Origin of the sequence: Paraburkholderia sp. USG1, assembly GCF_031570135.1 — a bacterium.
Classification (GTDB): domain Bacteria; phylum Pseudomonadota; class Gammaproteobacteria; order Burkholderiales; family Burkholderiaceae; genus Paraburkholderia; species Paraburkholderia dioscoreae.
The window spans coordinates 1-57,671 of the sequence record NZ_JAMWXW010000006.1; the positions used below are offsets into that span (position 1 = coordinate 1).

Consider the following 57,671-nt stretch of genomic DNA (forward strand, 5'->3'; position numbering starts at 1 on the left):
TTTGACCACTACAACGAGTCGCATCCGCACAGCGCCCTGAAATACTGCTCACCACGCGAGTTTCGCCAGCGAGCAGATTCACCAACCTAAGCGTGACCGCATGTCCGGTCATGCAGGGGCAAGTCCACATTCCAACGGGTACGTTCGCCAGCTCGTTGTGGAGTTGGAACTCTCCCATCTGATGCATCCACCTAAACGGCGAACCGAAACACGTCTTACAGTCAACGATGAGCTACTTGCGTGGGTAGCCAGTCACCCCGGCAGCACGGCATGGACGGCGACCACTGGAATAACGCACGCCTGCGCGCAGTAATCCACAAGCGCGTGGGGGTGGAGTATTCCAGAGGCTATATCCGGGAGATCGCCATACATACCGGCGTGGGCGACCTGATTACCAGGCGGCGAAACTGAATCACTTGCACCATTCAAGGCGGCATGCGGAAACGATACCCGACACGTTGTGCAGACAGCAAGGGAACCGCTTGCAGTATTCGCCTGATCTGTCTGGCGACCCGCCTTTAAGCCCCCGACGGCACCCTAAGGGGATGGAGCAGACCGTTCCGTTTGGCGTACCAAGCGCCGCTGGATGGCCGGCCAGAGCCAGTGGACTACCGGACGTCCGAAAGTAGGCACCGCACTGCGACAGACACAAGGCTAATATTCATCACCCTACTTGTTCGGCTGCGGTGTCAGGCGCAGATACGGACGCAGCGCCTTATAGCCCTTCGGGAATTTCTGCTTGATGATTTCCTCGTCCTTCAGCGACGGAACGATCACCACGTCATCACCCTGCTTCCAGTTGCCCGGTGTTGCAACCGAGTGACTGTCGGTCAGTTGCAGCGAATCGATCACACGCAGCACTTCGTCGAAGTTACGGCCCGTGCTAGCCGGATAGGTGATGATGAGACGCACCTTCTTCTTCGGGTCGATCACGAACAGCGAGCGCACGGTCAGCGTTTCGTTCGCGTTCGGGTGGATCATGTCGTACAGCTCGGAAACCTTGCGGTCGCCGTCCGCGAGAATCGGGAAGCCGACATTGGCCGCTTGAGTCTCGTTAATGTCTTTAATCCACTCCTTGTGCGACTCGGCGCTGTCGACCGACAGCGCGATGGTCTTCACGTTGCGCTTCTCGAATTCGTCGGCGAGCTTCGCGGTCAGCCCGAGTTCGGTCGTGCAAACCGGCGTGAAGTCAGCGGGATGCGAAAACAGCACACCCCAGCTATCGCCCAGCCACTCATGGAATTTGATCGGGCCGACACTCGACTGTTGCTCGAAATCCGGTGCGATATCGCCAAGACGTAGACTCATGATGCTCTCCTTTAGAACTTGATAGATGACTGACACGCAGACCCTGCCACTCCGTGCAAAGCCGCCGTCGAATAAACCGGCCCTAAAGCCGACTCAGAAAAACTGATGCACGCCCACGCGTAACGCCGTCTGGTTGGGACTGTTCGACGGCGAAAGCAGCGGAATCGCCGCATTGCCGGAACCTTGCGCGTGCTGATAAACGGCCTGCGCGTAGACAATCGTGCGCTTCGACAGCGAGTAGACGTCGCCCACGCCGACTTCCGTGTAGCGCGTGCCCGTCAGCCACGACGCGTATCCGCCGAACGTCACCATATTGGCCACGCTCGTATGCACATCCGCGCCAAGCTCGACGGTTCTCATGCGGCCCGAACCATAGTCGCTGCTCAGATTGACTTGCGTAAGCACGCCGTGCAGTGCCAGATTCCGGTTGACCGACCATGTCGCCGAAAGACCGCCAATGTCCTGCTTCTTCGCGAGAAAGACGCTGCCCTTCGCGAGCGACTGACCGAGAAAGCTCGTATATCCCAGTTGCGAACCCACGTCGATCGAGTGGTTGCGCCAGCTGCTATAAACCGCAGATGCACGCAACGGCCCGTTCGTGTAGATCACGTCGGCACTGACGACACGCCCCGGCTGCGTCGACGTATCGTCGAAGCCGTAGAGCACGGCTGCCTTGAGACCATGAAAATCCGCCGTCGCGTACTTGACCGAGTTGTTGATCGAGTCGCCGCGAATGCCGAGGTTGTCCAGGTTGGCGGGGTGGAACAGATAGAACGTGTACTGCACGCTGCCGTCCGAATCCAGACGCAGCGTTTCCGTTGTGAGATCCAGTTGACGACCGAGCGTCAGCGCGCCGTAACGATTGCTCGACAGGCCGACCCACGCGAAATGGCTGAACGCCTCACCCGCAATCGTGCCGGCACCCGTGCTCGACAGAAAACCGTTCTGCAGGGCGAAAATCGCCTTGAACTGGCCGCCCAGGTCTTCCGATCCGCGAATGCCGTAGAAGTCAGGCACCGCCACGGGGCCAACGGAGGCGGTGCCGTGCCCCTTGATGTTGCTCGTATAGGTGACGCCTTCGTCGATACTGCCATATAGCGTCACGCTGCTTTGCGCGTGTGCCGCCACCGTGAACACAGCAATCACGGCCCCAAACAGACTATTTAATTTTTTCATAGTTAGTATACCTGATTATATGACCAAAATTTCAACCGTTCCAGACACTGCAGTGTGTGAAGAAAACATGGAACTGACCACCTCGCGTCCACGAGGCGGCGGTGAGCACTTCTACGCTGTCAACCGCCCTTTCCGGTAAGCCGTCAGCAGACGCGCGCGGCCGGAAGGTTGAGCGGGGTTATCGGAAGTCACCACCGTGCCGTGATGCAGCACCACGGCGCGGTGCGCTTCGGTCAATACGAGGTCGAGATCGTGCTCGATCCATACGACAGACCGTTTTGCGTCCTGGCACGCAATGCGCACCAGTTCGCCGATCAACGGCCTCTCATCGTGGCTGAGCCCGGAGGCGGGCTCGTCCAGCAACAGGACGTCCGGATCGCGCAACAACGCGCGCGCCAGATCGACGCGACGCAGCACGCCAAGTGGAAGCTCGCCGCAGTACACATCGCGCAGTTCGGCGAGACCGCATAGCTCGGCCATCGCATACGCTCGCTCGCGGGCCTCGCGCTCCTCGCGACGCGCGCGCCACGGCCGCGCGAGGCTGCCCAGTGCGCCGAGCGAAAACCGCGTCGTCCAGCCGAGCAGAATGTTGTCGAGCACTGTGCGCTCACGCAGGAGCTTGAGTCCCTGAAACGTACGCCCAATACCGAGTCTCGCGACACGATGCGGCGCGAGGCCGTCGATACGCGTGTCGTGCAGCCGTATCTCGCTGCCTGCCGCCGGACGGTAGACACCCGTGATGCAGTTGAGCAGCGCGGACTTGCCCGCGCCGTTCGGGCCGATCAGCGCAAGCACTTCCCCGGCCTGCAGGCACAATTCGACGTCGCGCAGCACCTGAAGCCCGCCGAACGAGAGATTCACGCGCTGGAGGCTCAATACAATCGACGGATCAGACCGTTGCATGGTGATCCTCCGGGCGATCGGCTTCATCGCCGTTCGCGCCAAGTCCCAGCATAAGATCGTGGATCGTGCTGAGATCGTCCTGTGACAACGTGCCGAACGTACGCAGCAGACGTCCGCGATCCAGCACGGCGGCAGTGTTGGCGAGCGCGGCAAGCCATTGCGAATCGGACTCCGCGACGAGCATCGTAAGACCGGCTTCGCGGCGCAAACGCGCGAGCCGTTCGCACAGATCCTCGATTACCGGCACGGCGAGCCCGAGCGTCGGTTCATCGAGCAATAGCAGTTGCGGCGAGGCGAGCAAAGCCATGCCGATGCCGAGCATCTGCTGCTCGCCGCCCGAGAGGTTGCCCGCGAGCGAGCCTCTGCGTTCGGCAAGTCGCGGAAACCATCCCAGTACGTCGTCGAGACGAATCGTGTTGTTGCGCGTGCGCGCGGCGCCGATCCGCAGATTGTCGGCGACGCTCAGCAAACCGAATACCTTCTCACGGTCCGGCACGAGGCGCACACCCTGCCTGATACGCTGCGCGATATCGCCCGTACGCAAGACCACGCCGCCGAACACCGCTTCACCGCTGACACGTTGGCCGCGCAGGCGTAAACCCGCCAGCGCGCCGAGCACGGAAGTCTTGCCCGCACCATTGTTGCCCGCGAGCACCAGACTCGTACCGCGAGCAATGGAGAACGAGACGTGGTCCACCGCGCGATCCACGCCGTACGTAATCGACAGCGCGCGCACTTCCATAAGCTGCGCTTCAGTCACGGTTCCCTCCGCGCGGCGGATGCAGCGCCAGGGCGCAGAATGACGCGCCTCGCGCGCGCCGGAAGATCGAGCAACGCACAGACGAGCAGCGCGCCGAGCAACATGTTGTCGATGCCCGCAAGGCGCGTGGTGGCATCGATACCCAGCGTGGCGAGGACCGCCGCAATGGCGTCGGGCAGCACGACGATCGCATACGAGGCGACCACCGCGCCCACGAGTCCGCCCGCGCCGCCGAGCGCGACGACCGTGAGATACATGATGGCCAGATGCAGCGAATAGCCCGTCGCCTGAACATTGCCCAGCCGGTATCCGTCGATGGCGCCCGATGCGGCGATCACCGCAGACGTCAACGCGAAGACCGTGAGCCGTGCACGCACAGGCGAAACGCCCAGTGTCGCGGCCGCCGTCGGCTCCATGCGAAGGAGAGCCCACTCGCGTCCCACATGGCCGCGCTGGAGGCTGCGAAACAGCACATAGACGCCGAGCAGAAGCACGATCGTCATCCCCCACCATTTCGCCGGCGTATCGATCGCGAGGCCCGCAATATGCGGTGACTCGAGCATGAAGCCGCTTGCGTAGGTAAACTTAAGATCGAGGTCGGTCGCGACGATCTGCACGACATGCTGCAATGCCAGCGTGCCGACCGCCAGATAAAGCCCTGAAACACGTAACGTGAGCAACGCGACACCCGCGCCGGCGGCGAAACCGAGAACGAGCGCGAGCAGAAGGGCCGGCAGCATACCCAAGCCCCATTGCGTCGCAAGAATGCCCGCCGAAAACGCGCCGATTGCCATGAAAGCGGCGGTGCCGAGCGAGGGTAGGCCCGCGGATCCCGAAAGGACCGTGAGCGCCATCGCGCCGAGCGCCATCACACCACCGCTGGATGCAATGTAAAGCCCATAGCCGCCCAGCGCGAACGGCGCCCCGAGTGCCGCGATCGCCACCGCGAGCAGCGCGGGCTGCACGGCGCCGCGAGGAAAGATCGTGCGCGTATGCGGTTCCAGCGCACCTGATTGAAGACTCGACATGCTCAGCTCAACTTCTCGAAATGTGTTCGACGCGTCCGCTCAACCCCGCCGGCCGCAGGGCCAGCAGAAGTACCAGCAGGACGACCGGCACGGCGACGCTGTAACGCGCGTCGAACCAGAGGCTCGTGAGGTTCTCGCCGAGGGCGAGCGCGAACGCGCCCGCGAGTGCGCCCGCGGGACTCGTCAATCCGCCCATGATCGCCGCGACGATCCCCGAGAAACCCACAGCGGCCCCGCTGATCGACACGGCCGATATTGCCCCTGAAAAGATTCCGCCCACGGCGCTCAGCATCGACGCGACGATCCAGACGGCCGCGAACCAGCGCGCTGCGGGAATGCCGCTCAGTACCGCGAGCGTCCAGTTGCCCGCTACAGCCTGCAGTTCGATCCCGGCGCGCGACTGGTAGAACGCGAACAGGAGCACGCCGATCAGCGCCGCGCCGATCACCACGATGCACGCACTGACCGCGGAGAACGTCACGCCGCCCCATGCAAGCATGGGATGCGGCAGCGGCAGTTGCACGGTTTCCCCGCTCCATACCGAAGACATCAGGCCCGTAAGAAAGATGCTCACGGCGATGGTGACGACCGTCCCGACAAAGTAATCGCCCGCCGCGGACAGCTGCCGGAGCAGCGCGAATAGCAGCCAGCCGATCAGCGCGGCCACGACGAGCGCACCGGCCACGCCCAGCGCGAAACCCCACACGCCGCCGCCCGCTGCGCGAGCGATGCCGTTCATCACATAGGCGCTCGTCATGCCGATCTCGCCCACGCAAAACATCAGCACGCGGCTCGTGCGCCACGCAAGCACCACGGCGAGCGCAAGCAACGCGTAAGTTACGGCGCTGCTCAGCAGATCGAGCGAGAAAGACCAGACGTTCATCACAATCCTCAGGGCGTGAGCTTGCCGTCGCTCGCAATGCGCTGCCAGCCGCCCACCGCAGAAAGAGACTTGCCCGCTGCGTCGTAGCGATACAGACGCCACGCGGACGGTCCATAGTGGTCGTTCGGCGTGAAGGTGAGACGCGCGCCCGTGAGACCGCCGCTGTCGATGTCCACGTTCTCCAGCGCGGCCCGCAGCGCATCGGGGCCGCACGCGCCCTGGCAACGGCGCAGCGCGTCGGTCACGACGAGCCCCAGTGCCCAGCCGCCCGCGTAACTCGCGTCGTCGTCTGGCATGTGGGCGGCGGCGAGCGCGGTGCGCAGCGCGCTCGCTTGCGAACCGGCGCCGTCGCCATGCGTCACGAAACGCGTGAAGCTGTAGACCTGAAGTTTCGAGTTCGCCGGAACGGCATCGATCAGCGTCTTGTCGCCGATGCCGGTGTCCATCGAGAGAAAGATCCCGCTATATGCGGAAGCGGCCAGCACCGGCAGCAGAGCGGCAAGATGTTCGCGGCCGATGCAGTCGGCCACGACGTCAGGATTCAGCGACACGATCCTGTCGACGACCGCGCGAAAATCGCGCTGGCTGATGGGCACCGTATAGAGCTCGCCGCGCTGATAGCCTTCGGCCTTTGCCTGTTCGAGGATCTTGTTGCAGCTCAGAATCGAGCCCGGCACTTCGAATGCCACGCACGCGATGGTCTTGCCCTGCGGCCGCAACCGGTGCGCAAAGTGCCCGCCGATTATGCCCGCGAGGCTCAACTCCTGGCCTAGCCCGAACGCATATGGCTTGACCGGCGGAAGCACGATCGGAATGTTGATCGGATTCGACGCGAGCACGGGCAGGCCGAGCTTCTGCGCCGCCGCGTATACAGGCGCGTGCGTGTTGGTCGCGCCAAGGCCGAGCACCGCCGAAACGCTCTCGCTCCTGAGCTGCTCGACCGCGTTGAGCGAGCGTTGCGTGTCGCTCTGGATATCGCGTGTGACGATCTGCACCTGCCGCCCGTTGACGCCGCCTGCGCGATTCAGTTGCGCGATATAGAGCTGGAACGCGTCGAACGTGGGTTTGAGCGTGGTGGACTGCTGCCCCGATGCGTCGACGAGATAGCCGAGCTTGTAGGGTGCTTCGGCTGCTTGCGCCGCCTGCGCCATCGATACCGTTGCGGCCGCAACGGCCGCGATCCGCGCGAGCCCAAGCAGGGTCGCGGCAATCTGTTCTTTTAGCATGATGCGAGTTGGTTTGTGCGTCGTTGGGTTCACGGCTTGCCTTGTTCGATCCACGTCGCGAGGCGCTGCACGGCGGCGCCGAGCGTCGCGTCGTCGGGATAGCGGGCAACGCCCTCGTGATAGTCGCGCAGCAGGCGCAATGCCGAAGGCAGATAGCCTTGCAGACTTTCGATGAGCGCCTGTCCCGCACGCTCGAGTTCGGCGCGCGGCACCACGCGGCTCAGCAGGCCGATGGCGCGCGCTTCCTCCGCCGGCACTGCGCGCCCCGTAATCACGAGCTCCTGCGCGATGCGCGGCGCGATGAAATACGGCGCATACGCGGCCACCACGAGCGGCGCCAGTCCGTGATGGATCTCGTCGAAGCCAAGCACGGCGTCGGCGGCGCCGATCGAAATCGTGCTGTGCAACGCGATGCCCGAGCCGAAACCCAGCGCGCGACCCTGGATCAGCGCAATGCTCACGCCGTCGAAGGCACGCAGCGCGGCATTGGCCTTGAGAATCAGCGTGAGGTTCTGTTCGCGCGTCACATCGGGCACGCGCTCCTTCTGGTCGCGGCCCACGGTGAAGTCGGCGCCTTTGGCGTCGATCAGCAGGAAGCGCGCGCGGCTCTCGCGCGCCGCAGCGAGCGCCGCGATGTAATCGTTCATCATGCGGTACGTGATCGCATTCGATGTCGTGGGACTGTCGAACGTGATACGCGCCACGTCGTCTGTTTTCGTGTACTGCAACATCGCTGACCTCATAGACCTAGATTGGATCGCAGCGTCGTGCCAACCGGCTCGCTGCGAAAAAGACCGCGCTTTTGCAGGTGCGGAATCACGTGTTGGGTGAAATCGGCGAGCCCTTCCGGCAGCACGTCGATCATCAGATTGAAGCCGTCGCAGGCCCGCTCGCTGTGCCACGTCTCGATCGTCGTCGCGACCTGTTCCGGTGTGCCGACCACCTGCAGATGCCCGCCGCCGTTGCGATAAAGAATCTCGCGCACGGTCAGGTTCTCCTGCAGCCCCAGTTCCAGCGCGGCGCGGCGAAATCCCTCCGATCCCTTGAAGGCCGTGTTCTCGCGGATGGCATCGAACGGCAACGGTTTGTCGAGTTCGAGCGCGTCGACGGGAACGCCCACGCGCAGCGCGAGCTTCCTGAGTTCGGCGTTGCCGGCAAGTGCGTCGAGTTCACGTTTGCGTTCGCGCGCCTGCGCTTCAGTGCCGCCCAGCACCGCCAACAGACCGGGCAGCACTGCTACGCGGTTGGGATCCCGGCCGAATGCGCGCGCCCGCGCGCGGATATCCGCGCGGAACGCCTGTGCTCCGGCGAGCGTGTTCTGCGCCGTGAACACGGCGTCGGCCGTGCGTGCGGCCAGCGCGCGGCCCGCTTCGGACGATCCCGCCTGAAACAGCACCGGCGAACCCTGCGGCGAAGGCGGCAGCGTCGCCGGTCCCCGCACGCTGAAGTGCTCGCCGCGATGATCAATGGCGTGTACCTGCGCGGCGTCGACGAACACGCCCGCAGCCTTGTCGCCGACGAGCGCCCGCGGCGACCAGCTCTGCCAGAGCGCCCGCACCACGTCGACGAACTCCTCCGCTCGCGCATAGCGCGACGCGGGCGCCGGCAGCGGCGCGTCGCCGAAATTCGCGGCCACGTCGGGCACGAAGGTCGTCACTACATTCCAGCCGGCACGGCCGCCGCTCAGATGATCGAGCGTCGAGACACGCCGGGCGAGACTGAACGGCTCGTTATAGGTCGTCGACGCCGTGCCCACGAGACCGAGATGGGTGGTCGCGTCCGCTATCGCGGCAAGCGCGAGCAGCGGATCTACCGCGCCGAGATTGGGCCGCTCGAAGTTCTCCTCGCCCACCGCCAGCGTATCGGCAAGAAAAAGCGCGTGCAGACAGCCCGCCTCCGCCGTGCGGCCAAGCTCGCGATAGAACGGCAGCCCGAGCGACGAAAACGCCTCGTCGCGCCGGTAGCGCCATGCGCCCGGATGCATGCCGACACCCAGCACCACCGCGTTCAGGATCAGACCGGTGCTCATACGGCCTTCGACCGCAGGCCGCGCGCTTCGAGCAACGGCACCACGTTCTGCGCGAAGAATTCGAGTTCCGGCGCATAGTCGTAGAAGCCCAGCTGAACGCCGTCGAAGCCTGCTTCGTGCAGCTTCTGCAAGGCGTCGGCCACATCCGTTGGACTCCCAACTATCTGGATATGCCCGCCGAGAACCCGGTCGGCGGGAACGTGCCCCTTCCATCCCTGGGCATCGCCTCCGCTGTGCCGTGCCGTATACGCGCGGATCGACTCGTAATCGGCCTGTGCCACGATCGCGTCGCGATACGCGAAAGCCTCTTCGCGCGTCGGCTTGCAGATGATCATGGGGAAGATGATGACCTTCGGATCGCGGCCCGTTCCCGCATAAGGCTCACGAATCTGCGCGACGTGCTCGGGCAACGCCTCGATAGCGCGCTCGAAGACGGCGCCCGCCGGGCTCGACGTGAACACCACGTCCGAGTGCCGCGACGCGTACTCGAAACCCGCGCGAGAAGCGCTCGCGGAAACCATGATCGGCCGGCCATATTTGGGCCGCGGCGAAACATACGCGCCCTCCAGCCGGTAGAAGCGCCCCTCGTGCGTGAGATTCTCTTCGCCGGCCCAGAGTGTTTCGAGCACGGACGCGAATTCGCTGGCCCGATCGTAGCGTTCGTCGTGCACGATACGTTCCATGCCGAACATGCGCGGCTCCGCGGCATCGTATCCCGTCACGATGTTCAAGCCGAACCTGCCGCCCGCGATGTGATCCACCGTCGCCGCGAAACGCGCGAGATGCAGCGGATGCAGATCGCCATACAGGATATGCACGGTCGAAATGGTGATGAGCCGCCTGGTCAACGCGCTCAGCGCAACCGTGGCCATGAACGGATCGAGGAAATTCTCACGATAGTGCGAAGCGCCGCCAAAGCCTCCCTTCGGCACCCACTGCTGGAGACCGAACGCGAATTCGAAGCCATGCGCTTCCGCGCGCAGCGCGAGCGCGCGGTTGTATTCGAACGACCAGTCGGTCCCGCGCGGATACGTCGACTGCGAGAAGCCGCCGGTCTGGATCGGCAGGAACAGGCCAAGCATCAGCGGTTGCTTTGCTGCCTGGGAAAGCGGGCTGTCGGGGAAATCGAGCGGGCCACGCAGTGCGGTACTGGAATTGACGGTAATGGTAGACATGGTTCTCGCGCCTGGAAAATGAGGTCCCTCGTGCGCCGCGCGCTTACTCCGCGAAGCCGGTCCGTTCGCGGAACCAGGCCACGGCCGCTTCGGCCACGATCAGGTCTTCGTCCGCGGTTCCTGAACTCACACCCACGCCGCCGACGATCGCGCCGTTCACCGTCACCGGCAGACCGCCGCCGATGATGCTGAAGTGCCCGCCGTTCGTGACGTGAATACCGAACGTGCCCTTGCCCGGCACGCAGAGCTGGTTGTAGACGTGCGTGCCCTTGCGCGCGACAGCGCCCGTGAACGCTTTGTCGATCGCGATGCTGATACTGCTGATCTTGCCGCCGTCCATCCGCTCGAACGTGATGAGGTGGCCCGATTCGTCGGTCACGGCGGTGCACATCGGAATGGCAAGTTCAGTGGCTTTCAGGCGTGCGCCTTCAAGCAGGATGGCCGCTTCGGCGACCGAAAGTCGTTGGATTTCAAGCATGATTTTCAGTGACGTGGCTAAGGTCTGTGGATTGGAGATAGGTTGCGATCTGCGCGGCTTCGTCGTCGGTCAGGGTGCCGAACGGCGGGTACGGCTCGCCGATGCAGCGGCCCAACGCGTGCAGCGCCGCCTTCATGGTCGGCAGCAGACCGCGATGCATCCAGCGCGCGGGAAACAGCGAAAACTGCTGTTGCAGTCGCGCGGCTTCGGCTGCGTTGCCGCCGGCGAATGCGGCGATGATCTTCGCGCCCAGTTCGGCAAGCGGCGGCGGCATGGTCGCGCCGCTGCCGCCCAGTTGCAGCGTGATCAGCAGCATTTGCGACGTCGTGAGGTACTGTGCGTGACCCGCGCGATCGATCTGTTCGATGAGCCGTCCCACGCGTGCGAGGTCGCGCGAGCTTTCCTTCACGTACTTCACGCGCTCGAGCTTCGCCAGTTCGACCGTTGCTTCCGGGCCGAGGTCGGCGCCCGGACCGGGATTCAGATAGAGCATGATCGGCAGTTCGGTTTCGCGCGCGATCAACTCGAAATAGCGGACGACCTCCGCCGTGCTGGGCGCGCCGCCGAACGGACGCAACGGCGCGAGCAGCTGGATGGCGTGCGCGCCGAGCGAGGAAGCAAGCTGTCCCAGTTCGACAGCGCTGCGGATCGAAGGATGTGAGATGCCGACCACCACGGGAACCCGGGCGTCGACAGCCTCGACCGTGGCGCGCACGAGCGCCTTGCGCTCCTCGAACGGCAGATAGTGATATTCCTGCGTCTCGACGCCGGCTGCGACCACCATCGTGGCGCGGCAGTCTTCGACCACGTAGTCGATATGAGTAGCGAGCGCAGCGCGATCGACTTTCAGCGACGAATCGAATGGAGTCAGCGGCGGCACGACGAGTGCCGGTGTAGTTTTGACGTTTGTGGATTTGATAGTATTCACTTGTAGATTGCGATAAGTATTAGTAGATTTTCTGGCTCGAAACCGCTAAATTACATTCGTTTCGCATTGAAATCGCAGTATTGATTTCGCACTTTCGCAAGTCAACAAACAAAAAACGCTTTCGTTATTCGCTAACCCAGCAATTCCGCAACAACGGATAAATTGAATGGACAACATCGGAGAAGACTTTCGCGCTCAGCGGCCGCCCTTCCTGTACGAACCCGCGCCCGACTTCGAGGCGCGCTCCACAATGGGAATGGTTTCCTCGGCGGATTACCGCGGAAAATGGCTGCTGTTCTTTTCCCACCCTGCGGATTTCACGCCGGTCTGCACGAGCGAATTGATCGCTTTTGCACGCATCGCTCCGCGTTTCAAGGAGCTTGGCTGCGAGCTTCTCGCGCTTTCCATAGACGGGCTCTACTCACATCTCGCATGGCTGCGCAGTATTCAGGAGCGCTTCAACATAGACATTCCATTTCCTGTCGTTGAAGACCCGTCAATGGCCGTGGCGAAGGCCTATGGCATGCTGCCGCCGAAAGCGGTTTCGTCGAGCACGGTGCGCGGCATGTTCCTGATCGACCCCGAGGGCATCATCAAGGCGATCAGCTGGTATCCCATCTCCACCGGCCGGTCGGTCGAGGAAGCATTCCGCCTCTTCCAGGCAGTCCGAATGACCTGGCAGGAAAATCTCTACGCACCGGCTGACTGGCAACCGGGTTCACCATGCGTGGTGCCGCCACCCAAGACGATCGAGGACGCGTCGAAACGCCTTTCGGAAGACGATGTACTCGACTGGTACTATCAGACTCGCCAGATCGCCCAGGACGCGCCGCCGGAACGCGCACCGGGCAAGCGAGGACGGCGCGCATGAGCGAACACGGAATGGACACACAGGACATCACCGCCATTGCCAATTATTTGCGTATCGTGAGCCATCCCAGCCGGCTCGCGATTGCCATGCTGCTGCTCGACGGTCCGCGCGCGGTCTCCGAAATCGAACTGGCGCTGGGACTGCGTCAGCCCAACCTTTCGCAGCATCTCGGTGTGATGCGCGACGCCCAGGTGCTGACCGCGAGCCGCCGCGCCAAATCGGTCGTCTACGATGTTGCGGACGGACCGCCCAGAATCCTGATGCAGGCGCTACGCCAGTGCGCTCCCGTCAGGACCACGGCCGGGCCTTTGGCGACACCGCTCGTGGCGCAACCGGCAGGCGCCGCATTGGACCGGAAAAACTCGCTCAACGAATCCGACGACGGCCTCATGTTCGCGCAGGTTGTGCAGCGTCAGAGCACGCCTTCGGGGCCGGACAGCTGACATGCGCCCATCCGTCGATTAGATGCGCGCGCAACAATGTCAGTCTGGCAGCCCCTTGCCGCGTGTCTCGGGCAGGAACAGCACCGCAACCGCACCAAGCAGATAGATTGGAGCGAACCACAACGCCACCTTCCCCATTCCGCCGAGTGCCGCCGCGAGCGTGCCCGCGGCGATCGCACCCGCCATCGCCAGATAGCGCGCACCTGAAAAGATGACGCTGATGGCGGTCGCGCGGATGCGCGTGGGGAAGAGTTCCGGCGTATGGATCGCGTACCAGCTGTACAGGCCGCCGGTGAAGAACCCCGACACCAGTTGCGCAACCGTTACCGCCTTCGCGGAGCCAAGGCCGGCGAACACGAATGGCACGATCAGAAGCGAGCCGAGCAGATAGACGATCGTCGTCGGACGGCGGCCCCATGCTTCGGCGAGAAACCCCATCGCAATGCAGCCGACGATCTCGCCGAGGTTGTAAAGCGCACCGGCCCAGCCGGCGAGCGACGCTGCCTCGCGCGGATCATGCGCGAGACTTGCGACGAAGGTCGGCAGAAAAGACGTGACCGCCCACCACCCGCCGGTAATGGCCACCGACACGGCGAGCGCAGCCAGCAGACGACGACGCACGTACGGCTGTGCGAACAATGCAAGCGGACTGACCTCGTTGCGGGTCTGCGTCCAGCGTGCCGACTCGGGAATGTGGCGGTAGACCGCGAAGATGATGAGCAGCGGCACGATGCCGAACAGGTACATCCAGCGCCACGACAATCCGAACGACGATCCGACGAGAATCCACAGCCCGGAGACCAGCAGGCCGCCCACTGAAAAGCCCGCCTGCAGAAGTCCGGCACCGCGCGTGCGCCACTTTTCGGGCCACGTCTCCTGGAGCAGCGACGTGCCCACGCCCCACTCCGCGCCAATGCCGATACCCGTGAGAAAGCGCGCGAGCGCGAGCCACTGCCATGTCGACGTAAGCGCCGACGCCGTCGTGGCGAGGCTATAGAGCACGACGCCCAGCAGCATCACCTTGCGCCGCCCGAGCCGGTCGCCCAGCACGCCACCCAGCACGCCGCCGGTTGCCCATCCGGCAAGCGTGATCATCACCAGATAGCCGAGATAGCGGGCGAAAAACGGCGATGCCTCGTGCGGCAGCAGGTCCGCCAGCGCGGGGCGCGCCGTGACGAGCAGCACGAACGTGTCGTATCCGTCCGCTATCCAGAAGGTCGTGACAATGGCGATCACGACCCATGCATGCCGCGTGAGTGAGGTGCTGCCCGGCGCCGAAGGCTCACGGATCGATTGGTTCGCGTACATAGGTAATTAGTATGTCTTAACGTATCGCAGGTTGATGGGGCAAGCAGCAGACCGGACGCGCGCTAGAACGCCATCAGGTTGTCACGGAATTGCTCATGTTCGTATTGCGTGCGCACGACGCCGAGCCGCTGGAGCTCGGGAACGAGGCCATCGGTGATCTCGGCGATGTAGCGGCGCGTGAGATCCGGGTCCATCAGCAGAAAACCATCGCCGCCCACCTCGTCGACGATTTCGCTGAGCCGCGCGGCCACATCCTGCGCGGTGCCGACCAGATTCACGTCCGAGAGCATCTTGCCGGTGCCGCTGATTTCGCGAAGCGTGCGGCCGCTGTACTGGGCGACGAGCGTCTGATGGCCGTTCGATTTCAACTCGGGAAGCGGCTCATCCAGATCGAACTTCGAAAAATCAATGCCGCTCGTGCGCGAGAGCGACGCCAGATGCGCGTCCAGATGCCGGCTCGCGTCTTCGAGTTGCGCGCGACGGCGCATTTCGGCGTTTTCGCGCGACTCGTCGACAATGGGCGTGATCAGGAACAGCACCTTGATGCTGTCCGGGTCGCGTCCCGCCTCGCGGGCTTTGGCTCGAATGTCGTCGCGAAACGCTTTCATCGAAGCGACACTGCGCGCGGTGCCGATCACGGTTTCGGCCCAGCGCGCGGCGAATTGACGGCCGCGCGGCGATCCGCCCGCCTGGCAGATAACAGGCCTTCCCTGCGGCGAGCGAGGGGCGCCAAGCGGGCCGCGCGACCGGAAGTACTGGCCCTCGAAATGCACCGGATGCACCTTCGAAGGATCCGCGAAAATCTCGTTCTGCTGGTCCATTACCACGGCGTCGGCATCCCACGACTCCCACAGTCTGGTGACCAGATCCACGTATTCGTCGGCCATGTCGTAGCGCTGGTCGTGCGGATACTGCCTGTCGAGCCCGAAGTTCTGTGCGCCGCCGTCGTTGCTGCCCGTCACGAGATTCCAGCCTGCGCGGCCGTGACTCACATGATCGAGTGTGTTGGTCAGGCGCGCGAGTTGAAACGGGTGATATTCGGTCGTCGAAAGCGTCGTAACGACGCCGAGCCGCCGTGTCGCCTGAATCAGGAACGATGCAAGCACGGCCGGATCCAGCTTGGGCGAATCGACCGCGTAGCGCAGATAGATATCGTGCGAATTCTGATAGGTGTACGGAATGTTCGACGAGTCTTCGATCATCACGTAGTCGAACGCGGCGCGTTCGAGTGCGCGCGAGAGATCCACGAAAAGATCGGGCGACGTCCAGCCCTTGGGGTTCGGGCCGCCCCAAGGCAGCCGCCATGCCTTGGGACCGAAGCCGCGGGAGATGAACCAGGCGAGATGAAACGGTTTGCGTGCCATGTCTGCTTCGTTACGGTCGGATGCGACGGGTTAGGGATGAGCCGTGACTGCGACGGAAATCGGGCCGGCGCGGCGCACCGTGTTGTAGATCACGCAGCCGCTCGTGAAATGGTCGATCAACCGCTGCGCTTGGGGCTGCGTCACGCCGTGCACCGTCACCTCGATATGCACGCGGGCAAAGCGAGTACGGTCGTCAGGGTCGCGCAGTGAATCGACGGTGGCATCGGCATGGCGCACGTTCAACTCGAATTCCCGCGCGGCCTTTTCGACGCTGCCGAGTGCGCACACGCCGAGCGCCGAGAGCAGAAGCTCCGAAGGCTCCACTGCCGCCGTCTCGCCGTCGCGCGCGGAGGGCGAATCGGAGGCGAAGAAATTTCCGCGGCTTTCGACCAGATAGCGGCCAGTCACGCCGATGGTTTTTGCGGTTGCGCTGCGCTGTTCGCTCATGAGAGTGCTCTTTCCAGATGGTTCGATAAGATTGCCGTGACGTGATTAGATACCCGCTCTGACGTTCGTTCCAGTAACATATTCAGATATGTTTATATTATAAAAATATGTTCAACGTCGCGATCGGCGATCGACAATGCTGTCGAAGAGAGAAAGCCCGAGGATGCGAAACGGCTCGAAACGGCGGCACAGATCGCTGCGCGGAACCCTTTTCCCTTATCTGGCGCGGCACAGCGGCGAATTAACCGACAGCGAACATGCAACGGATGATTGAATGACCAAACACCAAACGGCGCCCGACGGCGTGGAGAGCGAAACCGGCCAACTGGCGGAGGCGGACTGGATTGCACGATATGTTCAAACGGACGGCGGGGGCGACCTGGTCCACAGCATCCGCGACCTGATCCGCACCGGGCGGCTGCAGGCGGGGGCGCGCCTGCCGACCGTGCGCGTACTGGCGCCGCTGCTCGGCGTGAGCCCGGCAACCGTCGCCGGCGCGTGGTCGCGGCTGCGCGACCTTGGCCTGATCGACACGCGCCGGCGCGGCGGCACGGTGGTGACGGATACCGGAACACGAGAAACCGCCCGTGCCGATTCCCCCGACGATCATTCGTGGGACCTCGCACAAGGGCTGATCGACTACGCACTCCTGCCCGATCTCGGTCAGGCGCTGCTTGCCGGATCGCGAGAACCCTCAGCCCATCGCGCGTCGAAGGAGCACGCCATACCGAGCCTCATTGCCGCCGTAGCGCCCACGTGGCCATTCCGGCCCGAGGCGTGGAGCACCGCCGGCAGCGGCACGGAAGGCACGCTGCTCGCCATCGAGGCCGCCGTGGGCGAACAGCGTCTCCTCGCCATCGAATCGCCCACGAGTCCGCGGCTGCTCGACATCTGTTCGACGCTCGGCCTCGAGCTCATTGCAGTGGAGTGCGACGGGCGCGGCCCCACGCCTTCGTCGCTGCGCACCGCGCTCGAGCGGCGGCCAGCAGCGTTCGTCTATCAGCCCCGCGCCCAGGTGCCGCTGGGACACGCCGTCGACGCTGCACGTCTCGACGAGCTGGCGCGGTTGCTTCACGAAAGCCCGCAGACGCAGATCGTGGAGGATGATTTCATCGGGCCGCTGTCGTTGCGCAGCGCACCCAGCATGGGCGCATTGCTGCCCGAACGCACGCTCCTCGTACGCGGCTATTGCAACACTTACGGCATCGACTTGCGGACCTGCGTGCTCGCCGGCTCGTCACGACTCATCGACCGGACGCGCAAGCTTCGCAGTTTTGGCGCCGCGATGAACAGCCGCATTCTTCAAGGTGCGCTGGCGTGGCTTTTGACGGACACGCGGACCAACGCGGCGGTCGACCACGCCCGCCAACGATATGCCGCACGACGCTCAGCGTTGCGCGATCTGTTGCTCGCGCGCGGCATGAGCGCCCAGGGTGACGACGGGTTGAACCTGTGGGTGGCGGTGCCTCACGAAGAGACGGCGATCGTCGCGCTCGCCGCGCATGGCATATCGGTTGCGAGTGGCAGCCGTTGCCACGTCGGCCCGCGCACTGGCGAGTTTCTTCGCGTCTCGACGGCGCGGCTTCCCGACTCTGCGGAAGCGCTTCGACGGATTGCCGACAAGTTCGGCGCGCTGGTCAACCTGGAAGCGGGGCAAAGCTCGCGTCAATTGGCCTAGCGATAACCCGGCCCGCAGAGAAATTCTGGCCAGGCGGGGTTTCGATGGGAGGCTCAAGCTCGCTCATGCAGCGCAGCGCGAATTCGAATTTCGGCCCCTCGACCAGCATGCCCGATACGTCCTTCCCGTCCTCCCAACGACTCAATACATCCGTGATGGGTGTGCTGGCGATCATCGGCAATTGGACACTTCCGCATTACGACACGCTGCGTGCGCTGAGCGTGGAGCGGGTCACGCAGGACGCAATCACTTCTCTGGATTTCTCCCGGCTCGGCGGACACGACACCGCCGGTGCTGCGTTGCTTGCACAAGTGCTCGGCCCGGAACGTCTGCAAAGCCTGTTGCACGACGCCACCGGTCTTGACCATGATCGCCTCGCCCTCCTCGACGCAGTTGTGCTCGCCGTCGGAAAGGTCGCCGGGCAGCCCGTTACACGACGGCGTAACGGTGTGATCGAACTACTCGAGCGCATCGGTGCGGCTGTTCTGCGACTCGCCCATCGCACGGTCGCGCTACTCGGGTTCATCGGCCTCGTGCTCGAGTCGCTGATGCTTGCCGCGTGCCGACCGAAAGCACGTCCCCGGCGCACCGAACACCTATTACAACGCGAAAGCTGCTTCAGTGGGTGCACAACTCGGCTTCGAATCGAAGAGCGTGGCCCTCGTGTTTCTCACCCAGAACGCGCTCGACCGGTTCCGTAACAGCAAGAGCTGGACGCTCGGCGTTGATGGATCCGTGGCCTTCTTCAAGAGCGGCGAAAACGGCAAATTCGACACCAACACAGCTCGCCATTCCATTGTGGGCGTTGTCGAGACCAAGGAAGGCCTGATGTTCGACCTGTCGCTGAAGGGCACGCATTTCTCGAAGGCACCGGTCTGATTGCGGCATCGACCGCTTACCCGATCGCAATCGAACGCAGCGCATAACCAGGTGTGGTGCAGACGTTGCGAGCGGCACCAGGTACACAGCCGTTCAATATTCGCCGGACTTCGGCGCGCCATGTCGTCGCAAACCGCGTAATTGGAAAGAGAAGATCGACATTGGCGCTGGAGGACGTCCGGCCTATTGAACCCGCAGACCCAAGGTGTTCTTGTAGATCCGGCCGTCCTTCATGATGATCCTCATGCTCCTTTGTGGCTCCGAGATCAGCGAAATGTCCTCGAGCGGATTTCCTTCGATGACCAGGAGGTCCGCAAAAGCGCCGGGCTGAATCATACCCAGCGCGCCGGGATAGGGACTGCGCAAGCCTGACAAACTGAGGAGCTCTGCATTGCGGCTGGTGCCGAGCCGCAGGACATCGACGTTCTCGAACCAGCGACTGAGTTTCGAAAGCTGCCTGCCTTGCGTCAAGGCACCCGGAGGATTGAACAGGACGTCCGTTCCCCAAGCCATATTCACGTTGTGCTTCTGCCCGAGCTCGAAGGCTCGCACCGTCCCTTCCGCGATAGCCTTCTGCTGCAGACGCTGCGCTTCAGTCGCCTTTGGGTTGGCGTCCTCGTCGGCCAGGAATGGCTGCAGACTCCACCAGGCGCCGGCATCGGCAATCCTTCGCACGGTCTCTTCGTCCGCAAGCTGGCCGTGCTCGATGGACTTCACCCCGCATGACAAGGCTCGGCGAATGCCGGCCGAGGTGTACACGTGGGCGCAAACGTAGGTTCCCCAGTCCGATGCCGCGTTGACCGCGGCGCGCATTTCTTCTTCCGTGTATTGAATGGAATCGAGCGGGTCGAACATGGAAGACACACCCCCGCCCGCCATGATCTTGATCTGGCTCGCGCCGAGCATCAGTTGTTCGCGCACCCGTCTGAGCATCTCGGGCACACCGTCGGCGATCGATGATATGCCCGCCACTTCCGCAGCGCTCAGTGAGCACAATGCGGTGCGCGGCAACTCGCTGCGGCTGCGGAAGTCGCCATGTCCGGACGTTTGCGAAATCATCGCGCCTGAAGGAAAGATTCGCGGACCGGCGACGCGGTTCTCGTCGATCGCCCGCTTCAACGAGAAAGAGGGGCCGCCCACGTCGCGAACCGTGGTGAAGCCGCGCAAGATGGTGCGCTCGGCTTCCTGCGCCGCCAGAAGATAGATATACGTGATGTCGGCCGTCATTGCCACGCTCAGTGGAACGGCGGCAAGAATCGAATGCCAGTGCGCGTCGATCAGCCCGGGCATGATGACGTGCCCCACGCAATCGATCACCTGCGCGCCGCCGACATCTTGTCCTGTGGGAACCAGGTCCTCGACCCGGTTGCCGTTTACGACGAGGTCGTGCCCCTCGTGCAGAATGCTGGAAGTTCCGTCGAAGATCCGCGCGCCTCTCAGGACGACGGGGCCGGCCGCCGCCGCCGGAGAGAAGACCGGGTCGGCCATGCTGTGGCCGCCCGCTGCGAAACCGGATTCGAAGTCATGACCTGCCGAGTGGCGCGAAACCGTCTCACTGATACGGCGGCAAATGTTGTGCGTCAGCGCGTTCTGACAACCGCATCCGAAGCGATGCCAGGAACTCCGACTTTCGTCGTCATACGTGTTTACCATCTCGGTCTCCGCGGTTTACCGAATGCACTGGACTCTTTTCACACCTGACGTCACAACAGACGATGCCGGCGCAACGCGCGTTCAATATACATGGTCGCGTGTCCGGGGGCATTGATACACCGAAATATACGTATTGGCATTTTATTCACATGGCATGCCTCATTCGATGCATGCGATTGTGTCTGCTTGCATTGATATGGCGAAACGTATATCCTCAATTCAACCGGGATGTCCATTAACGGAAATTCCCGGCTTTTCAATTAACCCTTTATCTTTTTGGCATGACTTTATTTTTCCATGTATAGCGGCTAATTGCGATCGCGAGGCAAGCAGTTTCGATTGCCGCGATCCACCTCACTTTGCGGAGGTTTCTCATGGCACGACGTTCGATCGTCTCACACTGTCTACTAGCCACCTCTTTGCTCTTCGTGTGCTCCGTTGGGAGCGCTCAGGCGAGCGGTGTCATCCGCTTCAGCGGAATGATCGTCGAGCCACCCTGTTCGCTGAGCATGAGCGACAATGCGTCGAGTCAGGCGCGTTTCAATATGACATGTCCCCGTCCCGCTGCTGGCAGCGTCGCTTTCATGAATACGTCCAGTCAAACCCCGTTGCGCACGTTCAGGTTAACCCAACAGTCACAATCGGTTCGTTTGCCAGCCATTGATACGACGAAGAGTCCGCGGATAATCGCAGTCGTTACCTACCTGTAATTGATAAGCTCTAACGCGTTAATCCGGATAGGTCGCAATCCTGTTGGCTAATAGCCCGATATTGATTCGACTGTGCCGCTTTCCGGATTGACGCGATAATGCTGCGCGCTATCGTTGAAGGGCCATTGGTTCTCATTCAGCTGCGCGCACCGCTCTGCCCGGATTCCCCGGCCCGCGCCATTCTATCGAGTGCCGAGGCAATGCGTTCCTGCACCTCGCCGAGCGTATGCTGCAAGTCGCCGGCCGCGGCGTCTGCTTCGCCGTCGAGCATTTTCTCCAGCCGTGTGCATGCTTCCACCACGTCTTCGGCGTGCAGCATCGCAAAACCACCCTTGATCGAATGAACCCGCGACGATACCGCGCCCCAGTCGCCTTGCGCCATCGCGCTCTTCAATACCGCCAGCGAATCAGCGGTCTGCCGCTCCAGAGTGGCGCGCAAGTTGTCCGGCAACGCAGGGGCCGAGCGCCCCGCCGCCGCGTCGATGGCAGCCGCGGCCCGGGGATGAGCCCCGAGCCAGAGATAGCGCCGCGCCGCGGCATCGATCGACGCGAGCGACATCGGCTTGAGCAGCACGCCCGATATTCCCGCCTCGCGAAAGCGCCGCGAATCGGCAGCCGTGACGTCGGCTGTGATCGCGATGATCGGCGTGCGCGCTCCCTGATTGCGCAGGCATTGCGCGAACGTGTAGCCGTCCATCACCGGCATTCCAAGATCGGTGAATACGAGATCGTAGTGCCGCTCGTTGAACTTGCGCAGCGCGACCAGACCGTTCTCCACGATATCGCTCGTGTAGCTCAGTGTGTCGAGCTGATCGCGGATCAACTCACGGTTCACCTCGTCGTCTTCCGCCACGAGGACATGGATGCCGCGCGTGTCGGTTGCCTCGTCCGCCGTTTGCGAGTCGCCTTCGTGGGCGGGTGCTGTATCGTCGCCGTGCCGAAGCGGCAGCGTCACCGTGAAGATGCTGCCTTGGCCCTCTTCGCTGCTCATCTCGATCGTGCCGCCCATACCCTCGGCGATTCGCTTGCAGAGCGCCAGCCCCAGTCCCGTGCCTCCAAAACGGCGAGTAATCGACGCATCGATCTGATCGAACGCATCGAACACGCGTGCCTGACGTTTCGCAGGAATGCCGATCCCGGTATCCGTCACGCGAATCACGAGCGGTATCGCCGGGTTGCCTTTGCCGGCGCTCACCTCGATCGACACGCTTCCCCGGTCGGTGAACTTGATGGCGTTGCTAAGCAGATTGACGACCATCTGGCGGATTCGCCCCGGATCACCCAGGTAATAGCGCGGCAGAGCCGCATCGATGGTATGCGTGAGTGCCAGCCCTTTGCGTTGCGCAAGCGGCATGAACATCGAGGTTGCCTGCCGGACCAGATCCGCCGCGTCGAAGCGGATCGATTCGAAACTCATCTCGCCCGCTTCGACCTTCGAGAAATCGAGAATATCGTTGAGAATCTGCAGCAATGCCCGCGACGACGACGCAACGGTCCGCACGCGCGCAACGACAGGCGCCGCCTGCGGCAGCCGTTCGAGCAGTTCGAGATGTCCAAGAATCGCGTTCAGCGGTGTGCGGATTTCATGACTCATCGACGCGAGAAATGCACTCTTTGCGGCATTCGCGCTGTCCGCCGCGTGCCGCGCGGCAGTCAACTCGCGCGCCAGCTGACGCTCGGCCGTGACATCCGATAAGGCTGCCACGATAACCGGTTGCCCCTCGTAAAACGACGGAGTCAATTTCGCTGCGATGTCGATCGTGGAGCCTTCGCCGCTTGGCAGATGCAGTTCGACATCGGAGGTTGTCGCCGCGTCGCCGCGCGAGGCCCGGAAGGCCGCTGGCGCGTGCTGCTTGAGCATGCCGCCGATCAACACATCGCCTGCCGCCGCGACGCGCTTTTCGAGCGCCTGCATGTGCGCGCTCTCCAGCAGCACGGTATGGTTGTCGGCGTTGACGAGCGCCAGCCCGACCGGCACGGTTTCGATCAGGGTCCGACTCAGATGTTCGCTGTCGAAGACACGCTCCGAGCGTTCGAACAGAGGCACGAGGATCTTGCGGTTGAACAGCAGGACGAAGGTCCACAACAGGATAATCGCAAGGCCCGTGGCGATGGCCGATCCTGCGATATCCCGCGCCACGCGGCCGGCAATGACCTGCCCCGGCAACGAATAGGCCAGTTTCCATCCCGTGTTGCCGAGTGGCGCGCAGATCGACAGTTTGCCGTCGTGGAACGTGTCCGTGATGTCTTGCGTGGCAGAAGCGGGCTTCTGGCAGTGTGCCATCACGTAGTCCCGTTCCGACGAACTCAACTGACCGGATGCACTGCTCGTCACCGGCTCGGAGCGTTCGTCGAGGATCCAGTAGGCGCCGGAAAAACTGCCGGGCTCCAGTCGGTCGATCAATCGCTGCGGGCTGAATACGCCGGCCACCACACCGAACGGGCGACCGTTCGCACTGACTGGCGCGAGGATGCGGAGCAGCGTTTTTCCGCTGAGCGGATCGACCTGCGGACGCAGCCAGCGTAATTGCCTGGTGCGGCTCTGCTGCGCAGCGGCCCATGAAGCGAGGTTCGCCAGTCCTGCCGCGTAATAGGCCAACAGGCGTGCCGTGTCCGCAATGGCGGACTGTATTTGCGGGTTCGACAGATCGGGCAATGGGCTGATAGCGACCGCCGAGGCCGTGGGTGTCGCGATGTAGCCGCTGAGTCCCCACGGCAGTCCCACCGCATCGTTCATTGTCTTCACCAGGTTGCTACCCGAACCGGCGGTGGCTTTAGCGATGGCAAGGAAGCGGCCGATCCTTTCACCGTCCATGCTTTCCTCGCGAGAAAGCCGGACGATCAAGGCGCCGCGGGAATCCGGGCCCGAGGCAAATACCAGGCGGCCGCCCTGCCCTTCGAATGCGCTCACGTCGGCCGCGTCCGCAGCGCCACTGCTCTTCGACACGGTTTCGACGCCCGCCGCCACGATACGAACACGGGTCTCGCTCGCCCAGACAATGTCCATGACGCGTCCCAGATCGCGCTGGAACGTCTGCCGTTCGTCATTCAGATCCTCGCGAACGTAGCCGGCGAGACTCAGCGCGAAAGCCAGCAGAATGAAGAGCGTCAGTGCCGCCGCCCCCATGAACAGAATGATCCGCTGATGAACCCGGAACCGCGCAAGCAAATCAGGAGACGACGATGGGCGCATGGCTAAAAAATATCAGGCTGGTTTTGTCGCCGGCGCGCAGACGACGCTGCGGCTCGCACGGCGAACGCAAACAGATCGGGCCCCGAACCAGGGCATGGCGGATATCCGGCTGGCATTCAATCGCCCTACGGGCGAACTCTCCTGGTATGATCCAAAGATGACGTCGTGGCGAGGCGAAAGGCCGCGTTTGCAGGCCCTGAATCGTAATCGGCATAAATGCGGGGCGGGGAAAAGATGAGCGCCGGAAACCAGTTTTCGATAAAAGTCGTGATCGCCGACGACCATCCTACTGTACTGGGTGGCCTCGTTCATGCGCTGGAGCCGGTCAGCACGATACAGATCGTCGCGACCTGCCAGAATTCGACCGAACTGATCGCGGCGCTCCAGAAGCAAACTTGCGACGTGGTCATTTCCGACTACGCGATGCCGAGCGGCGAGTACGGCGACGGACTCGTGCTCTTCGAATACCTGCGGCGCCATTTCCCGAAAGTCGGCATCATCGCGCTCACAGTAATGGACAGTCCGGCGGTCATACGTGCACTCATCTCGGCCGGCGTGACCTCCATTTTGAGCAAGTCCGACGCGACCGGTCACATCATCACGGCGATTCATAGCAGCTATGCCGGCGGTTCGTATCTCTCACCTACCATCGAGCAAGTCGTGAACAACAGCGAGACGACCGGTGATCAACAGCCGCTTTCGCCGCGCGAACTCGAGGTCGCGCGATTATTCGCCTCCGGGCTCTCCATGACGGACATTGCCAGGCGGCTCAATCGCAGCAAACAGACCGTCAGCACCCAAAAGACCACCGCGATGCGAAAGCTCGGCGTGGCGAACGACGTCGAACTCATCCGCTATGCAATCGAAAGCGGGCTGATCGCTTCTCCCTCCACTAAAGACAAATAAGCGCGCCTTCCGCGCTCGTCACACCCCACGTACTCGAACGCGCGGAGCGTGAATCATCTCGACTTCCGCCCGATTTTCATACGCTTCCTTTTCACTTTCGTACTAGTACGACTGAAAAGCGACGAAATAGCTTACTTGTATGATATCTGTAATCTTCCGGTATTTATAAACTGATTTTGGTTGCCTTCCCAACGGTATTGGTCTTCGGGCTGAAACGTCTCCCGGCGCAAACCAGAGGCACCCGAACAGTGACGGCGAGCGCGTAGTACCCAGGCGAACCGACGTTTGCACGGCGACCCAATTGCCCAACCGCCCAGTCCGCCGTCTGGAGCCTCAGGCACCCGGCTTCATGCCGCGCGCCGCCTCAATCAACGGATACCATTGCATGAACCATTTCTCCATCCGCGTTGCGATTGCCGACGATCACCCCGCGGTTCTGATCGGACTGCAACAAGTCCTTGAGCATGCCGGCCAGATAGAACTCGTAGGAACCTGCCGGAACTCGACGCAGATCGTCGAACTGCTGCAACATGTGGCATGCGACGTCGTGATCTGCGAATACACGTTACCCGAAGGTAAATATCGTGATGGCCTGGAATTCTTTGGCTATCTGCAAAGGAATTTTCCAGATATCGGCATAGTCGTGCTGACGACGATGAACAATCGCGCGGTGGTACGAACCCTCGCCTCTCAAGGCAATCTGTCCGTCATCAGCAAGGCCGATGCGACGGGACACATTATCACCGCAATCCATGCCACCGTTGCGGGAGGCAACTACCATTCGCCGACCATCCGATCGATTGCGTCGAATGTCCACAGCGGCGCAATTCATACGGCAACCGAACTCTCTCCGAAAGAAGCCGAAGTCATGAGGCTCCTCGCGTCCGGAAACACGGTCACGGACATTGCGGCTTATCTGAAGCGCAGCAAGCAGACAATCAGTTCGCACAAGCGAAGTGCAATGCGCAAGTTCGGCGCTTCAAACGATATCGAACTGATTTCGTTCATGCTGAGCAGGGAGCGTGAGATCGCGCCGTTAGTCATTCAGCCGGAAAACCCGGCCTCTACGCGCGCGATGCATCAGGACCTCGACGCGAGATGAGTTGAAACGACAGTGCGGCCTCACCTTACCGGCCCGTCCACACGGACGCGCCAGGCCAGTACACGATTGTTGAACCCGCCGTACTTGACCTTCACGCAATGTTACCGGCTACTGCCACGTCCTTCGCGTTCATCAGCACTGACAGCCTTTCTGGCATTCCCCGGATCCGCGGGATCCGCAAAGCAGGTTACGAATTGCATGGGCCCACGAAACGCTCTTTCCCAGAGCTTTAGTACGAGTACTACAAGCCAGCGGCAGCATTTCGTTTCAGTCCGATATCGCGATAAAGCCAAAGCCGTCAAAATTGTTTTCGACGGGCGCAGTAGCACAACAGCGATCCGCCGCTCACTCCTTGCGAGTGAATCCCATTATACGAATACATATCGTAAAAGGTAAAGAGAATATGACATTCAAAGCGAATCACCTCATCAAGACATTTGCAGTCCTTTCTATTGCGGCAGCGGCTCACACTGCAATGGCAGCAGACGGTCAGATCACCTTCAACGGCCAGGTACTGGCAACCACTTGCACGATTTCGGCGGGCGGCGGTGCGACCGGTACGAACAACATGACGGTGACGCTGCCGAGCGTCTCGGTCGCCGCGCTCAGCAGTTCGGGCAACGCCGCGGGTCGCACACCGTTTTCGATCAACCTGAGCGGCTGCACCGGCGACTCCACGAAGGTCGCAGCCTTCTTCGAGGCCGGCGACACGGTCGACCAATCGACGGGCCAGATCAATCTCGTCGCCACCGAAGGCGCGACCAGCGCAACGAACGTTCGAATTCGCCTTCTCAACAACGCGCAAAGCCCGATCGTCGCTGGCGCACCGGCCGGCCAGCAGAACTCGCAGACGGTGGATCTGAATGGCGGCAGTGCATCGCTGCAGTACTTCGCGGAATACGTGGCCACGGGCAAGGCAACGGCCGGAGCGGCGAACTCGCGCATTCAGTACTCGCTGAGCTATCAGTAACTCCGAGCGTGCCGGCCGGCGACATCGGTTCGGCACATACGCCGGGCGGTTCCGCGCTCGCGGAATCCGCCCGGCCAGTCAGTCAGTCAGAAAGGAATAAGCAAATGAGTCAATGGATATCAAAAGTATTCGCCATGCTGGCTCTGGGCGCAATCGTTCTGGGCAGCACGGCGGAAGCAAGTGTCGTCATCACCGGTACACGGGTCGTTTTTCCCGGCGACAGCCGTGAAGTAACAGTGAAGCTCTTCAACGACGGGAAGGCTCCGGCACTGGTTCAGACGTGGATGGACACCGGCGACGAGAAAGCCGCGCCGGAATCAATCCAGGTGCCGTTCGTCCTGACGCCGTCGATGTTCCGTCTCGATCCGGACAAGGGTCAGACGTTGCGCATGGTCTATGCCGGCGAGCCTCTGCCCAGGGACAAGGAATCGCTGTTCTGGCTGAACGTGCTGGAAGTACCGCCCAAAGCGAGCGGCGAGGATGCAGCGAACAGGATCCAGTTGGCATTTCGTTCGCGGATCAAGGTGATGTATCGGCCTGGTGGACTGCCAGGGACCGCAGAGGAAGCCCCGAGGCAACTGACGTGGGAGATTGCTCGTCGCGACGGAGCGGAAGGTTATGAGTTGACCGCATCCAATCCCAGTTCGTATGTCGTGAATCTGGGCAGCGTCGAGCTTGAGGTGGCGGGACGCAAATACGAAATCGAGCCCAAATACGTTCTGGCGAAAGGCGTGGCTCGCTTTCCGGTTCCCGGACTCTCTTCGGTTGCGTCGAACGGCACGACTGTGACCTACAGCAGCATCGACGACTGGGGTGTCATCCGCCCCGCAACACCGGCCCAGGTCGCCAACGGCAGCACGCAGCGCTAACACGTACTGCGCCAGAGCGTTTGCCCTAGTCCATTTCTGTTTCGCTAATTCGTTCCTGCTGGCGCTGAACGCGCCCGGCAGGCGGGTGTTCGCCCTTGCTCGACTACGCGGCACGCATTGCCTTCCACCCGACGTTGCCAGTCTCAAGAAACAATACAGGATCAACATGACGTTATCTTCCCGCCATGGTGGCCTCGACGGTGGTCGGGTGCCGCGACTCGACCCGCTCTATCTTGCCGTACTGTCCGCGCTTCTGTTCTGGCACGTATCGGCCGATGCAGCACCCACGCCTTCCGCATCCGACGACGTTCAGTTCGATAGCGGCTTTCTTGCCCATACTGGCGGTGGCAGCATCGACCTTACCCGTTTCGAGAAGGGCAATATCGTATTGCCAGGCGAATACAGCGTCGATGTCTATGTCAACGGCAACAACGTTACGCGCACCCAGATCACGTTTCGCCAGGTAGGGGGTAAGAAGGATGCGCAGCCGTGCTTCGGTGCAGTGCTCCTCGAGAGCCTCGGCGTCGATCTGCAGAAGCTGCCGGTCGACGTGCGAGACCGGAAGCCGAGCGAGGCGTGCATCGAGCTTCCGCAGATCATCGCAGACGCAAGCACCGCCTTCGCATTCGACGATCAGCGTCTCTCGCTCAGCATCCCGCAAAGCGCGCTGCGCAGGACGCCGCGGGGCTATGTCAGCCCGGATCGGTGGGATTCCGGCGTGACCACCGGCCTGCTGAACTACAGCGCGGACGTGTATGCCACCCGCAACAACGGTGGACCTTCGACATCGCAGGGCTTTGCGGGGCTGACGGCCGGGTTCAATCTGGGCGACTGGCATTTCCGTCATCAAGGATCGTATAGCTGGGCGAACGGCGCCGGCGCGCGCTATCAGGACATCGCGACGTATGTTCAGCGCGACATGCCGTCCCTCACCTCGCAACTGACGGTCGGCGAAGCCTATACGTCTGGCGATCTTTTCGATTCCACCCAGTTTCGCGGCATCAAGTTCGAGACGGATGACCGGATGTTGCCCGACTCCATGCGCGGCTACGCGCCGATCATCCGGGGTATCGCGAGGAGCAATGCGCGCGTCACGATCACGCAGAACGGCGTCAAGATCTATGAAGCGACGGTCGCGCCGGGCGCATTCGAGATCGACGATCTGTATGCCACGGGCTACGGCGGCGACCTGAACGTTTCGGTCAAGGAAGCCGATGGTTCCTCCCACGATTTCTCGGTGCCATATGCGGCGGTTCCGCTCGCATTGCGTCCCGGTACGCACCGCTATAGCTTCGTGGCCGGCACCGTCCGGCCATCGCAAGGCGACAGCAATCCGGTGTTCATGCAGAGCACATGGCGGCAAGGCATCACAAACCTGATAACCGGTTACGGTGGCATGACCGCCGCGCAGGGTTACATGTCGTTCGTGCTGGGCACCGCCCTGAATACTTCATTCGGCGCGTGGGGACTGGACGTCACGCAGGCAATGACGTCCGTGCCGGGAGAGAAGCGCTATAACGGGACCAGTGCGCGGATCAGCTACTCGAAGTCGATTACGCAGACGTCCACGGATATCGCTATTGCGGCATACAGATACTCTACCGGCGGCTTCTTCGGTCTCAACGATGCCATGCTGGCGCGCGAGCGCGTCCGCGACGGCGGATTGGCGAGCGATATTGCTCGCCAGCGCAGCCGCGCTTCGCTGTCGGTCAATCAGGATCTGGGCGGACGCGCGGGTCGCTTCGGCATGACGTTGTCGGCGAGCAATTACTGGAACCGTCACGGGTCGGACCTGACCTATTCCGCCGCGTACTCGAACGTGTTCCGCAACCTCAGCTATCAGCTGTCGGTGACGCGCGAAAACACCAGCCTCGACAGCAGGAACACGACGTTCTACGCGAGCGTCAGCATCCCGCTCGGCAAGACAAAGCCGGTCATCGCATCCTCCAGCGTGACGTTCGACGACCACGGCAACGCCCGCGGCCAGGCAACGCTGTCGGGCAGCACTGGCCGCGACGACACGCTGTTCTACAGCATGACGGGCAACTATGCGTCGCAAACCGGCGGCTCGTCGGCCGACGGAAGCGGCACGCTCGTCTACCGCGCGCCGTATGCGGAGTTGACCGGAAGTGCAGGCGCAGGCCAGCACTATCAGCAGGGCTCGATCGGCGTGCGTGGCGCAGTGGTCGCACATCCGGGCGGTATCACGTTGTCGCAACCGTTGTCCGATACCTTCGCCATCGTCGAGGCTCCCGGCGCGGCGGGCGCGCGGGTTCTCAACTCGCAAGGGGTACGCGTGGACAGTCGTGGCTATGCCATCGCGCCGACGCTCACGCCGTATTCGCTGAACGAAATCGAACTCGACCCGTCCGGACTGCCGCTCGATGTCGAACTGCGTGTCACGTCGCAGCAGGTGGCGCCGCGTGCCGGTGCCGTCCCGCTGATCAAGTTCCAGACCGCTGTTGGGCGCACGGCGCTGATCACTGTGCGTCAAGCCAATGGCGAAGCACTGCCGTTCGGCGCACCGGTTCTGGACGAGTCCGGCAAGGAAGTGGGCGTGGTCGGTCAGGGCGGCCGGATCCTCGCGCGCGGGCTCGAAACTCAGGGCACGTTGACGGTGCGCTGGACCAATGACAGCGGTATGTCATGCGCCGTGCCGTACACGCTGGCCCCGACCAAAGACGGCAACTCCGTGCACGGCTATCAGACGATTGAAACAACCTGCAGGCCATTGCCGATCAGCGCGGCCAGCAAGCCTTCCGCGGAATGAAACGCTCGTTGTCTATCGACAGCGATCCTCAGGATTGTTGCAAGTTCAACAGACAGGAAACCCTCAGCATGAACAGATTCCTTTCCATTGTGGTGTCGGCAGTCTCATTGGCCGCGCGGACCGCACGTGTTCGCTGGGCAAGAAACAGCCTGGCAGCCATAGGACTCATGGCCGCACTTTCGTCGCCGGCATTCGCCCAGTATGCATTCGGACAGTCGACGATTACTGTGCCCGCACGCGTCGCCGCCGGTACGGTAGTCGCGCGCGACTACCTCACGCCGCAACAGCTGTGCTATTCAACGAGCTGCACGCTGACCTACGCGGAGTTGTATCAGTACGGCGGAGGTCAAAGAGTCCCCGGCCCAAACGTTCTGACTACGGTCACGGGCCTTTCGACCCGATTGATCGTCAACGGGAAGCAGATAACCGATGGCGCGGTAACACCGAACCTGGTCATCACGAGTCCCATAGAGATCCAGTTGGTCGCCAACGGACAGCAGATCATCGGCGGCCCATTGAAAGCAAATGGCTCTACCCCCTCCCCTGCGTACTTCATCATCCGTTTTGGAAGCTCTATGTACCAGATCTTTCTTGCAGCAACGGTTCAGACGATCGATGGAACCTGTTCGGTTCCAGATCAGCTCGTCACGTTGCCGACAGCAGGGCTCAAGAAATTCGGCAGCGCAGGCACCGTTCAGGGCGCGCAGAGTTTCAGTATTCGCCTCAACAATTGCCCAGCAGGCTTCAATCGGGTGGGCTACAGCCTCATACCGGTCGGCACTGAAGTGACCGGCTACCCAGGCGCATTGCCACTCAGCGCCGACTCGAGCGCAACGGGCGTTCGCGTAAGAATTGCAGATGCAAACGGTACACCCGTGACATTCAACACGTCGATCAAACTCAATGCCTATAACAAAACCACCGGCGGGTCGTATACCGTGCCTTACCAGGCGTCGTACATCAAGACGGCAGCCAATGTCACGGCCGGCACGGTGAATGGCGCCATGCTGGTGCTGGTCGACTATCAATAGATGAAGTTAGCCAACGCAAGTCGGCGCGGTAGCGGTAGCGGTAGCGCATAGCGTCGTGTCGCTCGCGCCGCTCCCCTCGACGAAAGCCGCAACTCCGCTCACGACTCTTCAATGCTCGAAGCACTCTATACGCAGAACGTACGTCTGAGCGATTAGAAGGAAGTGCCCGGACAATGCACGGCGCACGCGGCTAGCCCGCAATTTCTGGCTTCATACAGACAAGGATTTGATGATGAACCCCATTGCCCTGCCGCGCATCGCGCGCTCCCTACGCATTCCGGTTGCCGTTTCCATTTTTCTGCTCGTCGCGACCATTGGAATTGCAATTCAGCTACTCGTTATCGGCTCGCGTCTGGACAGACAGGCGGCTGACGGCAGTCGCGGCATTCTCGACGAGATCGAGAAGATGGTCGACCAGGCCTCCGACGCAGCCACACAAACGCTCACACTCGCGGGGCAGCCGTGCTCCCGCGCGGTGCTCCGTCTGCGCGAGGAGGTTCAATCGCGGCCTTACGTGCGCTCGGCGAATCTCGTGGACCCCGAGGGCGTCCTGTACTGCTCGTCTCTGGTCGGAGACGTCCACGAAGCAACCGATCCGAACACGTTTGCGAACGGCACGCTGGAACTACTGCCTTTCAATCGTGTCACGCCCGATTCGTCGCTGCTCGTGCTGCGCAGGGCCACGCACAACGGTGCGGCCCTGGTTGCCATCGATGGCCGCCATTTGATCAAGGTGCTAAAGACGTTCGACCCCGCCGGAACCGCGATGCTTCGCGTAGGCGACGTCTGGTTGAGCCCGGAGGGTGTACTGGCGAACGGTAGCGCCGCCGACGGAATGAAGTCGGCCGTAGCGAATTCGATGCTTTATCCGCTGGAAATCCACGCGGGATACAGCCGGAAGAATTCTGTCTTCGATCCCCTACATCGCTTCGCGCTCTGGCAGGCTGCGATCGTCGCCGTATCGGCCCTCGCGACCTCGCTATTCTGGTGGTTTGCCAGCAAGCCCCGAAACGCAAACAGGGTATTTGGCGACGCGCTGTTGGCGGGTGAGTTCTCGCCCTACCTGCAGCCGCTGGTCGACGCGCAGAGCGGCGAATGGATTGGCGCCGAGATTCTCGCGCGCTGGAAACGCGGCAACCAGGGTTTCGTGTCGCCCGACCAGTTCATCCCGATCGCGGAGGAATCCGGATTCATCGTGCCGCTTACGCGGGAACTGACGACTTCGGTTGCCAGGGCGCTCAATGCCGTCGATCTTCCTCTGGGATTCCATGTCAGCTTCAACGTGTCTCCTACGCAACTCATCGGGGGAGGTCTGATCGAGGATTGTCGCCGCTTTCTGCATATCCTTCGGCACTCGGATGTTCGGCTCGTGCTGGAACTGACGGAGCGCGAGCTTTTCGTGCTGGACGACGCCATGCGCGATTCGCTTGCGAGCTTGCGCAGTCTCGGCGTCAGTATTGCGATAGACGACTTCGGCACGGGCCACGCAAACCTTTCGCTGCTGAACGATCTGAGTGTCGATCTCTTGAAAGTCGACAAAAGCCTGATCTCAAGTGTCGCCGACAATACAGTGGCGCAACCGGTTCTGGACTGCGTGATCGATCTCGCGAAGCGGCTGAACGTGAAGGTGATCGCGGAAGGCATCGAAACTGTGGCGCAATGGCGTTACCTCGAACGCAAGGGAGTGCGCGTGCTTCAGGGGTATCACTTCGCGCGGCCTATGTCGCTTGACGCCTTTGCGACGCAAGTGGGCACGTTGGCGTAAGCCGCGTCACGGGCTTGCTGGAGAACTGCTGAAATCTATGGTGGGCCGGGTCGGAGTCACATTGCGCCGGCTTGGAGGCGCCGCATAAGGATCTCCCGATGTGGCATCCCCAAGTTACCCCCAGATCTACCCCCATGAAATGGCGGAACAGATCGGAATTAGGATCCGACAAAAATACCGCCCGAGGGTCAATCTCATCTTTGCCGCTATCACCTGTCGGTGTCGCGATCTCGCAACACACACACACAACGAAGGCATCTCCGTTGCGAGCGGGCGCCCATGCATGCTGCCACGCCTTAGTGGGAAAGTCATGACGAAGAGGACAACGACGCGGATACAGGAGACGGTGGCTATAGTTTCCATATCAGACTGGTCGTATTGCGCACCAACTCGACATTTCCGCCAGTCCGTTTGGTCATTGAACGACAAGAGTGTACCGATCCGAATGCCAACGGCGTATCCCGATGCCAATCGTCGTCGGCGCTACGCAATGTTGCGCTGCAGGTCTTCGTAGAACTGGATATCTGCAGGCAACGCGCATGTGGACGTTTCGTTTCCGACGCGGATGTCGCTTCATTGCCGAACTCTGCCTGATACCTTTTCATGAGACGGGCCACGACTGACGAAGGCGGTGGCTACTACGATTCCGGCTACATCGAGCCGCTCGACTTTTTCGGCGATGGCCCGCGCATTCCGATGATCGTCGTGTCGCCATACTCGCGCGGTGGACGTGTTGTGCACCAGTACGTGGGATCATGCGTCGATCGTGAAGTTCATCGATCGCAACTGGCGTCTGAAGCCGATCACGCATAGAAGCCGCGACAAAGGGCGGCAAGTACCTCATCCTCCCACCTGGCTACAAAGGCACGATCCCGTCGGGCTACATTCCACTGCGCCCCGCCACCTATAACGGATATGCGCTATTCCGTGCGATCCCTGCCACATCGTCTGACTCTGACGTAACAAAGGCCATCCTGCTGGTAAAGCGGCTGAGGCTTTATCCCCTTGCGTCGCGCTCTCATCCACCTGAGCAACGCTTCGTCGACATGGCCGGGAAATTATTCGACGGCACCGTCGCATTCGATAGTACTTTTTATGGCCGGCTCGCCCGCATGATCCAGGAGGAGCCTGTGCAAACGCGGGATGGTGGCAAGCAATACATCCTCCACGTACCAGCAAACGTTCCGGCCAAGGAGTTCTGGGCGGTCACTGTCTACGATAATCTGACACGCTCGATGATCGCTACCGATACGATGAAAGCGGGCGTGTCGAGTAAAGACAAGTTGCAGATGCAAGCTGACGGATCGGTGGATATTTATTTCGGGCCACAAGCGCCGGCGGGCGTAGGCAGCAACTGGGTGAAGACGTTGCCGGGCCAAGGCTGGTTTGCTTATTTCCGCTGGTATGGTCCAACCCAGCCGTTTTTCGATAAGACGTGGGCTTTGCCTGACATTGTAGAAAACCATTAGCTGGCGAATATCTAGCTTACAGAAGAACCGCTCCCCGCTTGCTATCGGTCGCTTACGACGGCACATAATATGACCCCTCAGGGTCGAGCATAGTCAGCGTTGCGCTGGGTCTTTGGTGGCCGTTTTTCAACTAGCTACGAATTAGTAGAGAGTAAAACTGGATGACCGGTTGTATTGCTCAAGTACCGAAATCCTGGATGGCAATTGGACCTTTCCAGATGCTCAGCGCACGACTCAAGCGCGCCGCCGGGTTTGTAGATTGTTGACCTGCTTTTTCGTATGGCCGGTCGACAGGAAAGTTGCCTTCCCATCAAGGTCGATTTTCGCCACCGTACGCAGCTTGACATCGGTATCCGTGCTCACCCTGTGAATCGAACACGCGCGGCCCATTTCAGTAGTCTTTTACCTAGTAGGGCACCTGCTGTCTATTTGTTGCGAACCTCCCGCCAGGCAACGATCAGCTGACGACTGGATGTCTTCATCCGATTAAATCGCGATCTTCTCTTGCGATTTGTCCTATCATTCCTTTCGATTCGCCTTCTGACGCGCATTCGTTGAAGGAGAGCCGGATGAAGTCGACCTCAAGAAAGTTGGCCTTGAACGTGAAATTCGAACTACCAGCGCGCTCGTCAGTAATCCTGATGACAGAGGTCGGGGCAATTTTTTTCTGCTCCACTGCGGCGCGAGCTCAGACTGCGCCTTGCGGGTTGGCCTCTGGCATCTATGCCAGCGCTGTCTGCACGCCGGCGGTCGGAACGCCCGCGACCGTTACGACGACGACGGGTACGACGTTCACGACCCCCACCGGAACGAGTATCAACGTCACCGCCCGCGCCGCCGATGCGACGGCGTCCTTGTCGGGCACAACGGTCACCAATAGCGGCGGCGCCGCAGCAAACGGGGTGCAGGTTCGCGTGACGAGCGGCACAGGGAACGCCTCTGCCGTCTTCCAGAGCGGCACGACCGCGATCACGATGCAGGGCACTAGTCAGGATGGGGTTGCCATATCGAACAATTCGGCGGGAAGTGCGAGCGTTTCCGTGGCCCCCGGCGCGACGCTGAACATCACCAATGCCGTAACCGGGGACGAGCACGACGGCCTCGACGTCGCCAGCACAGGGAGCGGTAACGCTTCGGTAGTTCACAACGGCAGCGGCACGATCTCCACCGCGGGCGGTAATGCGTTATGGATAAAAGCGGCTAATACTGGCACGGTCAATGCGCAGACGGGCAGCGGAGTTACGCTGTCGGTCGATAACACCAATTCCGCCTCTGGAGCGCGCAACCATGCTGGCCTCCACATCCGCTCCACAGGATCGGGCGCCACGACAATCGACAACGCGGCCACGATTCAAGCCCATGGCTCCAATGCATTCGGCATCTATACCGAGGGCGCGACCGGTTCCGTTTCAGTTCACAACACCGGCTCAATCACCACTGACGGCCTGAACGGCTTCGGTATTCGTTCCACGTCTGGCGGCGGCGCGATCGATATCTCAAACGCTGGAGCGATCACAACGACCGGCTCTGCCGCTCACGGTATCTATGCAAACGACAACACCAATACGGCTGGTCCTATCTCGGTCGAAAACAATGGCGAGTTGACAGTCGGCGGCGCGAGCGCAGTGGACGGATCGCGAGCCATGTTTCTAACGGGCAGAGGCAACGGTAGCGTCATTGTTACGGGCAACGGTAACATCTCAGTGCTCGGTAACCCATTGACGACGCGCGGTCAGGGAATACTCGTCGGTACCGAACTCGGGAACGCTACGGTGAACTATGGCGGCAACATCACCGTACAAGGCTCGGGTGCCGGCGGAATTCGCGCCGATTCGAGCGGCGGAAACGTTCAGGTAATCTACACGGGCAACCAGATCGAGACCTTCAACACCCTGGCCAATGCCATTTATGCCACTGCGACATCCGCAACCGGGACGGTAGGCATCACTGCGCAGGGCAATATCATCACTCATTCCAACGCGGGCAGCGGCGACGGCACCGGTATCTCGTCGTTCGGTCTCCAGGGGTACAGCCAGGGCGGCGATGTCAGCGTTACGTTCACGGGCTCCGGCATCGACGTGAACGGAACCGGCGCGGCAATCCTTGCAGCCAATGCATATACAGGAACTGGCCTGGGTACACTAACAGTGGCCAACACCGGCGCGCTCGTCGCCCGGGGCAACCGACAGCAGGGCATTCACACGCGCTCGTCAACGGGCACACAAACTATCTCGAACCAGGGCGCCATTCAGACCTATGGCGCAACCGGGAGCGCCGGCATTCTCGCCGAGGGGGCGGGCGCCGCATCTATCTCGATCGTCAACGAGGGCTCGGTCACCACGCGCGGAACCACTTCAACCGGCATCGATGGACGTACGCAAGGCGGCTCCGTCGACATCCGCAACAGCGCGCCGGTGAGCGCGGGCTGGGGGGCGAGCGTCGGAGTTTCGCTCGGTGGCGCAACCCAGACGCTGAGCAACACGTCGAGCATCCAGGCACTGAGCGACGTTGCGGTACTTGCCGATACCTCCGGCCTCGGATCTGCCGACAACGTCGTGCTTCAACCGATCGACCCAACACTGGTCGCCGCGCCAACGCCGCTGTCGACGGTCAGCGCGGGTTCGCCATCGGTATTCAGCTTCGCCAACTCGGGCGAGATAACCGGCGTGGTCAATGCGACAACGTCGAAGGTCACCGTCAACAACAGTGGCATCTGGAATCTGCGCAGTTTCGTCGACAGCGTTGGGTCCGGCACACGGGACACCTGGAACGTCGCGGTGAGCAACCTGGGGACGAGCGGCGGCAACGCGGTCAACAATATCGGCACGCTCAATCTGAATGCTCAGCCATCGGGTGACATGAGCACTTTCAACGCGGCAGGTGCATATCTACCTCTGGGTCAGGCGAGCAACACGCCCCTGCCGGGTGGCGCGGTGCAGGGGCAGATACTTGGCGTGAACACGTTCACGAACAGCGGCATGATCGATCTCACGGGTGGCGCTCGTGCGGTGGGCAATGTACTTGTCATCGGCGGCGGACAGACCGCTGGCCAGGACGGCGGTGGCGTATTCGTGTCGAACGGTGGCACGCTGAAGCTGAACACGGTGCTCAATCAAGGTGGCGCACACAGCCAGTCCGACATGCTGGTGGTCGATTCGACCCGCACCGGTCCGGGAGGTCCGACCCGCATCCAGGTCAATAACATCGGTGGCGTCGGCGCCGTCACGAGCGATAACGGGATAGCCGTGGTGGACATTCTCGACAAGTCGCCCGCAGCGAGCGATCCAAATGCATTTGCGCTGAATGGACGTGCCGTAGCGGGCCCCTATGAATACAGGCTATTCCGTGGGAACGACCAGGGAACCGCGACCGATGCATGGTATCTGCGCTCGGAAGAGTCTCCGGTGCCTCCGCCAAACCCCGAACCACCTGGACCGCCCGAGCCAACGCCCGGCGCCCCGCTGTATCGGCCGGAGGTGGGAGCCTATCTGGCGAATCAGCGGGTCGCGGGGATGATGTTCGTCCATAGCCTGCACGACCGCCTGGGCGAGCCTCAGTACGTCGAAGGACAGGGTTTCGATCCCGCATCCGACAAACCACAGTCCGGTTGGCTACGGGTGGTGGGAAGATGGGAAGGGTCCGAAAGCAGTAACGGAATCTTCAAGACCAGCACTGACTCATTCCTGCTGAACGGCGGCCTCGAAATCGCAAAATGGAAGCTTGCGAGTGAGACCGACAGGCTGCACGTTGGCGTCATGGCGAGCTACGGCAACGCCAGCACCGATGCCGAAGCGCAGGGCAATCCGGCCCATGCCAAGGGCAACGTCGAAGGCTGGTCCGTTGGTGCTTATGGCACCTGGTACCAGAACGACGAACGGAAGCTGGGCGCCTATGTCGACACCTGGTTTCAGTACGGATGGTTCACGAACCAGGTCGAAGGCGATCTGCTGCCGACGGTCCAGTATCATGCGCATGGCCTTGGCGCGTCGGGCGAAGTCGGATATGCGCTACCTCTGCCGCACGATTGGGTCGTCGAACCCCAGGCACAACTCATCTATATCGACTACAACGAGAACGACATCACGGAGCCTAACGGCACACGCATCAGCGGAGCGGATTCGAACGGCGTCATCACGCGGCTTGGCGTTCGCACCAGCCGCACATGGGAGAGGGCCGACGACCGTAAGGTGCAGCCATACCTCACATTGAACTGGTGGTATACGGATACGACCAGCAGTGTGAGCTTCAATCAGGTGCCGGTCGGCACGATGTATCCGCACAACCAGTTCGAAGTGAAGGTAGGCGTCAACGCTGACCTCGGAAAGCGGTGGACTGGGTGGACGAACGTCTCCGGCGCCTGGGGGCAGCAGAGTTACTACCAGTATGCGGTGCGCGCGGGCGTCAAATATACGTGGTAAGTGCGCAGCCGTCCGACAAGCGGGTCAAGGACCACGCGCCAACGAATGTCCGCGCCTCTCTCTCTTGATCGGCCGCTCACCCCAGTTCGCGGAGTGCCTCTTCAGGTCGAAATGAGCCCGTCGAACCGGCCCACGCAGTTCTGTGCCATTGCCCGACCTGCGCCGTGCGGAAACGCCAATCCAGCACCGTCTACCAGTGTCTCGCTGCAGACACCGTCAAGTGACGGTATTTCTGACGGTATACTGGCGACGCTTCGCAGCCTTACCTATACAAGCCAAGCGTTTTCAGCCAGACTCAACATAATCGCGCGGAGAATTCGCGACTTTTTGCTGCTTTCTACGTATGCCGCTGGACAGTGAAAAACTGCAAGCCGAACGCCACATTAGTTACCCGCCCCGACCGCAGGCCGCACCATACCCATATGATTATCGAGTCAGCTACGAGCACAGCCTGAAGATCGATGCCGACGCGTTCATCGTTCAGGTTCCATCGCGGCTCGTAGACGGGATTCCGGTGCCATTCAGTTCAGCCCAAGCGGATTGGAGATCCGCAGTCTCCACCCACCGTCGCGCCCCTTTTCCATAACCTGCGTAGCAGTGCCGCGCTCTTCGTGCTCGTGACCGTCCGGTAGCGTCACGTTCAGGGTCCAGTCGAGCAGGACGAGGGCTATGTCGCCGCTCGTCAGTACACGACGCACTTCGTTACGGATGTGCGGGCGCAGTGCCAGCAACTGAGCGAGGCCGACGCGCAAACCGGCGGGGCTTTCCTGTACCACCTCGCCATTCGTCATCCGCATCGTGGCCAGATTGCTAAACGTACCGAGCAGGGCATCGAGATCGCCCGCGTTCAGCGCCGCATCGAAAGCGACCGGGATCTGCTCGGGCGAGTTACACACGGCTGACTTGCTCTCGATCGCTGCGGCGAATCGCGCGATGAGCCGCGCCACCTCGGCGGGCGCCTCCAACGGCGACAAGTGTCCCGTGCCGGGCAGGACGTGCATCGCCGCGTGCGGGATGCGAGGCAGCAGCTCCGCCTGCAGTGTTGCGACGCGATCCACCTGGTCAAGCTCGCCGGAGATGACGATGGTCGGCGCGTCGATTGCCGCCGTCGCCTCGGTAATGTCTTCGCGCATGGCCACGTTTGGCCAGCCCGCTTTAGCCTCCGGTGCGCCCCTCAGGCTGTCCTCGATGACTTGCTCGCGGCGAGCGGCGTCGAGCGGCTTTGCTGTCAGGACGTGATCGATAACGAATTCCACCGATTCGCGCGTTTGATACGCGCCGGTCAAGGTCGCACGTTGCTCGTCAGAAAGGAGCATCGGCGACGGCGGCGACGGCGCGACGAGCACAAGACCTTCGAGCCCGCCCGGCCGGCGCGATGCGATAAGTTGAGCAACCTTCCCGCCCATTGAATGACCGACTAGAACGTAGCGCCGCAGCCCCAGCGCTTCGATAACGCCTTCGGCATCCGCGGCGAGATCGGCAATGCGGTAGCCGTCGGCGGGCGCCTCGGAATCACCCCAGCCCCGGTGATCGGTGGCAACGATTCGATAGCGGTCGGACAATTCGCCTGATACCGCATCCCATGTGCGCGACGAGCCGCCGTAGTAGTGCAGGAACACCAGCGCCAACTCGCCGCTGCCCCGCTGCGTGACGTGAATCCGCGTGTCGTTCGACTTGATTACCATTTTCGTGCCCCTTGTCCGTTAGCTGATGCCCGCATAGTAGATTCAAGTCTTCAGTTTGATAATTACCAGATCGGTGTGTTCAGTCGATAATGCTGCTATCGAATGGGAGGGCAAAATGGACCGGCTCACGAGCCTCGGAGTATTCGTCGCCGCTGTCGAGGAAGGCAGCTTTGCCGCGGCGGCGCGCCGCTTCGGACTATCGGCAGCGATGGCCGGCAAGCACGTGAGCGCCCTCGAGGCCGAACTGAATGCACAGCTACTCCACCGCACCACACGGCGCTTGAGGCTGACCGATACCGGCCAGACTTACTACGAACGCTGCAAGCGGATTCTCGAAGCCTTCGACGAAGCGAAGCGGGAAGCGAGCGATTCGCAAGGCACGGCGCGCGGTGTGCTGCGCATCGCAGCGCCTGTCACGTTCGGTGCGATGCACTTGGGCGAGGTTGCGGCGCGCTACATGGAGGACCATCCGCATGTCAACGTGGAAGTGCTGCTCGGAGACCGCTACGTCGATCTCATCGATGCGGGCGTTGACGTCGCAATCCGGATCGGAAAACTGGAGGATCCGGGACTTGTGACGCGCCGGCTTGCGCCGTGCCGGATGGTTGTGTGTGCGTCTCCCGCCTACCTCAAGCGCCACGGAACGCCGCGCAAGCCGGACGACTTGCTGCGCGCGCAACGACTTGCGTTCAGCGAGGCCGTGTCGGCCGGAGACTGGACATTGCACGACAGGCAAAACCGCGCGCACGTCATCGACGGACCTTGCCGAATGACGGCCAACAACACCCAGATGCTGCTCGCCTCCGCTATTGCCGGAGCGGGCATCGTGTACGGTCCGACCTTCGTATTCGGAGCGCACATCCGAAGCGGAGAACTCGTAGCGCTGCTGCCGGCCTATCGTGCGGCTGATCTGACGATTCAGGCGGTTTATCCGAGCGCGCGGCGCATACCGCTCAAGGTGCGCCGGTTTGTCGATTACCTCGCCGAGACGTTCGGCGATGAACCGCCTTGGGATCGCAAGGAAATGCCTCAGAAGCGCGGCTGTTCCGGCTGCTAAAGCGGCCGTTGAGGAGGGGCAGGTAAAAGCGGCTGTTCAGGGTGGACAGTGGTCAGCAAGATAATGCTACGGCTCGATACCCAGGCAGCTTACTTCGTTCGTCCTTCATCAACCAGCGAAGAGTCCAAAATCGACGTCTTTGCCCGCTACGATGCCGCCCGCGCGCCCCGGCGCGCGTTGATTGCTCCAGTAAAGATTTGTGTGCGCGATCACGCTGGCCGGCGGTGGCGCGCCCCATCGAGTCATGTCTTCGGTCGTGTGCGCATCGCTGGCCAGAGTTACGTCGTAGCCGCGCACAAGGCCGCCGTGCACTGTCGAGCGAATGCACATGTCCGTTTGCACTCCGGTCACGATGAGTTTGCCAACGCCGAGCTTCGATAAGGCCTGTTCGAGGTCGGTGCCTTCGAACGCGTCGCGGTAATGCTTTTCGATAATCACTTCCTCCGGTCCTGGCGAAAGTCCGTCGACGATCTGCCACGCATTACTTCCAGCTTCCAGGTCTTCGTCGGAGTGACGGACCCAGATGACCGGTACGTGGGCGCCCCGCGCTCGCTCAACGAGCGCGTTGATGGTGCGGAGCACTTCCTGGCGTCGATCGGCAGCACGCGACCTTGAATCCAAGACCCAACTCGGCCATTCGAGTCATCGCGCACTAAACGGCCGCTCCCGAGATAAAAACGGCCGTCCACGAATCGACTTGTAGCAATAGAAACGCATCGAGAATTCCATCCCGGTTCGCACGACGCGATTCGTCAGCGCTTGATCAGCATCGAAAGCGCTGCGCTTGCTGCGCAAAGCCCTGCGACAGTCGGAAAGATGATCGACGTATGGCCGGTGGTATCGATAATGTGGCCGATAACCGGTTCGCCGATGCCAGCGAACATGTACGACATGGTGTTGAGCACACCTGTTGCTGTCCCCGCAGCGCGGCGCCCGAAAATATCAGGACACAAGGCCCAGAAAGAGGATGCCGGCCCGAAGACAAAAAAGCCGCACAAAAACAGAAGCACGATCGCAAACATACTACCGTGCGGCACGAACATCATGAAGATCGCCGTCGCGCAGGCCAGCACCATGTACCAGACGATCGCCATATAGCGGCGCCCTTGAAACAATACGTCGGATATCCAGCTATTCGACAGCGAGCCGAGCGCCATGCCTACCGGTAACGCGACCGTGATCCACTTCGGGTCGATCAGCGCCGATGAAGTCTTCCAGTCCATGCCGAGAAAATGGACCGGCACCCAGACCACCAACGCGTACCGTGCTGCGTTCTGGAAGCCGATTGCGAGACCCGTGATGTAGAGCCTCCAGTTCTTCATCACGAGCGCGTATCGCTGCGCGCTCGTCAGCTCATCCTCCGACTCCGCTGGAGAGGCCGCCTCTTCCGATTTTTCAGCAGCGGGCAGATGCTGAGCCTCCGGTCGTTCAGAAACAAATAGCAACAACACCAGTGCGCCCAGCAGCATGGAAAGCGGCGCGAGACGGAAGATCCAGACCCAGCCGAGCTGCATTGTGCCCAATCAGGCGTATCTGTGGGCATTACTGTCTCCATGGGGCGCGCGGTCTTTGCCGTGCTAACCGTTTTTCGTTATCAGACGAGGTGATTGAGTGCGAGATCGATGACATCGAAATTGCGCAAGCGCCGCGTGCCGTCGTTGCCACCGAGCTTGCGATTGAAAATGAGCGGCACTTTCTGTTCGGACACACCGCCGTGAGAGCGCAGCGGCATGGTGAGCCCGGACAGGTCATGTTTGTCGGCTGCGCTGCCGAGCACCGTGAGCCTTTCGCCGAGCACCACGAGTTCACCGATCCTGTCGGACGGCAACTCGAATCGCTCGCTAGCCTGTGCACGGGTCAATACCGCCTCGACGCCGTCGATAGCCGCGAGGAACGCTGCCACGTCGCGCTGTTTCTGTTCGTCTTGATCGCGCAGGTACACCGTAGCGTAGGAGCCGAGCGCGCCGTGATGCACGACATACGGATCAGTGATTGGCAGGAGCACACGCGTCGCGTGCGCGCCGTATCGCGCATCGAGCCTATCTTGCAGAAACACGATATTTGGCCGGCCAATGGCATCGGTCTTCGCATTCATGCCGTGGTCAGCCGTGGTGGCCAACACGGCGCCCTCGGCGTGATAGCGCGCCAGGTAACCGTCCATCATCGCGTAAAAACCGTTGGCTTCTGGCGTGCCGGGAGCGTGCTTATGCTGGACGTAATCTGTTGTAGAGAGGTACATCAGATCAGGGCGCTCTTCACGCAAGATGGAAAGCCCAGCGGCAAACACGAACTCCGAAAGCTCTGCGCTGTACACGGACGGCACAGGCATGCCGACTCTCGCCACGATGTTCCTGATACCGTGCTCGTCGAGGTTCACCTGGTCGGCCTTTTCAGCCGAAAAACAGATCCCTTCCAGCCGGTGTCCGAGCAGACTGCGCAGCTTGTCCTTCGCGGTAACGACGGCGACGCGCTGACCCGCGCGAGCCATCTCCGCAAGAATGGTGGGCGCGCGCAGGTATTTGGCGTCGTTCATCAGGACTTCCGTCTGCGTCTCCTCGTCGAAAAAGAAATTGCCGCAAATACCATGTACCGACGGCGGCGCGCCCGTGACGATCGACAGATTGTTCGGGTTGGTGAACGACGGCACGACGCAGTCCCCGGCCAGCACGGTGCCGAACGAACGCAAGCTGGCCAGAAACGGCGCTTTGTCGGCCAAGATCGCCTGATTAATGTATTCCTGCTCGCAGCCGTCGACACACACCACGATCGTCGGCGCAGAGGGCAATTGATAAGTTCGAGAGTTGACGGTGATCTGCTGGGTCATGGGGACACCTTTCTGAGTGGAATGACGTCAGCGTATGATGATCAATTTACTCACACAATCGACAAAATTATCCGGATTACGCCAAATAAACTCACACATGCGATCGAAGCTTCCCCCACTCAACGCCCTCCGCGTGTTCGAAGTCGCCGCGCGCGCAGGCAGCTACTCAGCAGCCGCGCGTGAGCTCAACCTGACGCACGGCGCCGTGAGCCGTCATATCACCATCCTTGAAGACTGGCTCGGCCAGCCTCTGTTCGTGCGCGATGGGCAACGCATGGTCGCGTCCGGGCACGCACGAGCCTTTGCCCGAGAAATCAGCGCGGCTTTCGACCACATTGCGGACGCGGCGGAACGCTATGGCAAGAGCCAGCACCGTAAAGTAATTCGGGTCAGCGCGCCGGCGACGGTCGCAATGCGCTGGCTGATTCCTCGCCTGCCCTTGTTCACGGAAATCTGCCCAGATGTAGATGTGCGCGTCTCCACGACGCTGACGACCGATTCCGCACTGCGCGGCAGTTTCGATCTGGCGATTCGTCGCGAAGTACCCGCGGACGGGCAATATCAGGCATGGCCATTATTTGAGGAGCGCAACACGGTGATCGCGAGCCCGGCGCTGATCGAGCAAACCACGATCTCGTCGGTCGAACAACTTGCCGCCGAAACATGGCTTACCACGGAATCTCGTCCGAGCGATTGGGAGAGATGGACTCAAGCCGTCGGTCAACCCTCGCTTCGAGCCAGTCGAACCTTGAGATTCGATCACTTTTTTGTGACCTTGCAGGCCGTGGTCGACGGCTTGGGTTTTGGTATCGGACCATTTCCAACGCTCGATGCCGACTGCACTGCAGGGCGTCTACAGAAACCTTTTCCCGATCTGACCTCGAAGGGAGCGACTTACTTTGCATTGGTGCCGCTGGATGCCGATAAGCCTGTGCATATGAGGGATTTCGTCGATTGGCTGCGATCGGGTGGCGTGGACGAACACTCCGGCAAAAAATGAGCCCTCGTTCGCCTCGTTCGTATATGTGCCAATGTCTTTTGTTGAGAGCCGACTGACGCTCCAGCGCCAGCGGCCATAATTTGAAATCGCAGGGTCGTGAAATTCGGCTTCAACGAAAGGAGGCTCGACTTTCACGGTGGCAAGCCTATGATTCATTCAAGAATGCATCACACCGACTGCCTGCAATGGTGCATCCATCACCGTCTGCTGACGTCTCTCCATACAGCAGCCGTTAAATGACATTATTTCTGACGGTATACTGGCCGCGGCTTCGCGCCTCAGCCTTATACAGCAAGCGTTTCCGGTCGGACTCGACATAGTTGCGCGGTGAGTGGAGCGGATGCTGAACGCACCGAAATAACAGACCGCAACCCGGCCACGCATGCGCTGGCGGCGGCGCTCCGCCGCTTTCAGCCGGTTCATGCGTCCATCGTTTTCAACGAGCATAGCAACGGCCGACGGCTCATCGCCAGTCGGCCAAACGGCCTATGCCGTTCGGCGGAGGCGACTTGGCGACGCGCGTGGCGTAAAATACGCGCTTTCTTCGAAACTCTCGCCAACTCATGACGCTCGCCTCCACTCTAGAGATCATCGCCGAACTGAAAGCCGGCCGGATGGTGATCCTCGTCGACGAAGAAGACCGCGAAAACGAGGGCGACCTCGTGATCGCCGCCGAATTCGTCACGCCGGAAGCGATCAACTTCATGGCCCGCTACGGCCGTGGCCTGATCTGCCTGACGCTTACGCAGGAACGCTGCAAGCTGCTGAACCTGCCGCTCATGACCTACCGCAACGGCACCCAGTACGGCACGGCGTTCACCGTCAGTATCGAAGCGGCCGAAGGCGTCACCACCGGCATCTCGGCGGCCGACCGCGCCCGCACGATCGCCACCGCGGTCGCGCCGGACGCCAAAGCCGAGCACATCGTGCAGCCGGGCCACGTGTTCCCGATCATGGCCCAGCCCGGCGGCGTGCTGGTGCGCGCCGGCCACACCGAGGCGGGCTGCGATTTCACCGCGCTGGCAGGCCTCACGCCGGCCGCGGTGATCTGCGAAGTCATCAACGACGACGGCACGATGGCGCGCCTGCCGGACCTGATGGAATTCGCGAAGGAACACGGCCTGAAAATCGGCACGATCGCGGATCTGATCCACTATCGCAGCCGCACGGAATCGATCGTCGAGCGCATTTGCGAGCGCACCATGCAGACGGCGCACGGCGCGTTTCGCGCAGTCATGTATCTCGACCAGCCGAGCGGCCAGCCACACATCGCACTGGTGCGCGGCGCGCCGTGTACGGATCAGGACACGCTGGTGCGCGTGCATGAACCGCTATCGGTGCTGGATCTGCTCGAAGTGGGCGAATCCACCCACTCGTGGACGCTGGACGCGGCCATGAAAGAGATCGCCAGACGCGACTGCGGTGTGATCGTGCTGCTGAACTGCGGCGACTCGAAAGACCATCTCATCGACGTTTTCAAAGCGTTCGACTCGAAGGAAAGAGCCGAGGCGCTCAAACGCCGCCCGGTCGACTTCAAGACGTACGGCATCGGTGCGCAGATTCTGCGCGAGCTCGGTGTCGGCAAGATGCAGGTGCTGTCGAACCCGCGCAAGCTGGGCAGCATGTCGGGCTACGGTCTCGAAGTCACGGGCTTCGTGCCGATGCCAGGCAGCACCGCACAGGCTCCGCAACAAGGCTGATCCGACCATTCTCGCGCCTGGCGCTTACTCAAAACACTACGGAATTCACATGGAAATCGGACAATATCAACCGAACCTCGACGGCGACGGACTGCGTATCGGCATCGTCCAGGCGCGCTTTAACGAACCCGTTTGCAATGGTCTCGCGGACTCCTGCATCGAAGAACTCGAACGCCTCGGCGTAACCGGGGAAGACGTGCTGCTCGTCACGGTGCCGGGCGCGCTGGAAATCCCGTTGGCGTTGCAAAAGCTCGCCGAAAGCGCGCAATTCGACGCACTGATCGCGCTCGGCGCGGTGATTCGCGGCGAAACGTACCACTTCGAACTGGTCTCGAACGAAAGCGGCGCGGGCATTACGCGTATCGGCCTCGACTTCGGCATTCCGGTCGCGAACGCGGTGCTGACTACCGAAAACGACGAGCAAGCCGTTGCACGCATGACCGAGAAGGGTCGCGACGCAGCGCGCGTGGCTGTCGAAATGGCGAATCTCGCGGTCGCGCTCGAACAACTCGGCGGCGACGACGAAGAAGAAGACGAAGAGGAAGAGGCATGAAGAGCGCTCGCCGACGCTCCCGCGAACTGGCCACGCAGGGGCTTTACCAGTGGCTGCTGTCGGGCTCGCCCGGCGGTGAAATCGACGCGCAGCTGCGCGGTGCGCAAGGCTTCGACAAGGCTGACCACGAACATCTGAACGCCCTCCTGCACGGCGTGATCCGCGATTCGGAAGCACTGTCCGCGGACATCGTTCCTTGTCTCGACCGCCCGATCGAGCAGCTCTCGCCCGTCGAACGCGCCGTGCTGCTGGTCGCCGCGTTCGAACTGAAGAATCACGTCGATATCCCTTATCGCGTGGTCATCAACGAAGCGGTTGAACTCGCCAAGACGTTCGGCGGCGCGGACGGCTACAAGTACGTGAACGGCGTGCTGGACAAGCTGTCGGCCCAACTGCGCGTGGACGAAACGCAGGCGGCTCGCAAGCGTTGAGCGCGAGGCGCATGACTACGGTGCGATTCCGTCGCGCGCTTTGCTGGATGCAACGCAACGAAACTGCTTGCAAGGACGGCGTGCTGCGCATGAGCGTACGCGCAATAAGCCGTCCCGCTTTTGCTTCTGAACTGGATTTGATCGTATGAACTCCGTGACGGAACCCCTGGTGCGGCTTGCTGCACGCGTGGATGCCATCCAGCCTTTCTATGTAATGGAGCTGGCCAAGGAAGCCGCGCTTCTCGAACGCGACGGGCGCGACATCATTCACATGGGAATCGGCGAGCCTGATTTCACGGCGCCCGAGCCGGTTATCGAGGCAGCCGCGAACGCGCTGCGCCGCGGCGTCACGCAATATACCAACGCGCTTGGCCTGCACGCGCTGCGCGAAGCGATCTCGGCGCATTACGCCGACTTCTACGGTGTCAGCGTCGATCCGGCGCGGATCGTCGTCACCGCCGGCGCATCGGCGGCATTGCTGCTGGCTTGCGCGGCGCTGGTGGATCGCGACGACGAAGTGCTGATGCCCGACCCGTGCTATCCATGCAACCGTCATTTCGTGATCGCCGCCGAAGGCAAACCGGTAATGGTGCCGAGCGGCCCAGCGGAACGTTTCCAGTTGACCGCCGCCGACGTCGAGCGGCTCTGGAACGAGCGCACCCGTGGCGTGCTGCTCGCGTCGCCGTCGAATCCGACCGGCACGTCGGTCGAGCCGGATGAGCTGGAGCGCATCGTCAAGGCCGTACGGGCACGTGGCGGCTTCACCATCGTCGACGAAATCTACCAGGGCCTGAGCTACGACGCGAAGCCCGTCTCGGCGCTCTCATTCGGCGACGACGTCGTCACCGTCAACAGCTTCTCGAAGTACTTCAACATGACGGGCTGGCGTCTGGGCTGGCTGGTGGTCCCGCCCGGCATGGTCAGCGCGTTCGAAAAGCTCGCGCAAAACCTGTTCATCTGCGCCTCCGCGCTGGCCCAGCACGCGGCGCTCGCCTGCTTCGAACCGGACACGATCGCAATCTACGAAGCGCGGCGTCTGGAATTCAAGCGTCGCCGTGACTTCATCGCGCCGGCACTGCAATCGCTCGGCTTCTCGGTGCCGGTCATGCCGGACGGCGCTTTCTACGTATACGCGGATTGCCGCACGGTCGCGCATCCTGCCGCCGGCGACAGCGCGGCGCTCACCCAAGCCATGCTGCACGATGCGGGCGTGGTGCTGGTTCCGGGCATGGATTTCGGTACGCACGCGCCGAAGGACTATATCCGGCTGTCGTACGCCACGGCCTATCCAAAGCTGGAAGAAGCGGTCGACCGGTTAGCGAAGCTCTTCGGGAAAGGCTGAGCGAAGCAACGGCGCTCTCAACCACCACACAAAAAAAAGGACACTCATCCGAGTGTCCTTTTTTGTTGCTGCTCCTGCCGAGCCGCCAGCTTTACGCCACGAACCTCAAGCGCCCAACTCCGAAGCCGATGCCACGTGCTTCGTGACGTTCGAACTCGCGTCGTCCTGCTCGGAAACCGGCGTCTTCACCGAAGTCGACGCGCTCAACGGGTGGCTACCCTCGAGCGTCACCTGCACACGTTTGCCGTTGCTGGCAGGCGCGGCAGCCGCGCTGCTATTGGTCGACGCGGTCAGAACCGGTGCCTGCGGCGCGTTGACCGGAACCTTGCGGCCACGCGCCACGTCGCGCAGACGGCCACGCTCGGCCATCACCTTGGCGCCGTAACCGCCATCGTCCTGCGATGACGAACCGACGTACAGGCGCAAGCCGCCCGGCAGCGAGCCGCCGCGTGCGATGCAATCCTTCAGCACCAGTGCGCCCACCTTGATGTTCGCAACCGGTTCGAGCGCCGCGCTCTGGCCGCCGAAATACTGGAACTTGTCGGAGTGCACCTTGGACATGACCTGCATCAGGCCTTGCGCGCCGACGCCGCTTTCAGCGTACGGGTTGAAACCGGATTCGATCGCCATCACCGACAGCAGCAGCAGCGGATCGAGACCGACTTCGCGGCCGGTGTCGAATGCGGCCTTCACGAGCTCGCTGACGGGCTCCTGAGCGACGCGATAGCGCCGTGCCAGATAGGACGCAACCAGATCCTGCTCGCGGGTCGAAACCAGCACGCGGTCGTCGCGCGCGTCGGCGGATACACGCTGCGACGGAATCAGCCGCGCCAGCGCGGTCACGCTTTGCATGGTGCGGGGATCGAGGCCATTGAGCGCCGCGACGCCCATGCCGGTCGAACCGGTGGCGTCGAATGCGCCGTCAAAGCCGGTGTTGCTCGCGGTAACGCCAGCGTTGCCGTTGCTACCGTTGCTCGTGCCGCTGGCGGCGTCGGAGCCGTTAGAGCTGGCGGACAGCGAGTCGTCGGAAGACGCGCCGCCCGGCGGTCCGAAAGCCGGCAGCGGGTTGCCCTGCAGCAAACGGGCGGGACCGGCTTGCACGGCAGCCGAGATGACCGGCATCAGTTTGGCGGCTAGCGTGCCGCGCAGGGCCGGCATCAGCCACAGTGCGACGGTCAGCACAACGGCGATACCGCCGACGATGCTGAACAGATGATGACTCATTCGCGTCCCGCGACGCAGCACACCACGCACAACCTGCGCAATACGCTCATCGGGACGCCACGATAACCAGGCGTTCATTCAGATCTCCCATGTTGCATGATCCGCGAACTCCGCCGGATGAAGAGGCGGTAACGCACGTTCGCAGAGTCAAGACATCGCGTGCTCTGTCTGGTTAGGGCAGCAGCGACGTCGGGAAAACGGCAAATACCGTTTGTGGGGAGCCGTCCTGATAGAGGTCCGCGGCATGTCAAAAGCATGCGGACGGTGGCTCCCACGCGAAAAACCAGCGTCAGTTGGCGCTGGCGAGAACTTCAATAAGGCCGTCGGATACCGTGCAGGGGTTCGGTAAACGGTGACGCGTTGCGTCTGATGGGACCGGGGGCAGTGGTAAAAAGGTTCACGCCCTGCAACCAATGTGGACGGATTCTATGCAGGGTTTTATAGATCGTCAACACTATAGATAGGCAAATGTATAACTAATTGTAATAACGAACGGTGTTCAGTCGGTCAAGAACCGCGCGGCATGCGCCTTTTGAGCGATCTCGATTCCTCCGTCTCGCCTAGCCCGTTTGGCCAATCCACGTGCGACTGCCAACACAGGTAAAATCGACAATTGTTCTGGCGCCGCGAAGCCCTGTCGCGCCTCTCCTTCCCGCCGCTTGCGCGGCACTGAACCGCACCAGATGAAATACAAAGACCTGCGCGATTTCGTCGGCCGTCTAGAGACGATCGGTGAACTGCGCCGTATCTCGCAAAACGTTTCACCTGTCCTGGAAATGACCGAGTTATGCGATCGCGTGCTGCGCGCCGGCGGTCCCGCTCTGCTGTTTGAGAGCAAGGCGCAGCATGCGTTCCCCGTGCTCGGCAACCTGTTCGGCACACCCCGGCGGGTCGCGCTGGGTATGGGGGTCGACGCGCAAGCAGGTGAAGGCGACGGCGCCGCGCTCGAGTCGCTGCGTGACGTGGGCCGCCTGCTCTCCGCATTGAAGGAGCCCGAGCCGCCGAAAGGGCTCAAGGACGCCGGCAAACTGTTCTCGCTCGCAAAGGCGGTTTGGGACATGGCGCCCAAAACCGTGAGCGCGCCGCCCTGCCAGGAAATCGTCTGGGAAGGCAACGATGTCGACCTCGCCAGGCTGCCCATTCAGACCTGCTGGCCGGGCGACGCCGGCCCTCTGATTACATGGGGCCTGACCGTGACAAAAGGCCCCAACAAGTCCCGACAAAACTTAGGCATATATCGCCAGCAACTGATCGGGCGCAACAAACTGATCATGCGATGGCTCGCGCATCGCGGCGGCGCGCTCGATTTCCGCGAGTTCGCGCTGCAGAATCCGGGCAAGCCGTATCCAGTGGCCGTCGTGCTGGGCGCAGATCCGGCGACGATCCTCGGCGCGGTCACGCCGGTGCCCGACACGCTCTCCGAATACCAGTTCGCCGGCCTGCTGCGCGGCGGCCGCACGGAGCTCGCGAAGTGCCTCACGCCGGGCGTCGACGGCTTGCAGGTGCCCGCTCGCGCCGAGATCGTGCTGGAAGGCTTCATCTATCCGCAGGAGGGCGCGCCCTCGCCCGCTCCCGCAGGCGCGCCGCCGCGTCCGCTCAAGGGCGCTTCGGCGGCGTACGAACATGCGCTGGAAGGCCCGTACGGCGACCACACCGGCTATTACAACGAGCAGGAGTGGTTCCCCGTTTTCACCGTCGAGCGCATCACCATGCGGCGCGACGCGATCTATCACTCCACCTACACCGGCAAACCACCCGATGAGCCCGCTGTACTTGGCGTCGCGCTCAACGAAGTGTTCGTGCCGCTGCTGCAGAAGCAGTTCGCCGAGATCACGGACTTCTATCTGCCGCCCGAAGGCTGCAGCTACCGCATGGCCATCGTGCAGATGAAGAAGAGCTACCCCGGTCATGCCAAACGCGTGATGTTCGGCGTGTGGAGTTTCTTGCGGCAATTCATGTACACGAAGTTCATTGTCGTGGTCGACGAGGACGTGAACATCCGCGACTGGAAGGAGGTGATCTGGGCGATCACCACGCGCATCGATCCGGCGCGCGACACGGTGCTGGTGGACCGCACGCCGATCGACTACCTGGATTTCGCCTCGCCCGTGGCCGGACTCGGATCGAAGATGGGTCTCGACGCGACCAACAAATGGCCAGGCGAAACCGACCGCGAATGGGGCCGCCCAATCGTCATGGACGCCGCGGTCAAACAGCGCATCGATTCCTTGTGGAACGAGTTGGGCCTCTAAGGCAGGCCGTACAACAAGCGTGAAATAACAGAACGAACGGAGCAGTTGCGCGGATGCATGCCTTTTCAATGATGTCGGATGGATTTTTTCTGTCGTTGTCGCTGTGTCTGGATATCGGTCTCGTGAACGTCGCCATGATTTCCCTGACGCTTTCGCATGGCTTCAAACCGGGCTTCTGGCTCGGTCTCGGCTCGTGTATCGGCGATCTGATCTATGCGGCGCTCGCGCTCGCTGGCATGGCTGCGTTACTGCAGTTCGAATCGGTGCGCTGGGTAGTGTGGATTGGTGGCGCGGCAATCCTGCTTTTCCTGACCTGGAAGATGGCGCGCGAAGCAATGTATCCGGCCACGGCGCCCGCGGTGGCCTGCGAGGCGGACGCAAATGCGCCGCATCTGTCAGCGTGGCGCGGGTTTTTGCGCGGCGTCTTACTGGCCATATCGTCGCCTTCGGCGATTCTTTGGTTCGCTGCGGTGGGCGGCGCGCTGATCGCGAAAGCCGGCGCCACGAGCGTGACGACCGCGCCGGTGTTTCTCGGTGGATTCTTTCTCGGCGGTCTGTGCTGGACGATCTTTATCTGCGGACTCGGCAGTCACGGACGCAAACGCGCCGGCACCGGTTTGCTGCGCGCCTGTCACGTGCTGTCCGCGCTGCTGTTTGCTTACTTCTCGTATAGCGTGATCGTCAACGGCTATCGCGACCTGATCGTGCAAACCGCGCACGCGGCAAGCTGATATAACAACGGCTCGCGTCGTGCGAGCCGTGTTCGATCAAGCGTCACATTCACATATCAGGTCATCAGGTCCCGCGAGCGCGACAACACCCGCCCACGCGACGTATCAGGCGAGATACTGCGCGAGCTTTTCCAGATCGACGTTGCCGCCGCTGACCACCACACCGACACGCTTGCCCTTCACCGGCACGATACCGTTGAGCACCGCCGCCGCGCCGAGACACCCCGTCGGCTCGACCACGATCTTCATGCGCTGTGCGAAAAAGCGCATCGTGTCGATCAACTGCTCGTCGCTGACCGTTTCGATCCGCGCGACCAGCTTGCGGATGATCGCAAACGTGTAGTCGCCGAGATGCGTGGAGGCTGCGCCGTCGGCGATCGTGCGCGGCGTGTCGATATGTACGATCTCGCCGCGCGCCAGCGACTGCTGGCCGTCGTTGCCCGCCTCCGGCTCGATGCCGATCACCGTGCACGCCGGGTTCAGTGCCGCGGCGGACAGCGCGCTGCCGCTGATCAGTCCACCGCCGCCGAGGCACACGAACAGCATGTCGAGCGGGCCGGTTTCCTCGATCAGTTCTTTCACCGCCGTGCCTTGCCCGGCGATCACATGCGGATGATCGTATGGTGGAATCAGCGTCATGCCACGCTCCCCCGCGAGACGCCGGCCGATCTCTTCGCGGTTCTCGGTGTAGCGGTCGTAGGTGATCACTTCTCCGCCGTAGCCTTTGGTTGCCGCGACTTTGGCGGCCGGTGCGTCGTGCGGCATGATGATCGTCGCGCGAATGCCGGCAAGGCGCGCCGACAATGCAATTGCCTGCGCATGGTTACCCGACGAATACGTCAGCACACCGGCTTTGCGTTGCTCCGCGTCGAAATGCGAGATCGCGTTATAGGCGCCGCGAAACTTGAAGGCGCCCATGCGCTGAAAATTCTCGCACTTGAAGAACACCGACGCGCCCGTTCGTTCGTTAAACGTGCTGGAGGTCAGAACAGGGGTGCGGTGGGCGACGCCTTCAAGACGCGCTGAGGCGTCGAGTACGTCGTCGAAAGTGGGAGCGGGAAGCGCTTGCATCGGCGAAACTCTCCAGAGCGGTGGCGAAACAGCCATTCTCCCAGCTTCGATGAAGGTTTGGAACGTTGGACGCGCAGCAAAAACACAAACGGCGTAACCCGGCGATCAAGCCGGCGTTACGCCGTCAACACAGCCTTATGCCTGCTGTCCGCGATCAGCGGCGATAGTAGCCGTGGCCGTAGTAACCGCGGTAGTAGCCGTGATGATAATAAGGACGGCCATAGCCGCCGTAATATCCGCCTACCACCACTGCAGGCGGCGGAGCGTAGACGACCGGCGGGGCATAGACCGGCGGAGGCGGCGCGTAGTACACCGGAGGCGGCGCGGCATAAACCGGGTAAGCCGGCGCCATCGGAACCCCGATGCCGATACCCACAGAAACGTGCGCCTCAGCGGCACCGGCGAGTCCCAGGCCGAGTGCTGCGGCAACGACAAACGGAACGATCTTTTTCACTTTATTCTCCTAGCGCGGCCCACCCAGGTCGCCGACTTCGCATGCGCTGCATGCCATGAAATCAATGTATCGAAAAAGACCGCGCGTATCTGTTCGCATTTGTTGCAAATTGCAATTGACCACAAAAGCCCGTAATACACGCTGAGGCAATGCGCCGCAGACGGGTTTCGCAAAGCACTGAAAACTCAAGGATTGTGCCTGCATGAGCGGATCCCAGCGGGGCGCGATACGCCTATGCGGCCGTAAGACATTCGCTTCCAGTAATCTTTGATTACAAATTAGCTTCAATCCTGACGTCGTCAATGGACGCCCCAAAATGAAAAATGCCCGGCCAATGGACCGGGCATTTCTTACCTGCAAAGGACGCCGTTTCAGCCGACCTTCACATATGCAAATTCGCGGGACACGCTCGGCGGCACATAGGCGCCGCTGATCCGCACGCGCGGCGTCAGGCGCTTTTTCTGGTCCCACCAGCGACGGCGCTGTGCATGCGTCAGGAACCGCAAGTGCTTTCGGTAAGAAAAAATATTCATCTTGAACCTCCCGAATCTGACTGCGAGACGAAATACCCGGAACAGCAACTGCCAAACCGGCTAACAAAGCCAATGCGGCCATTGTGAGCAGTTTTCAAGCCCACGGGGCGCATGGCGCCACATGACCGGCCAAACGCGCCATATCGTGCGCGCACTGATCAGACCAAAGTCGCCGCCAAGCCGCGCCGCAAGCGCAACGGATGCGCGATACTTCTGCTTTCCCGGTCAAATATTCCGTCTGGAGCAGGCAACCATGTCCCAGTCCTCTCTGCCGCGCCTCGGTTTCATCGGCGCGGGCCGGCTCGCGCGTTGTCTGGCGCTGTGCTTTTCACGAGCCGGTTACCCGGTCACGGCGGTAGCGAGCCGCTCGGCGGCCTCGGCCAGCCGGCTTGCCAGTCAAATTGGGCATTGCGCGGCATTCGACAACCCTCAACAGGTGGTCGACGCCGCCGATATCGTCTTTTTAGCGGTTCCTGACGACAGCATCGGTACGTCAGCACACACACTCCGGTTCATTCCGGACCGTGCGGCTGGCCCGTACGGCAAGGCACTCGTGCATTGCAGCGGCGCCTCGCCGGTCGAATTGCTCGCCCCGGCGCGTGACCAGGGTGCCGCGATCGGCGGTTTTCATCCACTGTACCTGTTTAGCGGCGACCTCGCCGATCTCGAGCGCATCGCCGGTTGCTCGGTGACGATCGAAGCCGATGGCGCGCTCAAGGACGAACTGACGGCACTGGCCGTCGCGCTGCGCTGCCATCCGCTGTCGATTCCGCCGGGCGGCCGCATGCTTTATCACGCTGCCGCGCACTACGCCGCCAGCTTCGCGCTGTGCAGCCTCGCGGAATGCGTCGCGCTGTGGCGTACGCTCGGCTTTGCCGAAGACGACGCGCTGCGCGCCCTGCTGCCGATGCTCTCCGGCACCATCGAAACCGCTCGCGACAAAGGCCTGCCGAACGCGCTCGCGGGCCCCGTTTCGCGAGGCGACACGGGCGTGGTGCGCAAGCAGCTGGCGTTGCTGGAAGGGCTCGGGGGCGACCATGCCGCGCTCTACGGATTGCTGACGCGCCGCGCAGT

At 61.9% G+C, this 57,671-nt stretch carries 49 protein-coding genes and 2 pseudogenes (1 of these 51 running past the window's edge); 26 read left to right on the top strand and 25 right to left on the bottom strand.

Annotated elements, in window-relative coordinates; translation table 11 throughout:
- Window positions 1-669: 669 nt before the first annotated feature.
- The 12 genes from NE850_RS09615 to NE850_RS09670 all read right to left on the bottom strand — a co-directional run bounded on the left by NE850_RS09615 (window position 670) and on the right by NE850_RS09670 (window position 11,894).
- On the bottom strand, window positions 670-1,308 hold the full coding sequence (locus tag NE850_RS09615; protein ID WP_007180787.1) for a peroxiredoxin: 639 nt from the start codon (window positions 1,306-1,308) through the stop codon (window positions 670-672).
- A 93-nt stretch (window positions 1,309-1,401) separates the two neighbouring features.
- Entirely contained in the window at window positions 1,402-2,484 is a 1,083-nt protein-coding gene (locus tag NE850_RS09620) for a porin (protein ID WP_007180786.1), read from the bottom strand.
- A gap of 111 nt (window positions 2,485-2,595) precedes the next feature.
- Entirely contained in the window at window positions 2,596-3,387 is a 792-nt protein-coding gene (locus NE850_RS09625) for an ABC transporter ATP-binding protein (protein ID WP_007180785.1), read from the bottom strand.
- Window positions 3,374-4,147 carry an ATP-binding cassette domain-containing protein gene (locus NE850_RS09630; RefSeq protein WP_007180784.1) on the bottom strand — a complete coding sequence of 258 codons (774 nt, stop codon included), beginning with the start codon at window positions 4,145-4,147 and terminating at the stop codon, window positions 3,374-3,376. Before NE850_RS09630 ends, NE850_RS09625 begins: the two co-directional genes overlap by 14 nt.
- Window positions 4,144-5,175, bottom strand: a complete 1,032-nt coding sequence (locus tag NE850_RS09635; RefSeq protein ID WP_007180783.1) for a branched-chain amino acid ABC transporter permease — start codon at window positions 5,173-5,175, stop codon at window positions 4,144-4,146. Before NE850_RS09635 ends, NE850_RS09630 begins: the two co-directional genes overlap by 4 nt.
- Before the next feature lie 7 nt (window positions 5,176-5,182).
- Window positions 5,183-6,058 carry a branched-chain amino acid ABC transporter permease gene (locus tag NE850_RS09640; protein WP_007180782.1) on the bottom strand — a complete coding sequence of 292 codons (876 nt, stop codon included), beginning with the start codon at window positions 6,056-6,058 and terminating at the stop codon, window positions 5,183-5,185.
- An 8-nt stretch (window positions 6,059-6,066) separates the two neighbouring features.
- The gene (locus tag NE850_RS09645; protein ID WP_165186877.1) at window positions 6,067-7,284 is read right to left on the bottom strand and encodes an ABC transporter substrate-binding protein; all 1,218 of its coding nucleotides are present in this window, start codon (window positions 7,282-7,284) and stop codon (window positions 6,067-6,069) included.
- Window positions 7,285-7,313: 29 nt separating this feature from the next.
- A complete protein-coding gene (locus tag NE850_RS09650; protein WP_165186880.1) occupies window positions 7,314-8,015 on the bottom strand; it encodes an enoyl-CoA hydratase/isomerase family protein in 702 nt (233 codons plus the stop codon).
- An 8-nt stretch (window positions 8,016-8,023) separates the two neighbouring features.
- Entirely contained in the window at window positions 8,024-9,313 is a 1,290-nt protein-coding gene (locus tag NE850_RS09655; protein ID WP_007180779.1) for an LLM class flavin-dependent oxidoreductase, read from the bottom strand.
- A complete protein-coding gene (locus tag NE850_RS09660; protein WP_007180778.1) occupies window positions 9,310-10,488 on the bottom strand; it encodes an LLM class flavin-dependent oxidoreductase in 1,179 nt (392 codons plus the stop codon). The genes NE850_RS09655 and NE850_RS09660 overlap by 4 nt, the downstream gene beginning before the upstream one ends.
- Before the next feature lie 43 nt (window positions 10,489-10,531).
- A complete protein-coding gene (locus tag NE850_RS09665) occupies window positions 10,532-10,966 on the bottom strand; it encodes a heme-binding protein (RefSeq protein WP_007180777.1) in 435 nt (144 codons plus the stop codon).
- Window positions 10,959-11,894, bottom strand: coding sequence for a dihydrodipicolinate synthase family protein (locus tag NE850_RS09670; RefSeq protein ID WP_165186883.1), 936 nt, complete (start codon window positions 11,892-11,894; stop codon window positions 10,959-10,961). The genes NE850_RS09665 and NE850_RS09670 overlap by 8 nt, the downstream gene beginning before the upstream one ends.
- A 166-nt stretch (window positions 11,895-12,060) precedes the next feature.
- Here NE850_RS09670 and NE850_RS09675 point away from each other — a divergent pair, with 166 nt between their 5' ends.
- Together NE850_RS09675 and NE850_RS09680 are read left to right on the top strand one after the other, a co-directional pair.
- Window positions 12,061-12,765, top strand: coding sequence for a peroxiredoxin (locus tag NE850_RS09675; protein WP_007180775.1), 705 nt, complete (start codon window positions 12,061-12,063; stop codon window positions 12,763-12,765).
- Window positions 12,762-13,208: a helix-turn-helix transcriptional regulator gene (locus tag NE850_RS09680; RefSeq protein WP_007180774.1), complete on the top strand. Its 447-nt coding sequence runs from the start codon at window positions 12,762-12,764 to the stop codon at window positions 13,206-13,208. Before NE850_RS09675 ends, NE850_RS09680 begins: the two co-directional genes overlap by 4 nt.
- A 39-nt stretch (window positions 13,209-13,247) precedes the next feature.
- On the opposite strand, the gene NE850_RS09685 is transcribed toward NE850_RS09680, so the two are convergent.
- The 3 genes from NE850_RS09685 to NE850_RS09695 form a co-directional block, all read right to left on the bottom strand.
- The gene (locus tag NE850_RS09685; RefSeq protein WP_007180773.1) at window positions 13,248-14,516 is read right to left on the bottom strand and encodes an MFS transporter; all 1,269 of its coding nucleotides are present in this window, start codon (window positions 14,514-14,516) and stop codon (window positions 13,248-13,250) included.
- 62 nt (window positions 14,517-14,578) lie between these two features.
- Window positions 14,579-15,880, bottom strand: coding sequence for an NtaA/DmoA family FMN-dependent monooxygenase (locus tag NE850_RS09690; RefSeq protein ID WP_007180772.1), 1,302 nt, complete (start codon window positions 15,878-15,880; stop codon window positions 14,579-14,581).
- Window positions 15,881-15,910: 30 nt separating this feature from the next.
- Window positions 15,911-16,327, bottom strand: a complete 417-nt coding sequence (locus tag NE850_RS09695) for an OsmC family protein (protein WP_007180771.1) — start codon at window positions 16,325-16,327, stop codon at window positions 15,911-15,913.
- A gap of 274 nt (window positions 16,328-16,601) precedes the next feature.
- Between NE850_RS09695 and NE850_RS09700 the strand changes: the two genes are divergently transcribed.
- The 3 genes from NE850_RS09700 (at window position 16,602) to NE850_RS09710 (ending at window position 18,884) form a co-directional block, all read left to right on the top strand.
- Window positions 16,602-18,005 carry an aminotransferase class I/II-fold pyridoxal phosphate-dependent enzyme gene (locus tag NE850_RS09700; RefSeq protein ID WP_165186886.1) on the top strand — a complete coding sequence of 468 codons (1,404 nt, stop codon included), beginning with the start codon at window positions 16,602-16,604 and terminating at the stop codon, window positions 18,003-18,005.
- A gap of 65 nt (window positions 18,006-18,070) precedes the next feature.
- Entirely contained in the window at window positions 18,071-18,706 is a 636-nt protein-coding gene (locus tag NE850_RS09705; protein WP_157187816.1) for a hypothetical protein, read from the top strand.
- Entirely contained in the window at window positions 18,669-18,884 is a 216-nt protein-coding gene (locus tag NE850_RS09710; RefSeq protein ID WP_232064207.1) for a YSC84-related protein, read from the top strand. Before NE850_RS09705 ends, NE850_RS09710 begins: the two co-directional genes overlap by 38 nt.
- Window positions 18,885-19,067: 183 nt before the next feature.
- On the opposite strand, the gene NE850_RS09715 is transcribed toward NE850_RS09710, so the two are convergent.
- Complete coding sequence (locus NE850_RS09715) at window positions 19,068-20,372, bottom strand: amidohydrolase family protein (RefSeq protein ID WP_035518516.1); 1,305 nt, start codon at window positions 20,370-20,372, stop codon at window positions 19,068-19,070.
- Window positions 20,373-21,383: 1,011 nt separating this feature from the next.
- Entirely contained in the window at window positions 21,384-24,440 is a 3,057-nt protein-coding gene (locus NE850_RS09720) for an ATP-binding protein (protein ID WP_232064210.1), read from the bottom strand.
- Here NE850_RS09720 and NE850_RS09725 point away from each other — a divergent pair.
- The 12 genes and pseudogenes from NE850_RS09725 to NE850_RS09780 all read left to right on the top strand — a co-directional run bounded on the left by NE850_RS09725 (window position 24,439) and on the right by NE850_RS09780 (window position 39,740).
- Window positions 24,439-24,678 carry a hypothetical protein gene (locus NE850_RS09725; protein ID WP_157187814.1) on the top strand — a complete coding sequence of 80 codons (240 nt, stop codon included), beginning with the start codon at window positions 24,439-24,441 and terminating at the stop codon, window positions 24,676-24,678. The genes NE850_RS09720 and NE850_RS09725 overlap by 2 nt on opposite strands.
- Window positions 24,675-25,346, top strand: coding sequence for a response regulator transcription factor (locus NE850_RS09730; protein WP_035517935.1), 672 nt, complete (start codon window positions 24,675-24,677; stop codon window positions 25,344-25,346). Before NE850_RS09725 ends, NE850_RS09730 begins: the two co-directional genes overlap by 4 nt.
- A 349-nt stretch (window positions 25,347-25,695) precedes the next feature.
- A complete protein-coding gene (locus NE850_RS09735; RefSeq protein WP_232064211.1) occupies window positions 25,696-26,448 on the top strand; it encodes a response regulator in 753 nt (250 codons plus the stop codon).
- Between the two features lie 403 nt (window positions 26,449-26,851).
- The gene (locus NE850_RS09740) at window positions 26,852-27,418 is read left to right on the top strand and encodes a fimbrial protein (protein ID WP_007180763.1); all 567 of its coding nucleotides are present in this window, start codon (window positions 26,852-26,854) and stop codon (window positions 27,416-27,418) included.
- A gap of 104 nt (window positions 27,419-27,522) precedes the next feature.
- The gene (locus NE850_RS09745) at window positions 27,523-28,287 is read left to right on the top strand and encodes a fimbria/pilus periplasmic chaperone (RefSeq protein ID WP_007180762.1); all 765 of its coding nucleotides are present in this window, start codon (window positions 27,523-27,525) and stop codon (window positions 28,285-28,287) included.
- 166 nt (window positions 28,288-28,453) lie between these two features.
- Window positions 28,454-31,057 (top strand): fimbria/pilus outer membrane usher protein, encoded by a 2,604-nt coding sequence (locus NE850_RS09750; protein WP_007180761.1) that lies wholly within the window; start codon window positions 28,454-28,456, stop codon window positions 31,055-31,057.
- A 68-nt stretch (window positions 31,058-31,125) separates the two neighbouring features.
- On the top strand, window positions 31,126-32,088 hold the full coding sequence (locus tag NE850_RS09755) for a fimbrial protein (RefSeq protein WP_007180760.1): 963 nt from the start codon (window positions 31,126-31,128) through the stop codon (window positions 32,086-32,088).
- A 229-nt stretch (window positions 32,089-32,317) separates the two neighbouring features.
- Entirely contained in the window at window positions 32,318-33,853 is a 1,536-nt protein-coding gene (locus NE850_RS09760) for an EAL domain-containing protein (protein ID WP_084747803.1), read from the top strand.
- A 615-nt stretch (window positions 33,854-34,468) separates the two neighbouring features.
- Window positions 34,469-34,700 (top strand): annotated as a pseudogene (locus tag NE850_RS09765) (alkaline phosphatase family protein); the annotation flags it as partial.
- Window positions 34,701-34,722: 22 nt separating this feature from the next.
- A pseudogene (locus NE850_RS09770) lies at window positions 34,723-34,797 on the top strand (hypothetical protein); the annotation flags it as partial.
- 102 nt (window positions 34,798-34,899) lie between these two features.
- Entirely contained in the window at window positions 34,900-35,322 is a 423-nt protein-coding gene (locus NE850_RS09775; protein WP_035517931.1) for a DUF1214 domain-containing protein, read from the top strand.
- A 569-nt stretch (window positions 35,323-35,891) separates the two neighbouring features.
- Entirely contained in the window at window positions 35,892-39,740 is a 3,849-nt protein-coding gene (locus NE850_RS09780; RefSeq protein WP_007180758.1) for an autotransporter outer membrane beta-barrel domain-containing protein, read from the top strand.
- 521 nt (window positions 39,741-40,261) lie between these two features.
- On the opposite strand, the gene NE850_RS09785 is transcribed toward NE850_RS09780, so the two are convergent.
- Window positions 40,262-41,425, bottom strand: a complete 1,164-nt coding sequence (locus tag NE850_RS09785) for an alpha/beta fold hydrolase (RefSeq protein WP_007180757.1) — start codon at window positions 41,423-41,425, stop codon at window positions 40,262-40,264.
- A 115-nt stretch (window positions 41,426-41,540) separates the two neighbouring features.
- Here NE850_RS09785 and NE850_RS09790 point away from each other — a divergent pair, with 115 nt between their 5' ends.
- A complete protein-coding gene (locus NE850_RS09790) occupies window positions 41,541-42,482 on the top strand; it encodes a LysR family transcriptional regulator (RefSeq protein WP_007180756.1) in 942 nt (313 codons plus the stop codon).
- A gap of 108 nt (window positions 42,483-42,590) precedes the next feature.
- Here the strand turns inward: NE850_RS09790 and NE850_RS09795 are convergent, their stop codons facing one another.
- From NE850_RS09795 to phnA, 3 genes are all read right to left on the bottom strand, one after another.
- Window positions 42,591-43,103 (bottom strand): isochorismatase family protein, encoded by a 513-nt coding sequence (locus tag NE850_RS09795; protein WP_007180755.1) that lies wholly within the window; start codon window positions 43,101-43,103, stop codon window positions 42,591-42,593.
- 131 nt (window positions 43,104-43,234) lie between these two features.
- Complete coding sequence (locus tag NE850_RS09800) at window positions 43,235-43,996, bottom strand: MFS transporter (protein ID WP_035517929.1); 762 nt, start codon at window positions 43,994-43,996, stop codon at window positions 43,235-43,237.
- Between the two features lie 80 nt (window positions 43,997-44,076).
- Window positions 44,077-45,306 carry a phosphonoacetate hydrolase gene (gene phnA / locus NE850_RS09805; RefSeq protein WP_007180754.1) on the bottom strand — a complete coding sequence of 410 codons (1,230 nt, stop codon included), beginning with the start codon at window positions 45,304-45,306 and terminating at the stop codon, window positions 44,077-44,079.
- Window positions 45,307-45,403: 97 nt separating this feature from the next.
- On the opposite strand from phnA, the gene NE850_RS09810 reads away from it, so the two are divergent.
- The 5 genes from NE850_RS09810 to NE850_RS09830 all read left to right on the top strand — a co-directional run bounded on the left by NE850_RS09810 (window position 45,404) and on the right by NE850_RS09830 (window position 50,332).
- Entirely contained in the window at window positions 45,404-46,306 is a 903-nt protein-coding gene (locus tag NE850_RS09810) for a LysR substrate-binding domain-containing protein (RefSeq protein ID WP_007180753.1), read from the top strand.
- A gap of 563 nt (window positions 46,307-46,869) precedes the next feature.
- The gene (ribBA, locus tag NE850_RS09815; protein ID WP_007180752.1) at window positions 46,870-48,006 is read left to right on the top strand and encodes a bifunctional 3,4-dihydroxy-2-butanone-4-phosphate synthase/GTP cyclohydrolase II; all 1,137 of its coding nucleotides are present in this window, start codon (window positions 46,870-46,872) and stop codon (window positions 48,004-48,006) included.
- A 49-nt stretch (window positions 48,007-48,055) separates the two neighbouring features.
- Window positions 48,056-48,559 (top strand): 6,7-dimethyl-8-ribityllumazine synthase, encoded by a 504-nt coding sequence (gene ribH / locus NE850_RS09820; protein WP_007180751.1) that lies wholly within the window; start codon window positions 48,056-48,058, stop codon window positions 48,557-48,559.
- Complete coding sequence (nusB, locus tag NE850_RS09825; protein WP_007180750.1) at window positions 48,556-48,990, top strand: transcription antitermination factor NusB; 435 nt, start codon at window positions 48,556-48,558, stop codon at window positions 48,988-48,990. Before ribH ends, nusB begins: the two co-directional genes overlap by 4 nt.
- 145 nt (window positions 48,991-49,135) lie before the next feature.
- The gene (locus tag NE850_RS09830) at window positions 49,136-50,332 is read left to right on the top strand and encodes a pyridoxal phosphate-dependent aminotransferase (RefSeq protein WP_007180749.1); all 1,197 of its coding nucleotides are present in this window, start codon (window positions 49,136-49,138) and stop codon (window positions 50,330-50,332) included.
- 105 nt (window positions 50,333-50,437) lie between these two features.
- Here NE850_RS09830 and NE850_RS09835 read toward each other — a convergent pair whose 3' ends face one another.
- Entirely contained in the window at window positions 50,438-51,634 is a 1,197-nt protein-coding gene (locus tag NE850_RS09835; protein ID WP_007180748.1) for a lytic transglycosylase domain-containing protein, read from the bottom strand.
- A 605-nt stretch (window positions 51,635-52,239) separates the two neighbouring features.
- Here NE850_RS09835 and ubiD point away from each other — a divergent pair.
- Window positions 52,240-53,808 carry a 4-hydroxy-3-polyprenylbenzoate decarboxylase gene (gene ubiD, locus NE850_RS09840; protein WP_165186894.1) on the top strand — a complete coding sequence of 523 codons (1,569 nt, stop codon included), beginning with the start codon at window positions 52,240-52,242 and terminating at the stop codon, window positions 53,806-53,808.
- Window positions 53,809-53,861: 53 nt separating this feature from the next.
- Entirely contained in the window at window positions 53,862-54,539 is a 678-nt protein-coding gene (locus NE850_RS09845) for a LysE family translocator (RefSeq protein WP_007180746.1), read from the top strand.
- Between the two features lie 105 nt (window positions 54,540-54,644).
- Here NE850_RS09845 and NE850_RS09850 read toward each other — a convergent pair whose 3' ends face one another.
- The 3 genes from NE850_RS09850 to NE850_RS09860 form a co-directional block, all read right to left on the bottom strand.
- Window positions 54,645-55,610 (bottom strand): threo-3-hydroxy-L-aspartate ammonia-lyase, encoded by a 966-nt coding sequence (locus NE850_RS09850; RefSeq protein ID WP_007180745.1) that lies wholly within the window; start codon window positions 55,608-55,610, stop codon window positions 54,645-54,647.
- A gap of 154 nt (window positions 55,611-55,764) precedes the next feature.
- Window positions 55,765-56,064, bottom strand: a complete 300-nt coding sequence (locus tag NE850_RS09855; RefSeq protein ID WP_007180744.1) for a hypothetical protein — start codon at window positions 56,062-56,064, stop codon at window positions 55,765-55,767.
- Between the two features lie 371 nt (window positions 56,065-56,435).
- Window positions 56,436-56,597 carry a hypothetical protein gene (locus NE850_RS09860; RefSeq protein ID WP_007180743.1) on the bottom strand — a complete coding sequence of 54 codons (162 nt, stop codon included), beginning with the start codon at window positions 56,595-56,597 and terminating at the stop codon, window positions 56,436-56,438.
- Between the two features lie 253 nt (window positions 56,598-56,850).
- Here NE850_RS09860 and NE850_RS09865 point away from each other — a divergent pair, with 253 nt between their 5' ends.
- Window positions 56,851-57,671: the 5' portion of a Rossmann-like and DUF2520 domain-containing protein gene (locus NE850_RS09865; RefSeq protein WP_007180742.1), read on the top strand. It continues 118 nt past the right edge of the window; only the first 821 of its 939 coding nucleotides appear in the window; its start codon is at window positions 56,851-56,853; its stop codon lies beyond the right edge, outside the window.

Excerpts from the sequence above, each read along its gene's own strand:
- NE850_RS09705 (WP_157187816.1), top strand. The coding sequence starts at position 18,071 with ATGCAGCGCAGCGCGAATTCGAATTTCGGCCCCTCGACCAGCATGCCC.
- NE850_RS09755 (WP_007180760.1), top strand. The coding sequence starts at position 31,126 with ATGAACAGATTCCTTTCCATTGTGGTGTCGGCAGTCTCATTGGCCGCG.
- NE850_RS09735 (WP_232064211.1), top strand. The coding sequence starts at position 25,696 with ATGCCGCGCGCCGCCTCAATCAACGGATACCATTGCATGAACCATTTC.
- ubiD (WP_165186894.1), top strand. The coding sequence starts at position 52,240 with ATGAAATACAAAGACCTGCGCGATTTCGTCGGCCGTCTAGAGACGATC.
- NE850_RS09640 (WP_007180782.1), bottom strand. The coding sequence starts at position 6,058 with ATGAACGTCTGGTCTTTCTCGCTCGATCTGCTGAGCAGCGCCGTAACT.
- NE850_RS09760 (WP_084747803.1), top strand. The coding sequence starts at position 32,318 with ATGATGAACCCCATTGCCCTGCCGCGCATCGCGCGCTCCCTACGCATT.
- ribH (WP_007180751.1), top strand. The coding sequence starts at position 48,056 with ATGGAAATCGGACAATATCAACCGAACCTCGACGGCGACGGACTGCGT.
- NE850_RS09675 (WP_007180775.1), top strand. The coding sequence starts at position 12,061 with ATGGACAACATCGGAGAAGACTTTCGCGCTCAGCGGCCGCCCTTCCTG.
- NE850_RS09810 (WP_007180753.1), top strand. The coding sequence starts at position 45,404 with ATGCGATCGAAGCTTCCCCCACTCAACGCCCTCCGCGTGTTCGAAGTC.
- NE850_RS09845 (WP_007180746.1), top strand. The coding sequence starts at position 53,862 with ATGCATGCCTTTTCAATGATGTCGGATGGATTTTTTCTGTCGTTGTCG.
- NE850_RS09730 (WP_035517935.1), top strand. The coding sequence starts at position 24,675 with ATGAGCGCCGGAAACCAGTTTTCGATAAAAGTCGTGATCGCCGACGAC.
- NE850_RS09660 (WP_007180778.1), bottom strand. The coding sequence starts at position 10,488 with ATGTCTACCATTACCGTCAATTCCAGTACCGCACTGCGTGGCCCGCTC.
- NE850_RS09745 (WP_007180762.1), top strand. The coding sequence starts at position 27,523 with ATGAGTCAATGGATATCAAAAGTATTCGCCATGCTGGCTCTGGGCGCA.
- NE850_RS09775 (WP_035517931.1), top strand. The coding sequence starts at position 34,900 with ATGGCCGGGAAATTATTCGACGGCACCGTCGCATTCGATAGTACTTTT.
- NE850_RS09620 (WP_007180786.1), bottom strand. The coding sequence starts at position 2,484 with ATGAAAAAATTAAATAGTCTGTTTGGGGCCGTGATTGCTGTGTTCACG.
- NE850_RS09650 (WP_165186880.1), bottom strand. The coding sequence starts at position 8,015 with ATGTTGCAGTACACGAAAACAGACGACGTGGCGCGTATCACGTTCGAC.
- NE850_RS09860 (WP_007180743.1), bottom strand. The coding sequence starts at position 56,597 with ATGAATATTTTTTCTTACCGAAAGCACTTGCGGTTCCTGACGCATGCA.
- NE850_RS09680 (WP_007180774.1), top strand. The coding sequence starts at position 12,762 with ATGAGCGAACACGGAATGGACACACAGGACATCACCGCCATTGCCAAT.
- NE850_RS09800 (WP_035517929.1), bottom strand. The coding sequence starts at position 43,996 with ATGCAGCTCGGCTGGGTCTGGATCTTCCGTCTCGCGCCGCTTTCCATG.
- NE850_RS09750 (WP_007180761.1), top strand. The coding sequence starts at position 28,454 with ATGACGTTATCTTCCCGCCATGGTGGCCTCGACGGTGGTCGGGTGCCG.
- ribBA (WP_007180752.1), top strand. The coding sequence starts at position 46,870 with ATGACGCTCGCCTCCACTCTAGAGATCATCGCCGAACTGAAAGCCGGC.
- NE850_RS09665 (WP_007180777.1), bottom strand. The coding sequence starts at position 10,966 with ATGCTTGAAATCCAACGACTTTCGGTCGCCGAAGCGGCCATCCTGCTT.
- NE850_RS09720 (WP_232064210.1), bottom strand. The coding sequence starts at position 24,440 with ATGCGCCCATCGTCGTCTCCTGATTTGCTTGCGCGGTTCCGGGTTCAT.
- NE850_RS09695 (WP_007180771.1), bottom strand. The coding sequence starts at position 16,327 with ATGAGCGAACAGCGCAGCGCAACCGCAAAAACCATCGGCGTGACTGGC.
- NE850_RS09635 (WP_007180783.1), bottom strand. The coding sequence starts at position 5,175 with ATGTCGAGTCTTCAATCAGGTGCGCTGGAACCGCATACGCGCACGATC.
- NE850_RS09740 (WP_007180763.1), top strand. The coding sequence starts at position 26,852 with ATGACATTCAAAGCGAATCACCTCATCAAGACATTTGCAGTCCTTTCT.
- NE850_RS09850 (WP_007180745.1), bottom strand. The coding sequence starts at position 55,610 with ATGCAAGCGCTTCCCGCTCCCACTTTCGACGACGTACTCGACGCCTCA.
- NE850_RS09790 (WP_007180756.1), top strand. The coding sequence starts at position 41,541 with ATGGACCGGCTCACGAGCCTCGGAGTATTCGTCGCCGCTGTCGAGGAA.
- NE850_RS09700 (WP_165186886.1), top strand. The coding sequence starts at position 16,602 with ATGACCAAACACCAAACGGCGCCCGACGGCGTGGAGAGCGAAACCGGC.
- NE850_RS09625 (WP_007180785.1), bottom strand. The coding sequence starts at position 3,387 with ATGCAACGGTCTGATCCGTCGATTGTATTGAGCCTCCAGCGCGTGAAT.
- NE850_RS09835 (WP_007180748.1), bottom strand. The coding sequence starts at position 51,634 with ATGAACGCCTGGTTATCGTGGCGTCCCGATGAGCGTATTGCGCAGGTT.
- NE850_RS09785 (WP_007180757.1), bottom strand. The coding sequence starts at position 41,425 with ATGGTAATCAAGTCGAACGACACGCGGATTCACGTCACGCAGCGGGGC.
- NE850_RS09725 (WP_157187814.1), top strand. The coding sequence starts at position 24,439 with ATGGCTAAAAAATATCAGGCTGGTTTTGTCGCCGGCGCGCAGACGACG.
- NE850_RS09780 (WP_007180758.1), top strand. The coding sequence starts at position 35,892 with ATGAAGTCGACCTCAAGAAAGTTGGCCTTGAACGTGAAATTCGAACTA.
- NE850_RS09830 (WP_007180749.1), top strand. The coding sequence starts at position 49,136 with ATGAACTCCGTGACGGAACCCCTGGTGCGGCTTGCTGCACGCGTGGAT.
- NE850_RS09655 (WP_007180779.1), bottom strand. The coding sequence starts at position 9,313 with ATGAGCACCGGTCTGATCCTGAACGCGGTGGTGCTGGGTGTCGGCATG.
- NE850_RS09685 (WP_007180773.1), bottom strand. The coding sequence starts at position 14,516 with ATGTACGCGAACCAATCGATCCGTGAGCCTTCGGCGCCGGGCAGCACC.
- phnA (WP_007180754.1), bottom strand. The coding sequence starts at position 45,306 with ATGACCCAGCAGATCACCGTCAACTCTCGAACTTATCAATTGCCCTCT.
- nusB (WP_007180750.1), top strand. The coding sequence starts at position 48,556 with ATGAAGAGCGCTCGCCGACGCTCCCGCGAACTGGCCACGCAGGGGCTT.
- NE850_RS09615 (WP_007180787.1), bottom strand. The coding sequence starts at position 1,308 with ATGAGTCTACGTCTTGGCGATATCGCACCGGATTTCGAGCAACAGTCG.
- NE850_RS09645 (WP_165186877.1), bottom strand. The coding sequence starts at position 7,284 with ATGCTAAAAGAACAGATTGCCGCGACCCTGCTTGGGCTCGCGCGGATC.
- NE850_RS09715 (WP_035518516.1), bottom strand. The coding sequence starts at position 20,372 with ATGGCCGACCCGGTCTTCTCTCCGGCGGCGGCGGCCGGCCCCGTCGTC.
- NE850_RS09690 (WP_007180772.1), bottom strand. The coding sequence starts at position 15,880 with ATGGCACGCAAACCGTTTCATCTCGCCTGGTTCATCTCCCGCGGCTTC.